This window comes from Pseudarthrobacter sp. PvP004, from assembly GCF_017876035.1.
In the GTDB taxonomy this organism is placed as follows: Bacteria; Actinomycetota; Actinomycetes; order Actinomycetales; family Micrococcaceae; genus Arthrobacter; species Arthrobacter aurescens_A.
In genome coordinates this window covers 2,355,411-2,412,472 of the sequence record NZ_JAGINL010000001.1, presented here as the reverse complement: position 1 = coordinate 2,412,472, position 57,062 = coordinate 2,355,411, and the positions used below count along the sequence as shown (strand labels likewise).

The following is a 57,062-nucleotide window of genomic DNA, read 5'->3' as shown; positions in this document are numbered from 1 at the left end:
CTCCTGCTTGCCTTGGCCGTGGGCATCTTCGGAACACTGGCCGTCGTGTTCAGGCACCGAATGAGTGCCTTCGTCTACATTCTGGGAGCCGGTGTCCTTTTCGGCTTCGTCGCCGTGCTGACCCGCATCATCGGCAAGCACCTGCTCGATCCCAACGGTCTGTTCCTCCTGAACGTCCAGTGGTACACCCTCATCGCCATCGTGGCCGCCGGGGGACTGGGCTCCTGGTTCGTGCAGAGTGCCTACTCCGGAGGACCGCCGGACCTGGTAATCGCCGGGTTGACCGTCATTGACCCGATGGTGGGCATCGCAATCGGCATCGTGATCCTCGGTGAGCTTCGTCCCGATGTCCACGCCGTGATGGCCATCGCCATGGCTGCGGCCGCTACGCTTGCTATCGTGGGGGTTATTGCCCTGAGCCGGCACCATCCGGAAGTCACCAAACGCAAGAAGGATGCGAAGGCGGCTGCCAGCCGGAAGGCTTAGGGCAGAGATTTACCTTGCGCCACCGTTATTGCGGTCGGCAACCCGGCGACACCGCAGCATTGCCACAAGCAACGCTGTCCGCACCGTGACCATCAGGAGTTCTCCACGTGACCATTCCCGACACCAACAAGCCCCTCACTATTCTGATTGCGGCGGATACCTACCCGCCGCACGTCAACGGTGCCGCCCAGTTCGGCTGCCGCCTTGCAAAGGGGATGACGGCACGTGGACACAACGTGCACGTGTTGGCCTGCCGTCCGGACACGGGCAAGAGCTACACGGAGTTCCGCGACGAAGCCACGGTCCACCGGCTTCGCTCCCATGGCGTTTTCACCCACGAGTACTTCCGGATCTGCTTCCCGTGGGAAATCAAGAAGGAAATCAGCCTCCTCTTCGACAAAGTCCAGCCGGATGTCGTCCACATCCAGAGCCACTACATGATCGGCGAGCACGTCCTCTACGAGGCTGTTAAGCGCGGAATCCGAATTGTAGCCACCAACCACTTCATGCCGGAGAACCTCAACCCCTTCCTTCCGTTCCCGCAGTGGTTCAAGGACATCGTGGGCCGGATTTCGTGGAAGGACATGGGCAAGGTCATGGGTCAGGCCGACGTGGTCACCACACCCACGCCGCTCGCTGCCAAGGCCATGCACCAGCACGCCTTCCTGCGTAAGGTCCTGCCCCTTTCCAACGGCATCGATTCTTCGGCCTACGAGCTCCAGCCCGGTGAAGTCATCGAACCGCACGCCAACCCAACGGTCCTGTTCGTGGGCCGCCTGGCCGAAGAGAAGCACATCAACGTACTGATCGACGCCGTGGCCAAGACTCCGCGCGAGTTGAACGTGAACCTGGAAATCGTGGGTGGTGGCGAAGTTCGTCCCGCCCTTGAGGCCCAGGTAGCGAAGCTTGGGCTGGGGGATCGGGTGCGGTTCCTTGGGTTGGCGAGCGACGAGGACCTGCGTGAGGCGTACATCAAGGCCGATATCTTCTGCATGCCCGGTACTGCCGAGCTGCAGTCGCTGGTGACCCTGGAGGCCATGTCGGCTTCCACTCCTGTGCTGCTGGCCAACGCCATGGCACTGCCGCACCTGGTCCGTGACGGGGAGAACGGCTACCTGTTCACGCCCAACGACAGCAATGAGCTCGCGGCCAAGATCACCCACCTGGTGGAACTTCCCAAGGACGAACTTGTTGCCATGGGCAAGCTGAGCCGCGAGATGGTTGAGCCGCACAGCATCAACGGCACCCTCCAGACGTTTGAGGACCTCTACCGCGGGGCTTCCTACGAGGACAAAGTGGTGTGACACAAGCACTCCCCATTAGCTATTAGTATTGCTAGAGTGCTTTGCCCGGTACTGCTGTTTCACAGCGGCCGGACCGGGCATCACGGGGCTATAGCTCAGCTGGTTAGAGCGCGGGACTCATAATCCTAAGGTCCTCGGTTCAAGTCCGAGTAGCCCTACATTCACACGGGAGCCGTGGCCGACGATCAAGACGTCGGTCACGGCTCTCTTGCTGTCACTGACCGTTGACTGCAGCCGTTAGTTCGTGGCGAATGCGGGCTTCCTCCCCACTTCCTGTCGTGGGTAGACGTAATAGGCGGATCTTGTGCGCGTGGCAGATGGCGTCTTTGTGGGCATCCCGGGCGTGCTGCGCGGGGTTGTTTTCATGGAAGGCAAAACCATCGACCTCAACTGCAAGGACGGGCATGTTGCTGATGCGGTTGTAGACCACAAAGTCCAAGGTTGCGCGGTTCTGGACGTAGGAGCGTTGTTCGGGCGTGAGCATGGACAGCTCAGGCAGCAGGTTCCTCAGCAGGACCTGCGGCGCTATGGCCAGGTCGGTGAAAGGCTCATCCCCGATGAGTTCAGTCAATAACGTCCAGATGATGTTTTCCGAAGTGAACTGTGAATTGCCCTGCAGCCTGCTGGCCAGTGGTTTCAACAGCGCAGAATATTCTCTGTACAAGAGGTCGAAAACAGACAGGACGCTGCTGTCGAACACACCATCTTCAGGGTTTCGGTACCGAATGAACTGAACCAAGTCCCGAAGATGGCGGCTTGTGGGAAGCATCTCGTTGTTGGTGACGAGGACAAACCGCTTCACTGCGCGGGAGACGGCGACGTTTACCAAGTGGGGGTCGTCTACGAAGTTGATGCCCGATTTACCGAGGTTCGTCTCGTCCAGGACGGTGCTCATGATGATCACGGTCTTTTGGCGCCCCTGGAACTTATGGACCGTGTCCGCGTGGATGTTGTTGACCAGGGCCTCGGCTACCTTGTCCACTTGCCTTCGATACGGGGTCACCACGCCGATTTCGTCATCGGGAATGCCTGAACAAAATTGGTCCAGCACTTCCTTGGCAATGACATCCGCCTCCCGCTGGTTGGTCCGCCCCCCGCTGTGGTGCTGACGCATGTGGTTCCCCTCAGCTGTACGGACCACGACCATCGGCTGCCCCTCAACGTCGCCGGAGGTATACGGCACAAGCTGTCCTCCGTAGAACTTCCTGTTGCAGTACTCGATGATCGCCGGATCACAGCGGTAGTGCTCGCGGAGCATGGTACGGGGAAGGCCGGCACCGTATTGGTCGATGATTGAGGAAAGGACGTTATGCAGTCTGTAATCAAAGTTGGGCGACGGCGCTCTAGGAGAGGTCCTCGACGCCTTTTCGTCGGCTATGTGCTGGAGCTGCTTCAGGTCACCGACAACGATGACGTTCCGGGCACAAGAGAGCGCCAGCCCGGCAGCGAGCAGGTCCACTTGGGAAGCCTCGTCGATGATTAAATAATCCAAGAATTTCCCTGCCGGGACGTTTCTTCGCAGGGAATGGCATGTACTGAGAACTACCGGGTAGTCCGAGGTGAACTCTGCAAATTCCGGTTTGTACCTGCTTTCGGTATAAATCCGTCTCCGCTTCCGGGCGTATCGCTGATGGAGTGCCGCTTCCAGAGTCTGCCGTGAGGCCCGCTGATGATCGCGTTCCAGACGCCGGTAGTCCTCGCTCGCCAAAATCCTTTCGGCTTGGTCAATTTGCAGCTCCAGCTCAGCGATTTTCTTATCGTAGTAAGTACCTTGCAGGCTCAGAACAACATCAGTTTGGCCAGTGTCGACTCTCCCCAACGACCCGTATCGCAGACGAAGTTTGATGCGCCTGAAGAACCTCCGGAGTGGACCTTCGTCCAAGGGAACGGAGGACGTATCAGCAAGGAACTCGAGAATTCGGCGCGATGAACCGTGCCAAGGCGGCACCTCATTCATCACGGCCGGGCCAGCCGCGTCTGCCTGGAGGAGAAAGTGGCGCCTTTCGAGTTTGAACGCGTCCAGCTCGTGCTTCCACAGGGCCAGCTGCCGGACAGTCCCTTGCAGGTCTTGCAGGCGTTTGTCGAGATCGGCCACCTGGTCGGCCGGCGGGGCTTCGTCGAGCGGGCTGCCGACGAAATGATCGACAATGGCATTCCTGGCTCCTTGACGGGCGAAGAATTCGTCCATTTTCTCTTTGCGTCGAAGGTCCGCCACGATATAGCCGTAGCCTTCCTCTGCGAGTTTGTCCCGAACGTTCTCAACAGCTGCATTGTTGAAGGAAACGATTCCAACCGTCTTGCCTGGGATTGCGACGATGTTGGCGACGACGTTCAGAATGGTTTGGGTTTTTCCTGTTCCGGGAGGCCCGTCGATGACGGAGATTCGGTGGTTGAGCCCCTTCAACAGGGCCTCGCGCTGGCTGACGTTTGACGAAAAAGGCAGTATCGGATGTTGTTGAAAATGCCCGGCGGCGTCCAAGGCCTGGCCCCGAAGGTAGAGATCAAGGACGCTACCTTTCGGGACGCTCTTGAAACTCTCGTACTGCCGGCGCAGCGCATCGTCCTCCCGGAGTTTGGATGCGACGTCCCGCCAATAATCCAACACGGCTTGCGCGCGTAGTTCTTCATCGGACGGTCGGGAGATCGCTATCTCTTTGTCAGGACAGGTTTCATAGCCGATTCCTGATGCGCCCGCATGGAAAACACGCCACCATGTTCCCTGAGGCGATTCAAAGCGGAGGACGTCCGTGACGCCATCAATGACCTTGCCCCGCACGGATACTCCGTCCTGGGGCTCTAGGAGTATCGGGGCGGGATTCCGAAGAACAACGACCTTGTCAGCCGAGTACTTGTATCTCTTTTCGGAACCAAAGGAGACATACGTGAAGGCCCCCGCGGCGTGATACGCCACTACTTCCGAGGTCCTGTCCTCAAGGCCGTTGTGTTGACGATTCCGGATCAGAATCGCCTCTCGTCGTGGATTGATCATCGGAACGTCCCCCAATTCGTCTGCGGCGTTGCACAACCGACGTTACAGAACTGTCTGCTCGGAGCCTCGGCTTTGGGACCCTCATGAAACCTTGTCCGTTGCGGGACCGGAGAGTCTGCGGTAAGTTACTGAGCAGTAACTTACTACTCGCCGGTAACTTGGCTGCCCTATTGCCCCTTGGTGCAGCTCAGTCACTCCGGACCTGACGTGGTCGCAGGTGACCACCCCTGAAGGAGCGAATATGTCCAACGCTGCATTCGACGCCACCAACCTTCCGTATGCCGACGGCGACTTCTACGCCTTTGAGGAGATGCTGACAGGGAAAGAGCAGGACCGCCTCGCCGAGGTCCGGGAGTTTCTTGCGCGTGAGGTCAAGCCCATCGCTGTGGATTGCTGGAACCGAGGCGAGTTCCCCATGGACCTCATTCCCAAGCTCGGGGAACTGGACTTGGTCAGCCCCGTTCGTCGCCAGGGGTACTCGAACCTGTTCGCCGGAATGCTCCACGCGGAGGTAACCCGGGCAGATGCTTCCATTGCGACGTTCATGGGTGTCCACGATGGACTCTTCACGGGTTCCATCGAGGCGCTCGCGTCCCAGGAGCAGAAGGACGCTTGGCTGCCGGACATCTACTCCCTGAAGAAGATCGGTGCGTTCGGCCTGACCGAGCCCCTGGGTGGCTCCGATGTTGCAGGTGGGACGCGGACCACCGCAATGCGCGACGGTGACAACTGGATCCTCAACGGCGCCAAGCGCTGGATCGGCAATGCCACTTTCTCCGACTGGGTAGTCATCTACGCCAAGGATGTAGCCGACAACCAGGTCAAGGCGTTCCTGGTGGACACCAAGCTGCCCGGTTACTCGGCCAGCAAGATTGAGAACAAGATCTCGCTGCGCACGGTGCAGAACGCGGACATCACCCTGGACAACGTGGTGGTTCCAGACTTCTTCAAGCTGGCCAACGGGAACAGCTTCCGCGATACCAACAAGGTCCTCAAAGTGACCCGCCTGGCCGTCGCATGGCAGGCGGTCGGGCTTCAAATGGCAGCCTTCGATGTCGCGCGCAGCTACGCCGTGGGGCGTCAACAGTTCGGGCGGCCCCTGGCAGCGTTCCAGTTGGTGCAGAACCAGTTGGTTCAAATTCTCGGCAACACCGTGGCCTCCCTGGGAATGATGGTGCGCCTGGCCCAACTCGAAGACGCAGGAGCGGCCAAGGACGAGCAGTCGGCCCTGGCCAAGGCGTTCACGACGGCCCGCATGCGCGAAAGTGTTGCCCTGGGACGAAGCATCCTGGGTGGCAACGGCATCGTTACGGACTATGGGATGGCCAAGATCTTCTCGGACGCCGAAGCCATCTACTCCTACGAAGGCACGCACGAAATCAACACGCTGGTAACCGGCCGGGCGATCACCGGAGTTTCGGCCATCGTCTAGGACGTTCGCCGCTGCAGCGGGGACTCTGCTGAGCGGAAGCAGGACGGACGGTCGCATGTCCGTCACGAAGCCAAGTGGATTGACGTAGTCCTCGCCGCGGCGGACGCCCCAGTGCAGGCACGTAGCGCCAACGCAGTGACCGGGCTCAATGGTGCCAATGACCTGACCCCTGCGGACAGCGTCGCCGGGCTTGAGTTCACTGGCGACGGGTTCAAAGCTGCTCTTGAGGCCATCGCCCTGATCGATGGTCAGCACCGGGCGATCAACTACGACGCCGGCAAAGGTCACCACGCCATCCGACGGCGCGGTGACCGGGCCGCCGTCGGGCGTTGGTCCCAAGTCCACCCCTCGATGCCCGCTGAGCCACGGTTTGTCCGGCGGGTCAAATGTTCGCAGGACGGACGGCTTGGGGGAGAGCGGCCAGCTCCACCGGGCCTCTGGCGCGGGCGCAGCGCTGCTCGTCCCTCCTGCGACAACGAGGGTAAGAATTGTGGACACGATGAGCTTCAAACCGGACATGAACCCAGCCTCCCGTGACCACGAACCCGGGTCGATCCCCGGCCTTCCGTATGTGGACAACGGGTGGTCGCGCGCGGTCAAACAGCAGGGGTCGCTGTAGTACACTTGGTGGAGCAGTTTGCTGTGCCCTCAAGCTAGTTCAGGAACATGTCTCATTCAGATATGTGGGGGTCCCAGGCTGACTACGCGTATCCAGCCCTCCACCAGCGAAGCCTCTTGGCTTCAAGCTGCGGAGGATTGTGCCTCTTGCGGTCCGGCTGAGCCTTTGGTTCCCTGCCGGATGAGAAGTGCAATGGATGCCAGGAGCCGCGCCCGTCCGGGCAAAGGCTAAACAACCGTCAACTATTGGCAGGGTAAGAGCAGCCCCATGGGCTCTCTCATGAATGACCTGCCGGAAGGAGCGTCGGCATGCCCGTCGTAACTATGCGCCAGCTGCTTGACAGCGGCGTCCACTTTGGACACCAGACCCGTCGTTGGAACCCGAAGATGAAGCGCTTCATCTTCACGGAGCGCAACGGCATCTACATCATTGACCTCCAGCAGTCGCTGTCCTACATCGACCGCGCCTACGAGTTCGTCAAGGCTACTGTCGCCCACGGCGGCACCGTCCTGTTCGTCGGCACCAAGAAGCAGGCTCAGGAAGCAATTGCCGAGCAGGCTACCCGTGTTGGCCAGCCGTACGTCAACCAGCGATGGTTGGGCGGTATGCTCACCAACTTCCAGACCGTCGCCAAGCGTATCCAGCGCATGAAGGAACTCGAAGAGATCAACTTCGACGACGTCGCAGGCTCGGCCTACACCAAGAAGGAGCTCCTGCTCCTCAAGCGCGAACTCACCAAGCTTGAGTCCAACCTCGGTGGTATCCGCAACCTGACCAAGGCTCCCTCGGTTCTGTGGGTTGTTGATACCAAGAAGGAACACCTTGCTGTTGACGAAGCCAAGAAGCTGAACATCCCGGTTGTTGCCATCCTGGACACCAACTGCGATCCCGACGAAGTTGACTTCCCGATCCCGGGTAACGACGACGCCATCCGCTCTGTCAACCTGCTTACCCGCGTTGTTGCCGACGCCGTAGCTGAGGGCCTCATCGCCCGCAACCAGCGCGCAACCGGCACCACCGAAGCTCCGGAAGAGCCGCTGGCCGAGTGGGAGCGCGAGCTCCTCGAAGGCAGCAAGGCTGAAGAAGCAGCAGCTGCTGAGGCTCCGGCCGCAGAAGCTCCCGCAGCCGAAGCTCCCGAGGCTGCTGAAGCTGCAGCCGGCGAAGCTGAAGCCAAGTAAATCTGGACCTTCCCTGACGCTGGAGACAGCGTCAGGGGCAACTGACAGGATGGCGGCTCACACGGTGGGCTGCCGTCCTGTCAGTCCGTAAACACACAAATTTCTAGACAGAGGGGTTCACATGGCGAACTACACTGCTGCTGACATCAAGGCCCTGCGCGAGCGCACCGGCGCCGGCATGATGGACGTCAAGAAGGCTCTTGACGAGGCCAACGGTGACGCCGAGAAGGCCATCGAGATCATCCGCATCAAGGGCCTCAAAGGTGCTACCAAGCGCGAAGGCCGTTCGACTGCTGAAGGCCTGGTTGCTGCCAAGGTCAACGGCGGCGTTGGCGTAATGATCGAGGTCAACTGCGAGACCGACTTCGTCGCCAAGGCTGACAAGTTCATCCAGCTGGCTGACAAGGTTCTCAACGTTGCAGTCGAGTCCGGCGCAGCCGACCTCGAGACCCTGCTGGCCACCGAGGTTGACGGCAAGCCGTTGTCCGAGGTTGTCGTCGAAGAGGGCGCTGTCCTCGGCGAGAAGGTTGTTGTCCGCCGTATCTCCCGCGTTGAGGGCACCACGGTTGACGCTTACCTGCACAAGACGTCCAAGGACCTCCCGGCCCAGGTCGGCGTCCTGTTCGCTGTCGACGGTGAAGGCGAAGCCGCTGCCACCGCCGCACACGACATCGCTGTCCACGTTGCAGCCATGGCTCCGAACTACCTGACCCGCGAGGATGTCCCGGCCGAACTGGTCGAGTCCGAGCGTCGCATCGCCGAAGAGACCGCAAAGGCTGAAGGCAAGCCCGAAGCTGCGCTCTCCAAGATCGTGGAAGGCCGCGTGACGGGCTTCTACAAGGGCGAAGTTCTGGTTGACCAGGCATTCGCCAAGGATTCCAAGAAGACTGTTGCACAGGTCCTCGAAGAAGCCGGCGTCAAGGCAACCGCAGTAACCCGTTTCCGCGTCGGAAACTAGTAATTCATGAAAAGGGGTGGTCACTTCGGTGGCCGCCCCTTTTTCATGCACCCGTCCGGGTAGTACCTGCGCGGACCCACAGCACGATAATCTAGCCAGAGTCCACCAACGGGAAGGCACCATGGAAACCGTCAACACTGCTATCCAGCCCGAGAAGACCCGTCGACGTGTACTTCTGAAACTTTCCGGCGAGGTCATCGGCGGAGGCAAACTCGGCGTCGATCCTGAGACCGTCCGTGCCATCGCCAAGCAGATCGCGGCAGCGGTCACCGAGGTCGAAGTGGCCATCGTTGTCGGCGGAGGTAACTTCTTCCGTGGCGCCGAGCTATCTCAGAGCGGCATGGACCGCTCGCGCGCCGATTACATGGGCATGCTGGGCACTGTCATGAACTGCCTGGCGCTGCAGGACTTCCTGGAGCAGGCCGGCGTTGAAACGCGTGTCCAGAGCGCCATCACCATGGGCCAGGTGGCAGAGGCTTACATCCCCCGCCGGGCTATCCGCCACATGGAAAAGGGCCGCGTGGTCATTTTCGGCGCGGGCGCGGGCTTGCCCTACTTCTCCACCGATACAGTCGCTGCGCAGCGTGCCCTCGAAGTGCACGCAGACGTGGTCCTCATGGCCAAGAGTGGCGTGGATGGCGTCTACACCGCCGATCCCAAAAAGGACCCCACGGCCGAGAAGCTGGATGTCCTCAGTTACGATGACGCCCTGCGCCGTGACATCCGGGTCATGGACCAGACCGCAATGACCATGTGCAAGGACAACAGTCTCTCCATGGTGGTCTTCGGTATGGAGGGTGAAGGCAACGTAACCCGTGCCATCCTCGGCGAAACGCTGGGAACCCTGGTTACTCCCTAGCAAGGGCTAGGATATTTCTAGGACCGTCCGCCCCTGGTGGCGGATCTTTACTGTGCATTGCCGCCTGCAGTTGGGCAGCAACTATTTCTGAGGAGAAACCCGTGATCGAAGAGACCTTGCTCGAAGCCGGCGAGAAGATGGATAAGGCGGTGGAAGTAGCCAAGGACGATTTCGCCTCGATCCGTACTGGCCGCGCCAACCCGGCCCTCTACAACAAGGTGATCGTCGAGTACTACGGCACACCCACTCCGCTGCAGCAGCTGGCCTCCTTCGGCGTGCCGGATGCCCGGACCATTCTCATCACGCCCTACGACAAGACCGCACTGCGTGACATCGAGAAGGCCCTCAGCGACTCTGAGGTGGGCGCCAACCCCTCCAACGATGGCAACGTCATCCGCGTGACCATCCCGGAGCTCACCAAAGAGCGCCGCAAGGAGTACGTAAAGATCGTCAAGGGCAAGGGTGAGGACGCCAAGGTCTCCATCCGCAGCATCCGCCGCAAGGCCAAAGACTCCCTGGACAAGCTCGTCAAGGACGGCGAAGCCGGAGAAGACGAGGGTGCACGCGCTGAGAAGGAACTCGACGCCCTGACGAAGCAGCATGTCGACAGCATCGATGAGCTGCTCAAGCGCAAGGAAGCCGAGCTGCTCGAGGTCTGATGAACCAGGCTGAGCCGGCGCCCGCTGAACGGGTCCCGACACGCGATACCCCCAAGCGCGTCAGACGCGTGCGGAAGAACCCCACACCCAAGGCAGGCCGCAATCTTCCGGCCGCTATCGGCGTCGGGCTTTCCATGCTTTTGGCCGTTTTGGGAGGATTGCTTTTCCTCCCGCTGGGATTCGTCCTGCTCACCACCGCCTTCGCGGTCCTGGGTGTTTGGGAAGTTTTCCGGGCGCTTGAGGCGCAAGGGACCCGGATGCCGATCATTCCTGTGATGGTCGGCAGTCTGGTGATGCCGGTATCGGCCTACTTCGGCGGACTGGAGGGCTTGCTGTTCACGATGACGGCGAGCTCCGTGGCTGTTCTGCTGTGGCGCTCCATTGAGAGCGCTGCAGGAGCGCCCCGGGCGGTGTTCGCCGGCGTTTTCGCGTTGGCTTGGATTCCGTTCCTCATCAGCTTCGCGGCGTTGCCGCTCCATGCCACCGGTGGTGCCACTCCCGTGGGCTTCTGGCCGGATGGGATTCCCGACGGCGCCTGGCAGATCGCGTCGATGTTGCTGCTGGTGGTCTCCAATGACACGTTCGGCTACATCGTTGGTGCTACCTTCGGGAAACACCCGATGGCTCCCAAGATCAGCCCCAAAAAGTCCTGGGAGGGCTTTGCTGGGTCAGTCGGCGGGGCCATGGTCATTGGTGTCCTGGCATGCATCTTCCTCCTCGACAAACCCTGGTGGGTAGGGCTGGTGCTTGCCGTAGGAATGGTGGCCGCATCGACCGCCGGCGACCTCGCCGAGTCCATGGTCAAGCGTGAACTCGGCGTCAAGGACATGAGCAGCATCCTGCCCGGCCACGGCGGCGTGATGGACCGCTTGGACTCCATCGTGTTCGCAGCCCCTGTAGCCTATGTTCTGTTCGCGCTGCTGAGCGGCGTCTGACAACTCAATGAAGGAAAATTAGTGGCCTTGGATATTCGACGCCAGATTCCCGCAACGTTCGATCGCGTGGACCGCAGCAAGTACGGCTATAACGCCAAGCAAGTGGACGAGTTCCTTCAGCGAGCCAGGACATCATTCGAGAACCCCGTGGGCACTGCGGACCAAGTGGCAAGCGTGGATGTCAGGGCTGTTGCTTTCGACCCCATCAAGGGTGGCTACGACGCCAACAGCGTCGATGCTGCACTCGACCGGCTGGAGGATGCTTTCGCCCGCCGAGAGAGGGACGATCTTATTAACCAGCAGGGCGAGGAAGCCTGGCTGCGACAGATCGGCAAGCTCTCCGGCATCTTGCGAGGCAGGCTTCACCGGCCCGACGGCGAGCGGTTTCGCCGCCCCAGCCGGAAAGGCGCCCGAAGCTACAACGTCCACGACGTTGATGCACTGTGCGCCGAGCTCATCGGTTACCTCGAGCACGATCAAGCCCTGAGCGTGGACACCGTGCGACGTGCCGTCTTCCGCGCAGCCAAGGGCGCGGAGGGCTACGAGGAGGCCCAAGTAGACGCTTTCCTTGCGCGTGTCGTAGAGCTCATGGCGGCCATCGACTAATCACCAACGCGGGTCTGTTCAAGACTGCCGGGGAGTCGGCGAGATCGGCGGGTTGTTCTTGTAAGCCTGGTCATAGGCGCGCTTGCCCACAAGCATGGAGACGGTGAAGAAGGCCAAGGCTACGAAGACTGCGATGGATACGAAGACTGCCATGGGAAGTCCCAGTGCCAGGAGCGCCGAACCCGACCACAACGCCAGCAACGCGGAGTTCGCAGTCATCATGAAGATCATGCTGCTGCCTGCCAATTGGCTCAGCGAACTCCGGGGGCCCAGAAAGTAGTAGGTCTGGTCGGAGCCGGCCAAATCGTCGTGGTAGGCCGCCATAAGGTAGCGGGCCATTCCCGGATCGAGTTCCACGTACGCAGCCCGCAGCCTGTTCATGGCGATCACGTACATCAGGTCTTCCATGCCGACGTTCAGTACGCGGACCTGTGTCAGTAAACCGACCATGACGTCAATGCTGAGAATGGTCAGCGCGAAAGCCCTGAACGCATCTGAGAACTGGGTAGCGTTGCCTACCAGCGCCAAGCTCAAGAGGCTGGCCGAGGTGAACGTCAGGAACATGCTGATGCGGGTGAGAACTTCGCCTTGGGTGGTGCTCCTTGAAGCAAGCAGGCTCCAGTGCTCCGTGGCGAGCAACTGCGCGCGGACGCTGGGAGAGAGCTCCGGTGTGAGCGCAGGCGGCTCAGGAGTGGCCGTACCCGGTTCCTCGGACATGGCGTCATTGTCCACCCTGTAGGGGCCGCGAACAACGGTCCGCTGCCGCTATCTCTCCGTGACCACCGGCCGCTCCGGCACATGCAGGCGGGACATCACGCGATTCACTGAGGCCGGCACGCGGTTCTTCGTCATGATCGACACCGTGACGGTCACCGCGAAAGCGGCCGGAACGCTCCACGCCGCGGGCTGCGCCAGCCACGCGGGCGCGTTCCCGGGACCCATGAGGGTGCCTGCCACCATGGCTCCGCCACAAAGAAACGCGCCGGTCAGCATGCCCGCTATAGCGCCCGTATCTGTCAGCCCACGCCACCAGATCCCCAGCAACAGCACAGGGCAAATGGTGGATGCAGTGAAGGCGAAGACCAGTCCAACGCTTCCAGCCAGGGCCAGGGTGTCCGTCATCAAGGCAAAACCCAAAGGCACGACGGCGGCGAGCAGCGCTGCGAGGCGGAAACCCTTGACGCTTCCTCCAAAGAGGTCCTGGCTGATGACGCCGGACAGCGAAACCACCAGTCCCGACGTCGTGGACAGGAACGCGCCGAAGGCACCGGCCACAACCAGGGCAGAGAGCATGTCTCCGGCCACGCCTCCCACAAGCCTGCCGGGCAGCAGCAAGATCAGGGCATCGGCCTGGCCGGACTGTGCGAGCTCCGGCGCGAACATCCGTCCTACGGCGCCGGAGAGCGTGGGAAACAGATAGAAAACAGAGAGTAGTCCCAACACAATCAACGTTGTCCGTCGGGCCGATTGGCCGTCCGGGTTGGTATAGAACCTCACCAGGACGTGCGGCAGGCCCAGTGTGCCGAACAACAGTGCCACCAACAGGGAGATGTGTTGGTACGCCCCTGCAGCGCTTTGGCCGGTGGGGTTGACAGGCAGTGGCGCCTGCGGCTGTGCACCGTTGCCTGATAAGACCAGCAGGACGAACACCACAGGCACTGCCAAAGCAGTCAGCTTCAGCCAGTACTGGAAGGCCTGCACAAAGGTTATGGAGCGCATTCCGCCTGCTACCACCGTGAGGCACACAACCAGTACCACCGCCGTCGAACCTACCCACGACGGCAGGCCGGTAGTGATCCGGATGGTGAGCGCCGCGCCGTGGAGTTGGGGCACGATGTACAGCCATCCAACGGCCACCACCACGAGGCTGGTCACTCGGCGGACCAGTTTGGAGTCAAGGCGGGCCTCGGTGAAATCCGGAATGGTGTAGGCACCGGATCGACGCAGGGGAGCGGCGACGAAGAGCAGCAGCATCAGGTAACCCGCGGTGTAGCCCACCGGGAACCAAAGCGCGTCAGTTCCTGAAAGCAGGATCAGCCCGGCGACTCCCAGAAAGCTGGCGGCGGACAGGTACTCGCCGCCAATCGCAGAAGCGTTCCACCACGGCGGAACCGTTCGTGACGCAACGTAGAAGTCGCCCGTGGTGCGTGAGATGCGCAGGCCGTAGAAGCCAATGACCGCCGTTGCAATGGAAACGGCCAGAAACGCGAAGAGCCCAACAGCAGGGTTCACTTGTCCTCCACGAGGTCCCGGTAGCGGGCCTCATTGCGGGCAGCGCCGCGGTTGTACAGCCAGGCACTTAGTCCGATCACCGGGTAAATACCGGCTCCCAGTACCAGCCAGTCCAAGGGGATGCCGAAGATGCGGGTCTCCGCAACACCGGGCCCGTAGACCAAGAACAAAGCGATCACGGCGAGGATGACCAGGAAGCCACAGCCCACCACCAAGGCCAACCGCAATTGGGAGCGGATGAGGGATCGGACAAAAAGTCGTCCCGAATCCGAGTCCTCGGCTACCTCGCGTGGGTATGGCACCCTGCCCGGAGCCGCCGTGGCCGATCGGCGTGGGGCGGTGACGCGGACCCGCGTCATCCCTGAGGCCGGATGCGGGTGGACTGCAGCTTGTCCCGAACGGAAGGCAGATGGCGCCTGCTGATGGGCAGCTCAGCACCGGCCACCGCCACGCTCGGCCCCGTTGCGGCGAGCTTGAGGTGCTGCACGTGCTTCAAAGCGATGAGATAAGAGCGATGGATCCGGATGAATCCCGCGTCCGCCCACTTCTGTTCAAGATCGCTGAGCGGAACACGGATGAGATAGCTGGCCTCGGCGGTGTGCAGCCTTGCGTAGTCGCCTTGGGCTTGCACGTAGGTGACGTCGTCGCGGCGGATCATGCGGGTGGTGCTGCCGAGGTCCACCGTGATCATCTCCGGCGCGGGGGCTCCATCCTTAATGAGCTCGCTGATCCGGTCCACCGAACGCGAAAGCCGTTCCGCTCGGAGGGGCTTCAGGAGGTAGTCGATTGCGGCGAGGTCGAAGGCTTCCAAGGCGCAGTCTTCGTCAGCGGTGACAAAAACGACGGCGGGCGGACTGCTGCTGCGGGAAATGGCGCGTGCGATGTCCAAGCCGGAAAGCGCCGGCATATGGATGTCCAGGAAGACAGCGTCAACGGACTCTGTTTCCAACGTCCGCAGCGCCTCGGCCCCGGACGATGCCCGGTGGATGGCACCAATCCGCTCATCCCGGCCCAGCAGGAACGCAAGCTCCTCCACTGCGGGCAGTTCGTCGTCAGCGACGAGCACGTTGATCATGATTAAAGACTAACCGCCACCTCAGGCATCGTGTCCTGGCTGGGATTTCGGCACCCTCATGGTGATCATGGTTCCTTCGCCAGGGGCCGTGTCGATGACAAGTCCATGTTCGTCCCCGTATACCTGCCGGAGGCGGGCGTCCACATTCCGAAGCCCCACGTGGTCGCCGTCCGTGTGCCCGGCCAGCACTGACCGCAAATGCTCCGGGTCCATGCCCACGCCGTCGTCCTCAATGGTGACTTCCGCGAACGCCCCGGAATCGTTGGCGCAAATGGTGATGCGTCCGGGGCCTTCCTTGGCTTCCAAGCCGTGCCGGACCGCGTTCTCCACGAGGGGTTGGAGGCTGAGGAACGGGATGACCGTGCTCAGGACCTCTGGAGCGATCCGCAGGCTCACTTGGACGCGCTCGCCGAACCTGGCCCGCTCCAGCAAAAGGTATCGGTCGATGCAGCGCAGTTCTTCAGCCACTGTGGTGAAGTCACCGTGGCGCCGGAACGAGTATCTGGTGAAGTCTGCGAACTCCACCACCAGCTCCCTTGCCCGGGCAGGATCGGTGTTGATGAACGAGGCGATCGCGTTCAGCGAGTTGTAGATGAAGTGGGGGCTGATCTGCGCACGCAGCGCCCTGACTTCAGCTTCCATCAAAAGGGTGCGCGACGATTCCAGCTCTGCCAGATCAAGCTGGGCGGCAATCCAGTCGGCAACCTCGCTGGTGGCCCGCACCAACCCGGCCCCGGCCGCAGGTGCCAGTGCAGCCACTGAACCAACCACCCTGGACCCTGACCGGATCGGTGCGATAACAGCGCTGAAATCGTGGTGTCCGTGACCTGACGTGGAGGTGGAAGGATGGCCGGCGCGGGGGACCACTACGGTGCGCCCGGTGGTCAAAACTTCCTCTGCGAGCCGCATCAGGGATAGCCGAAGTTCCTCAGCGGCACCATCCCAAGCGAGTACCGAGTCCGTGTCCGTGATGGCCAGGGCATCGCAGCCCAGCAGGACGCGCAGCTGCTTGCTTGCCTTGGCTGCGCCGGCGGGGTGAAGACCGCCGCGAAGGTGCTGCCCGGCCTTGGACGCTGCATGCAATGTGTTGTACGTAGCGCGTTCGGCGTCCGTGCCCAGCTCGCGGAATGAACGGATCACCTTAAGGCCAACACCCACGACGACGGCGACGGCCAGCACGATGACTGCGATCGCGGCTGCGGTGAAAAGCGGGGAATCGGGCATGAAGCCAGCGTAACCGGACGCGCTGCCGCGTCGCTGACGTTGGCCCGGTTACTCCCTCGCAGCCACCGTTTGGCGCAGCGTCACAACCGTTGAGCGACGGTAGTGAGCGAATCTCTGGAACAGGAACCGGGCGGCGTTCGATAGTGATTGCAGTCACATTAGCTAGGTGTGTGGAGCTGATGTGGACACATCACAATCAGGAGGAACCATGGGTAATGAGGCCCAACCCCAGGACGCAACGGCGTCCGTGGACTTCCAGGAAGTCCAGCAGACGGAACGGTTCAAGACACTGCGCAAGCGGCACCGCAGCTTTGTCTTTCCAATGGCAGTCGTATTCCTGCTCTGGTATTTCGCGTACGTTCTCTTGGCCGACTACGCGGTCGGCTTCATGTCCACCAAAGTGTGGGGCAATATCAACGTCGGGCTGATTCTCGGCCTGCTTCAGTTCGTCACTACGTTCGGCATCACGGCATGGTACGTGAGCTACTCCAACAAAAAGCTGGACCCGATCGCGGCTGAAATCCGCAACGAGATCGAGGGCCACGAATTCGATAAGGATGGCAATGTGATCAGCGGGGCAGCCAAATGAACACCATGGTCCCCGCAGCAGTCAACGTCGAAGCCCTGAAAGACACCACGCTCCTCAACATGGGTATTTTCGCCCTCTTCGTAGCTGTCACCATGGTGATCGTCTTCAGGGCCAGCCGGAACAACAAAACCGCGGCTGACTACTACGCAGCCGGGCGCTCCTTCACGGGCTCCCAAAACGGCACGGCCATTGCGGGGGACTACCTTTCCGCGGCATCATTCCTGGGCATCACCGGTGCCATCGCCATCAACGGATACGACGGTTTCCTGTACTCCATCGGCTTCCTGGTGGCGTGGCTGGTAGCGCTGCTGCTCGTGGCCGAGTTGCTTCGCAACACCGGCAAATTCACCATGGCTGACGTATTGTCCTTCCGGTTGCGTCAACGCCCGGTCCGGATCGCAGCGGCACTATCCACCCTCGCTGTCTGCTTCTTCTACCTCCTCGCCCAAATGGCCGGCGCTGGCAGCCTGATCTCGCTCCTGCTCGGCATCAGCGACTGGGGCGGTCAAGCCCTGGTGATTATCGTCGTCGGCGCTTTGATGATCATGTACGTGCTCATCGGCGGCATGAAAGGCACCACCTGGGTGCAGATCATCAAAGCCATCCTGCTGATCGCAGGCGCCGCAGTGATGACGGCCATGGTGCTTGCGATCTACGGCTTCAACCTGTCCAACCTGCTGGGTTCCGCAGCTGAGGCCGCCAACAACCCGAACATCCTCAACCCGGGCCTGCAGTATGGCAAGACGGAAACGTCCAAGCTCGACTTCATGTCCCTCGGCCTTGCCTTGGTCCTGGGAACCGCGGCGTTGCCGCACGTCCTGATGCGCTTCTACACCGTCCCCACCGCCAAGGAAGCACGGAAATCCGTTGTGTGGGCGATCTGGCTGATCGGCCTGTTCTACCTCTTCACCCTGGTACTGGGTTATGGCGCCGCGGCACTGGTCGGTGCAGAAACCATCAAGTCCGCACCCGGCGGCGTCAACTCCGCCGCTCCGTTGCTGGCCTTCCACCTCGGTGGCCCGCTGCTCCTGGGCTTCATTTCGGCGGTCGCCTTCGCCACCATCCTTGCGGTGGTGGCCGGGCTGACCATCACGGCGGCTGCATCCTTTGCGCACGACATCTACGCCAATGTCATTGCCAAGGGCAAAGCCGATGCGACTACCGAGGTGAAGGTGGCCCGCCGCACTGTACTGGTGATCGGTGTCCTCGCCATCCTGGGTGGCATCTTCGCCAACGGCCAGAACGTTGCCTTCCTGGTGGCACTGGCTTTCGCGGTCGCAGCATCGGCGAACCTGCCCACGATCGTCTACTCCCTGTTCTGGAGGAAGTTCACCACCCAAGGCGCGGTATGGAGCATGTATGGCGGCCTGGCTGCGGCGATCCTGCTCATCACCTTCTCGCCCGTGGTCTCGGGCGCCAAGACGTCCATGATTCCCGGAGCCAACTTCGCGTTCTTCCCGCTGAGCAACCCGGGCATCGTGTCCATTCCTTTGGCCTTCTTCCTTGGCTGGCTCGGAACGGTCCTGGACAAGCGGCGTGAAGATCCGGCCAAGCAGGCGGAGATGGAGGTACGCTCGCTGACCGGCGTCGGTGCTGAAAAGGCCGTGGACCACTAGGCCGGCCAACGTAACACCGGCACCACGCCGGGACCTCAAAGAAGGCTCCTCCTGTGAACCGCAGGGGGAGCCTTCTTGCGTGTGCCACCTTGCGTCAGCCTTTCTTCGTGACGAACATTCACTTTTTCAGGCTCAGCCACTCCTTCAACTGCTCCAGCGGCCAAGTGGTGACAATCCTCTCCTTGGGCACTCCCAGGGTTTCGGCACGCTCAGCCCCGTACTGCAGGAAATCAAGCTGACCGGGCGCGTGCGCGTCGCTGTCGATGCTGAAGAGGCAACCGGCGTCGAGGGCCAACTTGATGAGATCGTCAGGAGGGTCCTGCCGTTCGGGCCGGGAGTTGATTTCCACGGCAACGCCCCACTCCGCGCACTCTTTGAAGACTTTGGCGGCGTCGAACTCGGACTCCGGCCGGGTGCCCCGCGATCCCTGGACCAAGCGGCCCGTGCAGTGCCCCAGAACGTTGGTATGAGGATCACTGATGCCACCCAGCATCCTCGCGGTCATGGTTTTCTTATCGCTGCGAAGCTTGGAATGGACGCTGGCAACCACTACGTCCAACTTGTCCAGCATGTCTGCGGTCTGGTCCAGGGTGCCGTCCTCAAGGATGTCCACCTCGATTCCTTTGAGCAATCTGAAGCCATCCTGTGAGGAATTGATTCCTTCCACCACACCCAGCTGTTTCTCCAGCCGTTCGACGCTGAGACCATTGGCGATGGTGAGGTTGGGGGAATGGTCAGTCAGGGCCAGGTACTCGCGTCCGAGGGTGCGGGCTGCTGCAACCATGGCTTCGATGGGGGAGCCGCCGTCAGACCAGTTGCTGTGGCTGTGAAGGTCCCCGCGCAATGCGGCCCGCATGGTGTCACCTCCGGAAGCCAATGCTTCGGTGCCACGCGTCCGCAGATCAGCCAAATAGTCGGGGACACTGTTCTCCATGGCCTGCGTAATGACTTCCGCACTCCGGCTTCCGACGCCCTTGAGGCTCGTGATCCGCCCGCTGTTGACCAGCTTCGCCAGTTCCTCCGGCTGAAGCTGTCGGACGGCGTCGGCTGCTTTACGGAAGGCCTGGACCTTGAAAGTGGGTGCTTGGCTTCGTTCCAGCCAGAAGGAAATTTCGTCGAGCGCCTCGATGGGATCCATGGCTCCATGATCCACGAACCAGGCGCACCATCAACAGTGGGCAGTGTTGATGGTGCGCCGGTCCAGTCGCCGCCTAGTGGTGGCGACCCGGGTCCAGGGCGGGATTGTAGCCCTGGCCGTTCTTTCCGTCCGGGGCCTGGCCGTGTTCGCCGTGCGGGACGGCATGCTGGCCGGCCATTGATGCTGCCAGGCCGGGTGTTGCCACTGTTGCAACAACGACGGCGGCTCCGAACGCGGCTGCCAGAAGCCGCCCGGTCCTTGGCTGGCCGTGGGCGCCGCCGTCGTTGGTCTTGTGCTGCCGCCTCAACCAGCCCGCTCCGGCAAGTGCCATGAGCGTCAGGCCTAGGGCGGCAAGGTGGCTCACGTCGAGTGAGCGCTGGGTGGAGACGCCGGCAGCCATGACTGCGATGTGCGCAGCGGCAGCGGCTGCCAGGGCTGGAACCGCGTAACGGTCGAAGACAAGTGAGTTGCGGTGAAGTCCCCACAGTGACCAAGCCAGGAAGGCCAGGCCAGCTGTGAGGGTAGCCACGCCCGCAACCACCAAGCCGGGTGTTACGGAGTTGGTTCCGGTGAGGTACCCGGCTGCAACGGAAAGCTCAACCATCCCGGCCGCCATGGCCGCGAAGTACACGAACAGCAGGGCGGCTGCCTTCAATGTGGGGTGGTTTCTGCTTTCCATGGCTCCTGCCGTCCTTTCGCTCTTGCTGGCGTAGTGGGTGATCAGGCGCGGGCGGAAGCTACGGCGGCCTTGTCCTGGGACAGTGCCACGCCCAGCAGGACTACTGCGCTGGCAAGGTGCAGGACGTTGTCTGCGCCGTTGAGGGCGATGATGTTCAGCGACGAACCCACCAGGAAGAGTCCGAGGATACCCACCAGCAGGTAGACGCCACCAACAGCGGTGTTCACGGACTTGGACAGCGTGACGCTGTTCATGCCGGCGTAGAGAAGTGCAGCGCCGATGGCCAAGTGAATGATGTTGTGAAGCGGGTTCACGGCGAAGATGATCAAGTTGGCGCCCTCGGTGGCGAAGAAGCCGATTCCCGAGGTGACAAAGAATCCGAGCACGCCTACCAAGAGGTAAACGGCTCCGAAGATGGTGGCGATCAGGCGATTGGGCGAAGTACGCATGGTCCGAACCTTCCGGTGATGGCCGGAAATCCCGGCCGTCCTGCTGAGCCCCGGCTGGGGCTCTCAAGCAGTGATTCGGACCATTGGTGCAGGTGGATGGGTGGTGGACCGGATTATTTTTCCGACGTCTGGGACCGGGGCCTAGGGGCGCAGGAGGATGCTGCTGATCTTGAGGTCGTTGCTGCCCTCAAAGATGTAGTGGAGTTCGATCGCCTTGCCGTCGCATTGCAAGGTACCGGCCAGGTCAGCCTCGTTGTTTCCGTTCTCCGAGTTCACGCTCACGGAGTTATAGTTCGGCTTGCATGAGCTGTCCAGGTCCAGGCTGGCTATACCGTCCAAGAACGACTGTTTGTCCAACTGGTCCTTCAGCGGCTGGCTGAGGTAGTTGTCGTATGCCCGCTCTGTTTCGCCCTGCACCACCAGATTGGTGAATTCGTCGGCCAGGGACCTCGCTTTGGACGTTGCGTTGCCCACGAGGTTGACCAGGATCAAAACGCCCACCACGGCCAGCACGATCACACCTGCAACAATGCTGAGCACGATCCACAGCACTTTACGGCTCTTCTTGGGTGGCTGCTGGCCGTATTGGTATCCGCCCTGCGGATACGGGTTTTCGCCCTGGGGGTTTCGGTTAGGGGCGTAGGGGCCGTGGCCTGGAGACGCGTACTGCGGGTTGCCTTGGGGAGCAGCGGGCGACGGCGGTTGTTGCCACTGCGGGGACACGCCGCTCTCTGGTGTGCCACCGCTTTGCGGGGCGTAACCGGGTGCGGGCGGAACCGGAGGCGGGTTGTACCCGGGTTGAGAGTTGTTGGGCTGACTGGGTTCTTGCGGGTTGCTCACGGTAGTGCCCCTTTCGGCAGCCTTCGGCAGCGCCACCACCTGGCCGGGGACCTCTGGCCGGCCCCGATGCGTCCTCTTGCATCAAATCGCATGTCAGGTTCCACGGGCAAGAGTGCGCCCGGAATAAACTGCAGCCAGCGGAGGGGTTTCAGGCCTCGGTGCGCCGCCCCAGCAGTGGCTGCACCCGGTACGGGATCATTTCCCGCATGGCAAGCGCCGTATCCGTCCGGTCCACGCCGTCGCAGCCGAGAATCTTGCCATTGATGCGGTAGAGGTCCTCCGCATCCAAGGCAACAACGCGTAACAGCAGGTCCGCGGAACCGGTCAGGCCGAACCCCTCGAGGATCTCAGGAATGTTGGCCAGGTCTTCAGCCAGTGACGCCAGTTTTTGCTGTTGCACATGAACCGTGATGAATGCGGTGAGCGGGTAGCCCAGCGCCACCGGGTTGATGCGCCGCTCGAACGAGAGGAACGCGTGTTTCTTCTCCAGTTGGGCCATGCGGGCTTGCACGGTATTGCGTGACAAACCCAGCTTCTGCGCGAGTGCTACAACCGTTCCGCGGGGGTCCTTGGCCATGGCGGAAAGGAGCCGGGTGTCAGTGCCATCCAAGGGTTGCATAATGCGCAAGATTAGCACGGCTGCGCCTCCCGAAACAGGGCAGAATGCTCAATTTCGGCGAGGGTAGTTGTACCCGATGCCTGTTGTGAGTAGGGTCACAATTAACTCCGGCGAAGGTGCCGGAGGGCCGGTCTGCGGCAGGATCACAAGTCCAGCCAGCGCCGACGAAAACGAGCCGGAAGGTTGCGATCACCTGTGTTGACGGATCAGGCGGGCAAGGGAGTTCATCAAGAAGCTCCGGGCCCAGGACATAGTGCACAAAATCCCTTGAGGACTGGCGGCGATCTGCTGCAGTTGGTGTCGCCGGAAGGCGAGCGCATCAGCCATCCCGAGTTTGATATCTGGGTCAAGGACATCGGCGACGAGCAATTATGTTCCCTGTATGAGGACATGACCGTTATCCGCCGGATTGATGCCGAAGCTACGGCACTCCAACGCCAAGGGGAGCTGGCGTTGTGGCCGCCGCTCCTTGGTCAGGAAGCGGCCCAGATCGGCTCCAGCCGCTCGTTGAGGGACGATGACTTCGTCTTCCCGAGCTACCGCGAAAGCGGGGTGGCCTATGTGCGTGGCGCCCATCTCTCTGAGATAGCCCGCGTGTGGCGTGGCAACGCCTCCTATGGTTGGGATCCCCTGCGCATCAACCTGGCGACGCCCCAGATCATCATTGGTTCCCAGAGCCTGCACGCCACTGGATACGCCATGGGTGTCCAGCTGGACGGTGCCAACACCGCGGTCCTCGCCTACTTTGGTGATGGTGCCACGAGTGAAGGCGACGTGAACGAGGCCATGGTGTTCGCCGCGAGCTATCAGGCTCCTGTGGTGTTCTTCTGCCAGAACAACCATTGGGCTATTTCCGAGCCCGTCCGCATACAGTCCCACGTTCAGCTCGCTGACAGGCCTACCGGATTCGGTATCCCGAGCATGCGGGTGGATGGCAATGATGTCCTGGCTGTCATGGCCGCGACTCGTGTGGCCTTGGACCGGGCGCGCAAGGGTGGGGGCCCCACCTTTATTGAGGCTGTTACCTACCGCATGGGTCCGCACACCACGGCCGATGACCCCACACGGTACCGTGACCCCATCGAGTTGGAGGATTGGGCGGCCAAGGATCCCATCCTGAGGCTGCGCAAGCTGCTGGAAACCAAAGGCCTGCTGACCGACGACGTTGAAGCCCGTGTCAAGGCGAAGGCCGATGCTGTGGCCGCAGAACTTCGTGCCAGCTGCATTGATATGCCGGACCCGCAACCGTTGGACGTTTTCAACCACGTCAACAGCACCCCCAATTCCTGGATCGAGCGCCAGAAGGATCACTATTCCCGCTACCTGAACAGCTTCAACCAGCCAGTCGAGGAAGGTGCACTCTGATGTCCAAGCTCACTTTTGCCCGTGCCATCAATGCCGGCCTCCGCAAGTCCCTCGAAAACGACCCCAAAGTGGTCCTCATGGGCGAAGACATCGGCTCGCTCGGCGGCGTTTTCCGCGTCACTGATGGTCTGCAGAAAGATTTCGGGAAGCACAGGGTCATCGATTCACCGCTCGCTGAGTCAGGCATTATCGGCACCGCGGTGGGCTTGGCCTACCGCGGCTACCGCCCGGTGTGCGAGATCCAGTTCGACGGTTTCATCTACCCGGCGTTCGACCAGATCGTCAGCCAGGTAGCCAAGATGCACTACCGCACGCAGGGACGGGTCAAGATGCCCATTACCATCCGGGTCCCTTTCGGTGGCGGGATCGGATCACCGGAGCACCACTCCGAATCACCCGAAGCGTACTTCACTCACACCTCGGGCTTGCGCGTGGTGGCGGTTTCCAACCCTCAGGATGCCTACACGATGATTCAGCAGGCGATTGCCTCCGATGATCCCGTGCTCTACTTCGAGCCTAAGCGCCGGTATCACGACAAAGGCGATGTGGATGAGACCCTTGATCTCTCCACCGCCCTTCCCTTGGACAAGGCTGCCGTGGTGACCTCCGGCTCGGATGTCACGCTAGTCGCTTACGGTCCCCTTGTGAAGACGGCCAAGGACGCTGCCATGGCTGCCGCCGACGAAGGCCTTTCGGTGGAAGTCATCGATCTGCGCTCGCTGGCCCCCGTGGACTACCCGGTAGTCGAAGCTTCTGTTCGCAAGACCGGGCGACTGGTCATCACCCATGAAGCCGGCCAGTCAGGTGGCCTGGGCGCCGAGATCGCGGCCAGCATCACCGAACGCTGCTTCCATTACCTGGAGTCCGCTCCGGTCCGCATCACTGGCTTCGACGTCCCGTACCCGTACTCGAAGCTCGAGATGCACCATTTGCCGGATCTGGACAGGATTCTCGACGGCGTGGACCGTGCACTGGGCCGCAGCAACTCGTTGAGTGGACTGGAAGGATGACCGCCACCATGATCAAGGAATTCAGGCTGCCGGACCTTGGCGAAGGCCTGACCGAATCGGAAATCCTGAGCTGGAAGGTGGCGGTGGGGGATACCGTTACTCTGAACCAGGTCATCGCCGAGGTTGAAACTGCCAAGGCCGTTGTCGAGTTGCCCTCTCCCTTCGCGGGAGTGGTGGCAGAACTTCATGAGCAGCCCGGCACTGTGGTGGAGGTTGGCAAGCCAATCGTTTCGTTCGAGGTGGACGACGCCGGATCCTCCAACGGGGGCGGCGCACCGGCTGCTGGTGACCGGTCCGCTGGTGACCGGTCCGTCGTCGACACGGCTGCGAATGGTGCGCCGGCCGCTGTCGCCGCTGAAGCCGTGGGGAGCCCGGCGAAACGAGAGCCGAACCTGGTGGGGTACGGGGCCGTCGTCGAACATTCCGGTCGCCCAACACGGCGTGCCCGCGGAAACGTTCAAGACGTTAAGTCCCCGACGCCGGAGGCTCCGGCGATCGCCGAGCCCGTCCTGTCACGTCAGGCGGACGTGGCCTCCGAGCGTCCGCGTTCTACGCCACCCGTTCGCAAACTGGCCCGCGACCTCGGAATCGACCTTCAGCTGGTGCCCGGTACGGGTCAGGGCGGGCTCATCACCCGTGAAGACGTCCAAAGCTACATCGGCGCAGCGGAAACTGCCCAGGCAACTCCTGTTTCTGACGGGCAAAATGAGCGGGAAAGCCGCACGCCCATCAAGGGTGTTCGCAAATTCACGGCCGCCGCAATGGTGCAGAGTGCCTTCACGGCACCGCACGTGACGGAGTTCCTCACAGTGGACGTCACGGCAACCATGGAATTGCTGGCCAGGCTCAAGGGCAACAAGGCGTTCGAAGGCTACAAGCTGACGCCGCTCACCATTGCGGCCAAGGCAGTGCTGGTGGCACTGCGGAACAATCCCACCCTGAATTCGCGGTGGGATGAGGCTAGCCAGGAGATTGTCCAGTTCAACTACGTGAACCTGGGCATCGCCGCTGCAACGCCCCGGGGCCTGACCGTTCCGAACATCAAGGACGCTGACCGCCTAACGCTGCGGGAGCTTTCCACGGAGCTGACTGACCTGACGGACACCGCGCGTGCAGGCAAAACCTCGCCGTCGGAGTTGTCGGGTGGCACCATCTCCATCACCAACATCGGCGTGTTTGGCATCGACGCCGGGACTCCTATCCTGAATCCGGGCGAGGCCGCCATTGTGGCTTTGGGTGCGGTGCGGAAGGCGCCATGGGTTGTCAACGACGAACTCGCCGTCCGACAGGTCATGTCCCTCAGCCTGTCCTTCGACCACCGCTTGGTGGATGGCGAACAGGGTTCTCGGTTCCTCGCGGATCTCGGCGACATACTGGCCGACCCCGCCATGGTCATGACCATGATCTAACTTGATAAAGGCTGCGGCGGCCCATCCCTTTACGAGTGCTTGCAGGTAACTGCAGCTAAGGGGTGGGCCGTCGCGCGTTAATCTTCGGTGGGCGTGGTGCGGTTGGAGTGGACGTTGCGCCAGCTGTGCTCCGGCTCGAAGCCCAACAGCCTGCGGGCTTTGTCGATGGACAGCATGGTTTCGTTCTGGCCCAGTTCCTTAAGGACCTCGACGCCGGGGAAGACTTCCGCTGCCAGTTCGGCGCTGCTTCGGCTCATCACGGTATCGGCGGCAGCGATGATGAAGGTCTCGAAGCCCGGTTCACCATGTTCCAGGGCCCGGACCACTGCCAGCGCACCATCCCGGGCGTCGATGTAACCCCAGAGGTTCCACTTGCGGAGCGTTGCGTCGGAGTCGAAAGCCGGGAAGGCATCGTAGTCCTCGGGATCCATGACATTGGAGAAGCGAAGCGCTGTGATGCTGAGGTCAGGGTCCCACCGGGTCAGCTGGATGGCCATCTGCTCCTCCAAGTGTTTGACCAGCGAGTAGGTGCTTTCCGGTCGCGCCGCGTACTCCTCATCCACGGGAATGTAAGGCGGATCAACGTCGAAGGGGAGGCCGAGCACGGTCTCACTGGACGCGTAGACCACCTTCTTGATGCCGGCCCTCCGTGCGGCCTGGAAGACGTTGTAGGTGGAGACCATGTTGTTCTCGAAAATCGCGGCGTCGGGAGCCAGGCCGGGTGCCGGGATGGCGGCCAAGTGAACGATCGCGTCCAAGCCGTGGTGCTGATCGTCCAGGCCCAGGATGACATCCACAACCTGTCCGTAGTTGCGAAGGTCCACGTTCACAAAACCACGGCCCCGTGCTCCGACGCGGTCAATGTTGAGCACTTGGTGGCCGTCCTGCGTGAGCCGCCGGACCACGCTTCTGCCCAGTTTCCCGCTTCCGCCCGTGACAGCAATCCTCATTTAGTGCTCCTCGACATTTAGTGCTCCTGGATATGGAGCTGGACCTAACCCGCGATTCCTCGCCGGTTCAGCGTGACTAGGTTTTCCAGCCTATGTGGCACGTCTGTTGAGTGCAGCCCCTAAGGCAGGCCCTGTGAGTCCTAGGAAAACCGGAACGCCCCGCGGGCGTGCGGTTGCCGGCGTGCGCACGGAAGTACGTGCGCACGGAAGTACGTGTCGAAGTATCTGTCACGGGCAGCCAATGATGCTCCGCTAAAGTTCCACGTCAGGCTCGCAGCCGTGAGATCCCAGACCGGCAACTCCCCCTCATATTTGGTGGGGTGTGTGGTGGTGGTTGCGTCGGGGTTTTTGGTGGGGGTCGATGTGGGGTGGGGGGATGAACCAGGGGATTCCTGTTGTCATGTCGATGCGCCATTGCTCCTTGTGGATGAGGTGGTGGTGGTGGCTGCAGAGCAGGGTGCCGTTGTTTGTGCCTGTGGTGCCGCCGTGGGACCAGTAGGTGGTGTGGTGGGCTTCGCACCAGGGTGCGGGCATGGTGCAGTCGGGGAAGGCGCAGCCTTGGTCGCGGGCGGTGATGGCTTTGCGGATGTGGGGTGGGAAGATCCGGGTGGTGCGGCCGATGTCCAGGATTTGGGAGTCGCTGCCGAGCAGGACGGGGAGGATGTCGGCGTCGCAGGCGATTTTGCGGATGGTGTTGGGGTGGATCGGGCCCAGGAATGTGGCGGTCCCGGTGCTGAGCCGGTTCCCGGATCCGGGCTGGGTGGGGCTGAGTTGGAGTTGGTTGAAGAGGTCGCGGCGGTCGATGGTGACGGTGACTTGGGGTCGGAGGCCGCCGTTCGACGGGAGTTTCCCGGTGCTCATCGCGACGCTGCACGCACCGACGAGGCCGTCGAGGAGTTTCTGGGCCCTCGAGCGCCGGTCCAAGTCGGGGCCGGCTAATCCAGGTCCTGTTCCATGCGCCGCTCGGCCGTCGGCGCCTGATCCGTCGGGGTCTGTTCCGTCTGTGGCTGCTCCGGCCGGGGCTCCCGTGCCAGGTTCGTCGTCCGGGCCGCCCTCGGCTGTGGTGGTGAGTCGGGGGTTGGTGGCGGCGTTCATGGCGGTGGTGAGGGTTTCGTATTGTTCTGCGGTGGCGAAGATTTCGAGGTGGTGGAGTCCGTGGCGGCGTCGGTGGCGGAGGAACGCGCCTTGGAGTTGCCGGAGTGCTTCTTCAGTGGGTTCGGGACCGTCCTGATCGATGAGGTCGATCCAGCGTCGGGCCATCTTGGCCACGAAGTCGGGATCGGATTCGATGGCGGTGGTGGTGAGGGCGTGTTCCATGTCGGTGATGGTCCCGGGTTCTGCGAGGTGCCGGACTTTGTCCAGGGCGGTACTGATGATCGTCGCGGACCGGGAGGGCACCAAAGCCGATCCGATGGCGTCGGCGAGGATTTCACGCCGGGCCGGGAGGACCTGCCCGGTCGTTCCGGCTTGGGGGAGGACCTCGGCGGCGAGTGCGAGCCGGCGCCGGGCCTCGCCGATGCCGATCCGCAACCGTGCCCGAAGGAACTCCGCCGCGTTCCGGTACCCATCATCCAAAGGATTGGCGGATGCCGTCGCCGTCGCATTGCCCGCACCCGCGACGGCCGTACTGGTATGAGTTGCTGCTCCCGCCGGGACAGTATCCGCCGAGGCTGAGGTTGCGGGAACCGTCGAAGGCCCCGCCGGTTCAGTCCAACCTGTCCGCCATTCCGGCGCTGCCGCCGACACCCCCGGCCGGGCTTGCTGAGCTTCCTTCCGGGTCCGTTCCACGGCGTGCGCCGCAACCACCTGCAAATACTCCACGGATCGCGAGATCTCCTCGACCCTGCCAGCAAAATCCGCGGCCTCAACAAACCCCAACTGGGAAGCCTCGTCGGCAGCGGACAAGCGTGCGGAGACCAGAAATGCCGCGCTGTCGTCAAGAAGCGCCGTCAGGTCCGGCCTGGCAGCCGAAAGATGCTCGGGCGCCTCTGTGTCGTGACTTTGGATCAGTTGGACGGCCGGGATCAATCCGGCGCTTTGGGCGGGTGCATCAGACGTCGGAGCGGATTCGGCCGGGCCCTTGAGCAGCCCGGCGTCATGGAAGTAACAGGTAACGGTGGCTGGCGCCGTCGAATCCTTGAACCCGGCCTTAACCAAGTCCGGCATGCTCAAGAAGTGTCGTGACCGTATCGCAGTCAGGGCAGCAACAGCAGGGGACGATTCCGCCCATGATGCCATCGACTGCGCCAATTTCTCCATGAAAAAATCATTTCATCGGGGTCTGACATTTTTAGCGCAACGTTCAAGGACGCCCCCCCTACCGCCGGAAAATCAGGCCGACGTCAGAGCCGCCAAAGCCATCTGTTCCAGGATGGGCCTGGCCGACTTTACAGCGATCTTCCTGCCGTGATGACGCACCGAGTGGGGTGTGGAATTGATCAATCCAAAGGCTGCGTGTGCCCGGACCCGGAGGCCGGGGACATCTGCGTCCGTGTGAATACGGGCCAGGACGTCAACCCAAGTTTCGACGTAACTGCGCTGGAGGGATCTGACTTCGGCTTGGTCGGCGTCGCTGAGACTTCCGAAGTCCCGGTCCTGGACACGGATGACGTCAGGATTGCTGAGCGCGAAATCAACCTGAAACTGGATCAGGCCTTTCAGTGCGGACCGGGGATCGTCCGATTCCGATACCACCCGCAATCCGCCGTCCAGGAGGTCGCGGCTGACGCTGAGAAGAAGCTCGCCGAGGACGGCTTGCTTGCCGGGAAAATGCCTGTACACGGCGGGTCCGCTGACACCTGCTGCTGCTCCGAGGTCCTCAAGCGACACGCGGGTAAAGCCGTTTTCGGCGAAAAGTCCTGCTGCAGCGGACAACAGGGCCAATCTGCGGAGCTCCTTTGCCTGGCCGCGTTGTGTAGCGGCGGTGCGCGTGCCATTGATGCTTGCTTCCGGACCTCCGGTCACGTTTTCCTCCTTGCGTCAGCCCCGCCCGACCTGCTGTCGGGACCGACTGTGCTGGACATCACAGTTAATACAGACTAACCTAAATTTCAGTTACGTGGCACTAACCGAAATGGCCTGTGGCCGGGAATGGAACAGGGGTCAATGGAGACAATCGCCAGCCTGACGGGAGCCGCCAGCGGCACCTTTGAAGCCAACCAGGAGGCGCAACTGTCCTTGGTGAAGGAATTGAGGGAACGCTTGGCGGCGTCGGCCCTCGGCGGTCCGGCAAAGTCCCGGGAGCGGCATATCGCCCGCGGAAAGCTTCTTCCGAGGGAACGCATCGACTACCTGCTCGATGACGGCAGCCCGTTCCTTGAGATTGCACCCTTGGCTGCGAACGGCATGTACAACGATGATTCCCCGGGTGCCGGGGTTATTGCGGGCATTGGTTTGGTCCATGGACGCCATGTCCTGGTGATCTCCAATGACGCCACGGTCAAGGGCGGCACTTACTATCCCATGACGGTGAAGAAGCACCTCCGGGCTCAGGAAATTGCTTTGGAGAACAAGCTTCCCTGCATCTACTTGGTGGATTCCGGGGGTGCATTCCTGCCCAAGCAGGACGAGGTCTTCCCGGATAAGGAGCACTTCGGCCGGATCTTCTACAACCAGGCCAGAATGTCCGCGGCCAAGATCCCGCAGATCGCCTCCGTCATGGGATCGTGCACGGCCGGCGGTGCCTATGTTCCCGCCATGAGCGACGAGACGGTCATCGTCCGGAACCAGGGCACCATCTTCCTGGGTGGCCCGCCCTTGGTCAAAGCAGCCATCGGCGAGATCGTTACCGCCGAGGAACTGGGCGGCGGCGACGTGCACTCCCGGATTTCCGGGGTCACGGACCACCTGGCCGAGAACGACCAACATGCGCTGGAGATCGTGCGGGATATCGTGTCGACGTTACCGAAGCCGGCGCAGCCGGCATGGGACGTGTCCGACGTCGTCCTGCCGCCCGTCGTCGATCCCTCAGAGATCTACGGCGTGGTTCCCACGGACGTCAACGCCCAGTACGACGTCCGCGAAGTCATCGCGAGACTGGTGGATGGTTCCGAATTCCACGAGTTCAAAAAGAACTACGGCACCACGCTGGTGACCGGCTTCGCGCACCTGCACGGCCACCCGGTGGGCATCGTTGCCAACAACGGTGTCCTCTTCAGTGAATCGTCCCTGAAGGGCGCCCATTTCATTGAGCTCTGCGATCAGCGCGGCATTCCTTTGATCTTCCTGCAGAATCTCTCCGGTTTCATGGTGGGCAAAGACTACGAACAGGGCGGCATCGCCAAGAACGGCGCCAAGATGGTCACCGCAGTGGCCACGGCTCGGGTGCCCAAGCTGACAGTGGTCATCGGTGGTTCCTTCGGTGCGGGCAACTACTCCATGTGCGGCCGGGCCTATTCGCCACGGTTCCTGTGGATGTGGCCGGCGGCCCGGATCTCCGTCATGGGAGGAAACCAAGCCTCCAGCGTCCTCGCCACGGTCAAGAGGGATCAGTACGAGGCTGCGGGCGAAGAATGGTCCGCCGAGGACGAGGAAGCCTTCAAAGCTCCCATCAAACAGCAATACGAAGACCAGGGAAGCCCCTACTACTCCACTGCGCGCCTATGGGACGACGGCATTATCGACCCCGCTGACACGCGGCGTGTCCTGGGAATGGCCCTGGACGTCGTCTCCCGCCAACAACTGCCCGAGACCTCCTTCGGTCTCTTCAGGATGTGATCATGACCCTGCCAACAACAACCACAGCCCCAGGCAGCACGGCAGTAGACTCCAGAACCTTCGGTGCCGTCCTCGTTGCCAACCGTGGTGAGATCGCCTGCCGCGTCATCCGGACACTAAAGGAGATGGGAATCCGCTCCATCGCCGTGTACTCGGACGCGGACAAAGACGCCAAGCACGTGACCCTCGCCGATACCGCCGTCGCCATAGGTGGCACGGCACCCGCGGAAAGCTACTTGAAGATCGACGCCATCATCGACGCGTGCCGTAGGAGCGGGGCGGAGGCAGTCCACCCGGGCTATGGCTTCCTGTCCGAGAACGTGGAGTTCGCCAAAGCGCTGGACGCTGCGGGCATCACGTTCATCGGACCCGGCATCGGTGCCATCGAGGTCATGGGCGACAAGATCCGGTCCAAGAACCACGTGATGGCCTACGACGTTCCGTGCGTCCCCGGCATCGCCAAGCCCGGACTCTCCGATCAGGAGTTGATCGAGGCGGCGCCGGGGGTCGGTTTCCCCTTGCTGATCAAGCCCTCTGCAGGTGGCGGCGGCAAAGGCATGCACGTGGTGGAACGGCCCGAGGACATGGCCTCCACGCTCGCAACGGCAAGGCGCGTGGCAGCGTCCGCTTTCGGTGACGACACCCTTTTCCTGGAAAGGCTCATCCGCGCACCCCGTCACATCGAGGTCCAGGTCCTGGCCGACAACCACGGCAACGTCATCCACCTCGGCGAGCGCGAGTGCTCCCTCCAACGCCGTCACCAGAAGGTCATTGAGGAAGCCCCGTCTGCCCTGTTCGAATCATTGCCGGACGGTGCGGAGGAACGGGCCCGTATCGGCGAGGCGGCCTGCAACGCAGCGCGTTCTGTCAATTACAGCGGCGCGGGAACCGTAGAGTTCCTGGTGTCCGATGAGCACCCCGACGAGTTCTTCTTCATGGAGATGAACACCCGGCTGCAGGTGGAGCATCCCGTCACGGAGATGGTCACGGGCATCGACCTCGTGGAATGGCAGGTGAGGATCGCCGCCGGTGAAGTGCTCACCGTGGCGCAGTCCGACGTCGTACTTAATGGCCACGCTGCGGAGGCGCGGGTCTATGCTGAGGTGCCGGAGCGGAACTTCATGCCGTCGATGGGTCGCATTGTGGCGCTCGCCGAGCAGGGCGCAGCGGATGAAACCGTCTCCGGTCAGCAACGCGCCCACGCCAACGTGCGCATTGACTCCGCAATGCGGGACACCCTGGAAATCACGGGCGACTACGACCCCATGCTCGCCAAGATCATCGCGTGGGGCGAGGACAGGGCAGCGGCGCTGGATACCCTCGACGCTGCCCTTGGCCGCTACACGCTGCTGGGCGTGGACACGAATGTGGAGTACCTGCGCCTGCTGATCAACGATCCCGACGTCCGGGCCGGGCGCCTCGACACCGGGCTGATTGAGCGCAGGCTGCCGTCCATGGAGTTCCGGCATGCTGGTTCCAGGGAACTGATCGCCGCCGCTCTCACACTGTGGCTGGAGCGCACCGGCCCGGCGCTCGCCGGTGACGCGTGGAAGACTCCCGATGCCTGGCGCGTCGGCGCCCGCGGCGCGTGGACAGCCACGCTTGGTGTTCCGGGCGGTGAAATCGCAACGGTGTCCATCACCGAGACGGTATCCAACACCGAACAGCGCGGCACCGTATCGGCAATGGTCAACGGCGGGGACCCGGTCAGCGTTCGGGTGGCGGACCGCAGCGACAACAGCGTCGCTTTGGAGTTCGACGGCGGCTTGGTCACCTTCGCGGTTGGGATGGCGCCGGGTGTGACGGCCGGTGTCCGCGAGCTGTACGTGGGCAACGATGGCTGGTCCTGCCGGCTCGAGGTCCTGGACCGGGCAGAGCGCCTACGGCGGATGCTCGCCGGCATCCAGCGCGAAGAAGGCGTGGCCGATCCGGAGGTGCGCTCACCCATGCCCGGGACGGTGGTGTCCGTGTCCGTGGCCGACGGAGATTCCGTGGAGGAAGGCCAAGCCCTCCTTGCCGTCGAAGCGATGAAGATGGAGCACCAACTGGTGGCCTCCGTTGCTGGAACCGTCCACCTCACCAGCAAACCCGGCGATTTGGTCAAAGCCGACCAGGTGCTCGCCACCATTCACGTAGCTGACGCCGCAGACGACACGGCCACCACAGACAAGAACACAGACAAGGAAGTCCAGTCATGAGCACGTTTGACCTGAATGAGGAGTACCAGGACCTCAGCGACTCCGTCCGCGAGTTTGCCGACGAAGTTGTGGCACCGGTCTCCGCCAAGCACGATGAAGAGCATAGCTTCCCCTACGAGGTTGTGAAGCAGATGGGGGAGATGGGCCTGTTTGGCCTGCCGTTCCCCGAAGAGTTTGGCGGGATGGGCGGAGACTACTTCGCCCTTGCCTTGGCCTTGGAGCAGCTGGGACGCGTGGACCAGTCGGTGGCCATCACCCTCGAAGCCGGAGTGTCCCTGGGCGCCATGCCGGTGTTCCGCTTCGGCACGGAGGAACAGAAGCAAGAGTGGCTGCCACAGTTGGCGTCCGGACGTTCTTTGGCTGGGTTTGGCTTGACTGAGCGCGAAGCCGGTTCGGATGCCGGCGGTACCAAGACCAACGCCCACGTGGAAAACGACGAATGGGTGATCAACGGCAATAAGGAGTTCATTACCAACTCCGGTACGGACATCACCACACTGGTCACCGTCACGGCAGTAACGGGCAAAAAGGAGAATGCCGACGGCAGCACCAAGAAGGAAATCTCCACCATCCTTGTCCCCACGGACACGCCCGGGTTCACTGCAGAAAAGCCGTACAACAAGGTGGGATGGAACGCTTCCGACACCCACCCGCTCACCCTGGACAATGTCCGGGTTCCTGAAGCGAACCTGCTGGGTGAGCGCGGCCGCGGCTACGCGAACTTCCTTTCCATCCTGGACGAGGGCCGCATCGCGATCGCTGCGCTGGCCACGGGCGCGGCTCAAGGTTGCGTGGACTTGTCGGTGAAGTATGCCAAGGAACGCAGCGCGTTCGGGCAGAACATCGGCAAGTACCAGGCCATCCAGTTCAAGATCGCTCGCATGCAGGCAAGGGCCCACACTGCCCGCCTTGCCTACTACGACGCCGCCTCCAGGATGCTGGCGGGCAAGCCGTTCAAGACTGAAGCGGCCATCGCTAAGATGGTCGCAGGCGAGGCAGCCATGGACAACGCGCGGGACGCCACCCAGGTGTTCGGCGGCTATGGCTTCATCAACGAATTCACGGTGGCACGCCATTACCGCGATTCCAAGATCCTTGAAATCGGGGAGGGCACCACCGAAGTCCAGTTGATGCTCATCGCCCGCGAGCTGGGTCTGTAACCGTACGTGGGTCGGCAGTGGCAGGGAAGGATCAAGGATGATTGACAAGGTTGTTGCCAGCGCCGCGGAAGCGGTGAAGGACATCCCGGACGGAGCCTCGCTAGCGGTGGGAGGTTTCGGCTTATGCGGTATCCCCGTCTCCCTGATCGAAGCCCTGCACAGCCAAGGCACCGCCGATCTTGAGACGGTCAGCAACAACTGCGGGGTGGACGACTGGGGCCTTGGCATTCTCCTTAAGGATGGTCGAATCAGACGGACCATCAGTTCGTACGTGGGCGAGAACAAGGAATTTGCCCGGCAGTACCTGGCGGGGGAGTTGGAAGTAGTCCTCACTCCACAGGGCACCCTGGCCGAGAAGCTCCGCGCCGGTGGCGCCGGCATTCCTGCGTTCTACACCAAGGCGGGTGTGGGAACCCAGGTGTCCGAAGGTGGCCTCCCGCAGAAGTACGACGCCGAAGGGAACGTTGCGCTGGCCTCGTCGCCGAAGGAGGTACGGACCTTCAATGACGCGGACTATGTGCTGGAAGAGTCCCTGACACCTGATTTCGGTTTGGTCCATGCCTGGAAGGGTGACCGGCACGGCAACCTCGTTTTCCACGCGACAGCCATGAACTTCAACCCCCTCTGTGCCATGGCGGCAAGGACCACCATCGCCGAAGTGGAGGAGTTGGTGGAACCCGGCGAGCTGGACCCGGAGCATATCCATACGCCGGGGATTTTCGTCCAACGGGTGGTGGTGGCAGCGTCTAGCGAGAAGCGGATAGAAAAGCGCACGGTAGCGCTGGCACCCAGTAGCGGACCAGGCCAGTCCGGACCAGGCCAGTCCGGAACAGCCCAATCCGGAACAGACCAGGCAGGAGCGGCACGATGACGGACAACACGTACCAGGACATCCCGCCCCGTCCCGAAGCCGTCCGGCACGAATACCGTCGCGCCGACGTCGAACATCACGAGGCCAAAGGCTGGACCCGCAACGAACTGGCCGCCCGCGTGGCCAAGGAACTCACCAACGGGCAATACGTGAACCTGGGAATCGGGATGCCCACTCTGATCCCCAACTACATTCCGGACGGCGTGGAGGTCATTCTTCACTCTGAGAACGGGATTCTGGGAGTGGGCCCGTACCCGGCTGAGGACAAGGTGGATCCGGACCTGATCAACGCCGGAAAGGAAACCGTGACCACGAATGCGGGTGCTGCGTTCTTCGACTCGGCGTCGTCCTTCGGCATGATCCGCGGCGGACATGTGGACGTCGCTGTGTTGGGTGCCATGGAGGTGGCCGCGAACGGTGACCTGGCCAACTGGATGATTCCAGGCAAGATGGTCAAGGGCATGGGTGGTGCCATGGACCTGGTGTTCGGCGCCAAGAAGGTCATTGTCATGATGGAACACATGGACCGCAGCGGCAGGCCGAAAATCGTCCAGGACTGCACGCTCCCGCTCACAGGAAAGGGGTGTGTGGACCGCATCATCACTGACCTGGCAGTCATCGACGTCGTTAAGGACGAAGGTGACCCACGCTTGGTCCTCCGCGAGTTGGCGCCCAACGTCACGCTTGAGGACGTCCTGGCCGCTACAGGGGCCGAGCTGTTCGAGGAAGACCAGGAGCTCACTGTATGACGCGGGTGGTGGAGCAGCGTGGGCTGTATTTCGATGAACTTGAAGAGGGCGTGATCTATGCCCACAAACCCGGACGCACCGTCACGGAGACGGACAATGTCCTCTTCACCACCATGACCATGAACACGCAAGCGCTGCATCTGGACGCGGCATGGAGTTCCGGTCAGCCGTTCGGGCAGCGGCTCATGAACTCCATGTTTACTCTGTCCACCATGGTGGGGCAGTCGGTGACCCAGCTGACCCAGGGAACCATCATTGCGCAGCTCGGACTGACGGATGTCACTTTTCCGCACCCGCTGTATCACGGCGATACCCTGTACACGGAAACGGTGATCACGGGAAAGCGGCTGTCCTCGTCCCGCCCCGGGCAAGGAGTGGCCACCATGCAGCACACTGGCCGTAATCAAGACGGGACAGTGGTTGCCTTGGCCACCCGGACCTGCCTGATGTGGACCAAAGAAGCGCACGCCGCCCAGTCATAGTTTTCCGTTCGTGTCAGCACTTCAGCAGCAAGGAATTCGCATGCCCTCCACCGACTCGTCCACCACGGCGGTTCTTCCGTTTACCATGGGTCCGGCCCTCTTGTTCTGCCCTGCAGACCGGCCGGAGCGCTTCGGGAAGGCATCTGAGCGTTCCGATGCCGTCATCCTGGATCTCGAGGACGCCGTGGCTCCGGCGGACAAGAAGGGGGCCCGCGAAGCGATTCTTGAACAGGCAGGTTCCGCAGGGCAAGGTACAGGCGGTCTTGAGCCAAGCCGCACCATTGTTCGGGTGAATCCCGTGGGGACGCAGGAGTTCGAGCTCGATCTTGAGGCTCTGGCCAGGACGCCCTACCGCACCGTCATGTTGGCAAAGGCGGAGAGTGCGGAGCAGCTCAGGTCTTTAGAGGATTATCAGGTCATCGCGCTTTGTGAAACCGCGGCAGGCATCGTCAATGCTGCTTCGATCGCCGCCGAGCCGAACGTCGTGGGTCTGATGTGGGGTGCCGAGGACCTGCTGGCTTCCCTGGGTGGCCTCTCCAGCAGGAACGACGACGGCGGGTACCGGGCTGTCGCGCTGCACTCACGGTCCGCCGTGCTGCTTGCCGCGAAGGCCGCCGGCAAGGAAGCCATCGATTCCGTGTACGTGAATATCCCGGACCTTGAGGGTTTGTCCGCCGAGTCCCGGGATGCCGTTTCCAGTGGCTTCGGAGCGAAAGCCTGCATCCACCCGAACCAGGTGGCCGTGGTCCGGGAGGCCTACGCGCCCACCGACGAAGCCGTAGCCCAAGCCACGGAACTTCTTGAAGCGGCGGCTGCGGCAGGCACAGGTGTGTTCCAGTTCAAGGGGAAGATGATCGACGGCCCCATCCTTAAGCACGCGGAAGCGACGCTCCGCCGTGCAAGGCACTAACGACGAATCCGGCCTTTGTTTGTCCCACACACCGTAGAACGGCGAGGTGGGCAAACAGGGGCCGGATTCGTTAGGGTGGCCAGAGCGCTAGGCGCGTACCGGCGTCGAGACTTCCGTCAGTTCCACCAGTTCAACCCCAGCGGGCCGCGAGGCCGTGCTCCTGATGGCGACCGCTTGGCCGCTCTTGGCTGATTCCAGCACAGATTCCATGATGTCCAAAGCGTGGAAAGCGAGCCGGCCGCCGGCGCGTGGTTCCTGTCCGGGCGGAGTTGCTGCGAGGTCGGCGATGCCGAAGCCACGTCCGGAGTCCACATACCCGGCGGAGACGGGCAGCGTTTCCCAGTCCTCGGCGCCGAGTGCAAAGAGCTGCACGTCGCCGTCGAAGTGGTTGGGATCCGGCACGATGAGTGACCCCTTTTCACCGTGGATCTCGATGTTGGGGCTCTTGGTTTTCACGGCGTCAAAGCTCATGAAGAGGGTGGACAAGGCGCCGGACTCATGGACCAGAACCCCGGTGACGTGCGAGTCGATGTCCACCGGGACCACCTGTCCCTCACGCGGGCCCGAACCAATGGTGCGTTGGCTGCGCGTGTGGCTGGCAGCACCCACCACTGACACCACAGGACCGAGAAGTGTGACCAGCGCCGAGACGTAGTACGGACCCATGTCCAGTAACGGTCCACCTCCGGGCTGGTAGTAGAAGTCCGGGTTTGGGTGCCAACGCTCATGCCCCGGCGTCGCCATGGTTGCAGTGGCGGAGACGGGGGCGCCGATCAGACCGTCGTCGATCGCTTTACGGGCAGTCTGGATGCCAGTACCCAGCACGGTGTCCGGTGCGCAACCAACCACAACCCCCGCTGCTGCGGCGGCCGCAAGTACCTCCCGGGCCTCAGCCGTTGTAGCAGCCAACGGCTTTTCACCGTAGACCGACTTGCCGGCGGCGATTGCTTTGAGCGCGATGTCCGCGTGGGCCGCAGGGATGGTCAAGTTCAGGACGAGGTCCACATCGTCCGCTGCCAGGAGTTCGTCCACGGACAGCGCCCGGACACCATCGTAGGAGTCGGCCACGGCCTGCGCCCGCGCCGGGTCAAGGTCCGCTACGGCCACCAGGTTGATGGGATCCAGCCGGCGGAAGTTGCTCAGGTACTGGGCAATGATGGCGCCGCACCCGATGACTCCGACGTTTAGCGGCTTGGCAGGGGTTATCGAGACGCCCACAGCATGCCCCTTTCAATGATGGTACGGACGTTGTTGTCCTGGAGGATTTCCACGCGGTGGCCCGGGGTGCAGACGAAAATTCTGCCCGTGCCCCATTGACGGGTCCAGATGGCGGGCGAGGTGACCTCACGGTTCCACGGGTCCCACTCGCGGACTTTCTGGGTGGTGGTGGCCAGCACATCGATGTAGTCGTCGGACAGGACCCAGTACTGCTCCGTGACGAGGTCGAAGTCGCCGATTCCCTGGGTGATGGGGTGTTCGGATGCAGCGGGCAACATGTTGACGGTGTAGGGAACGTAATTGTCTGATTGCTCCCCGACCCGCTCGTCGGCATGCTTGCCGGGGTGGCAGGCGAACTGGCCGCCGATCAGGTGAAGGTAGTCCGAGTTGTTGCGGTAGGAGTCGGCGATGCCACCGTGCCATCCCGCCAGGCCGGTGCCGTTTTCGACGGCGGTGCGTAGGCCCTCGAACTCATCCTTCTCGATGGTGGTCATGGTCATGCATTGCACGATCAGGTCCACTCCGGCCATGTAGTCGGGATCGGCGTAGATCTTGGGCGATTCCTCCACCCGGACGTCGTAGCCGTTGTCCTTCAGATAGGGAATGAACAGCTCCGTGGCTTCCACCGGCTGGTGTCCGTCCCAACCGCCGCGAACCACCAGCGCTGTCTTGTTGTTGCTTGTCATGGTTTCCTTCGTATCGGGCGTATTCATATCAGTCAGATGTTCTGCCAGCGGCTGGCATTGTCTGCGCTGGCCTCCACCGCGGCCAGGACCTTCTGCACCTGCAACGCGTCAGCGAACGACGGCGAGGGCTGCTCGCCTGCGCCGATGGCTGTCACAAGGTCCACCACCTGATGAGTAAAACCGTGCTCATAACCGAGACCATGCCCGGTGGGCCACCAGTTGGCGGCGTAGGGGTGGGAGGGTTCGGTGACCATGATCTTTCGGAAGCCTGCATCGGGTTCCATGGCAGAATCGTAGAACTGCAGCGAGTTCATGTCCTCGAAGTCGAAAGCGATGGACCCCTTGGTGCCGTTGAGTTCCAGGCGCATGGCGTTCTTGCGTCCCAAGGCAAAACGGGTGGCTTCGAAAATGCCAATGGGGCCGGAAGCGCCAGTGGCGCGTGAGCCGGCGTCAGCGCCGCCGTCGTGCTTGGCCTCAAAACGGGCGGTGAACAGCGCGGCGTCGTCCACGGTCACCGGGCCGCGCGGCCCGTCAGCGCCGCCGTGGCCGCCCAGACCCACGAAGTCACCGCCTACCGGGCGCTCCTTCACGAACGTCTCCAGCAGAGCGGAGACCCCGGTGATGTTGAGCCCGGTGATCCATTGCGCGGCATCGATGCTGTGCGCGCCGATGTCGCCGAGCGAGCCGGACCCGGATTTGGACTTGTCCAGCCGCCAGGTCAGCGGAGCCTCGGCGTCACTGAGCCAGTCCTGAAGGTACTGGGCACGGACGTGTCGGATCTCGCCCAAGCGGCCGTCGTCCACCATCCTCTTGGCCAGCGCCAAGGCAGGGGTGCGTCGGTAACTGAAGCCGCACATGGAGAGCACACCGCGTTCAGCTGCGGCCTTGGCCACCAGCGTCATCTTCTCGGCTTCCTCCACGGAGTTGGCCAACGGTTTTTCGCAAAGGACGTGCTTACCGGCTTCCAGCGCTGCGATAGCTATCTCCGCGTGGGTGTTGCCCGGAGTGCAGATGTCGATGAGGTCGATGTCGTCGCGCTCAATGAGGCGGCGCCAGTCGGTCTCGATGGAGGCCCAACCGTATTTACCGGCTGCTGCCCGTACACTTTCCTCGTTCCTGCCCGCCATTGCGGTGAGTTCAGGTGCCAGCGGAAGGTCGAAAAAGCGCGGTGCCGTGCGCCATGCGTGCGAGTGGGCGGCGCCCATGAAGGCATAGCCCACCATGCCCACGCGTAAGGGTTGTGGTGTGGTCATCAGTAAATCCTTTCTACTTGCTGAAACCTGCGGTGAGGCCACTGAGCAACTGCCGGCGGGCCACCACGTAAATCACCAGCAGCGGCAGCGTTGCCAGCACCACCGAGGCGAGCACCGCCGGGATGTTGACACTGAACTCGCCCTGGAAGGTCCACAGTGACAACGGGAGAACCCTGGTGTCCGGGCTTTGCGTGAGGATCAGCGGGAACAGGAAACCGTTCCACACATGCAGTGCGTTGTAGATGCCAACCGTAATGACAGCAGGCTTGGTCATGGGCAACGCCAGGCGCCACATCATGGCCCAATCGGAACAACCGTCCAGCCGCATCGATTCAAACAATTCGTTGGGAACATCGCGCATGAAGTTGGACAGGATGAGCACCGAGACCGGGATCGCGAACGCAATGGAGGGCAGGATCAGAGCCAACAAGGTGTCGTACATGTGGGCCTTGGTGATCATCCAGTAGATCGGAATGATGGTTGCGTGCAGTGGGATGGCCAGGCCCAGGAGGAAGACGTTGTTGGTCCAACTGAGGAACCTTCCCTTGCCCCGGACGATGGCGTAGGCCGCCATGAAAGCGACGAAGAGTGCCGGAATCACGCTGCCTACTGTGACAATGAGGCTGTTGGTGAAGTACTTGGCGAAGTCGTTTTCCAGGACCAGCTTGTAGTTGTCCAGGGTTGGCTCTGCCGGTGGCAGCATCGGGTTGGATGTGAAGAACCCTGCCTGGTTCTTCAAGCTGGTGATGACCACGTAGTAGACGGGCACGATGATGATCGCCAACCAGAGCCAGCCGCCCAGGCCGCCCAGGAAGTTGGGCCGCGAACGGCCAAGCCGTTGAGGCCGACGGCGGGTGGTCGCCTTTTCGGGGATTGTTGCCGGGGCCGTGGGGAGTTGGGTGGTGGAAGCCATTACGCACCTTCCAGTTGGCTGGCGTTGCGGTTCTTGCCGCCGAGTCGTTGCAGGAACAGTGCCAGGGCCAGGCCGATGACAACGAGGATCACACCCAAGGCGCTCGCCGCTCCCATGTCGTTGGCTTTGAAGCCGGTCAGGTACATGTGCAGGGGCAGGAGCCTGGTGGAGTAGCCCGGTCCGCCGGCGGTCAGTACGAAGACCAGGTCGAAGTACGCCAGGGAACCCACCACCATGAGGGTGGAGGAAGTGATCATGGTGTACTTCAGCTGCGGCAGGGTGATGTTGAAGAACTGCTGGACACGGCCGGCACCGTCAATTTGCGCAGCCTCGTACAGCGAGGCAGGAATCTGTCGCACGCCGCCTTGGTAGATCAGTGTGTGGAACGGCACGAACTGCCAAGCAATCACGAATACCACCACAAACAGCACCAGGTCCGAGTTGCCCAGCCAGTCCTGCGCGAGGATCGGCAGGCCCAGGCCGGGGCCGAGCCCGAAGTTTGGGTCCAGCAGCGCCTTGAAGGCGATGGCCACAGCGGCGGAGGAGAGGAGCAGGGGCACGAAGTACAGGACGGCCAGTGCCGCGCGGTACTTCTGGCTGGCCGCGGTGAAGACACCGAGCAACAGGCTGATGGGTGCTTGGACAATGAACGAGAAGAACATGATCTTGGCCGTCACCAACAAGGCGTTGCCCGTGACGGGATCGGCTAGGACCGTGTTCCAGCTGGACAGGCCGTCGAGTTTGATCTCACCGAGGCCGTCCCAGCGGGTGAAGCTGAGGAACAGCACTCCCAGGAGCGGGAGGATGGCGAAGAGCATGAAGAACGCGAGGGCCGGGACGGCCAGCCACCCTGACGGACCCTTTTCCAGGGTCCGTCGGGTGCCTGGGGCACGTTCTGCGCCCACTGCCCGTTGAGGCGTGGTGGTAGTTGCGGACACCGTATTACTTCCCGATCGTCGCGTTCATGGTGGAGGCGAACTGCTCAGGAGTAATCTTCTTCAGGAAGATCTGGTCGAGGTTGGCCAGCATGGCATCTCCTTGCGCGGGGCTGAGCGCCTGGTCCCAGGAAAGTGTGAAGTCCGGGGCATCCTTGGCCATGTCATAGACGTAGCTCAGGAAGTCCTTGTCAGGGGAGGCAGCGAGCTTGTCTTCAATGCCGGTGACCACTGGTACGGCTCCTGAATCGATCAGGCTTTGGACGTTCTCATCGTTGAACATTCCGTCTTTGACGTACTCCAGGGCGGTCTTCTTCTGGTCCTCGGTGGCCTTGGAAGATACAGACCAGAAGTTGGACGGGTTGCCCACAACGTTCGCCGGGTCACCCTTGCCGCCTTCGACAGTGGGGAAGGGTGTGTATCCGAGCTTTCCGCTGGAGACGAAGTCGGCCGCGTCCTTCTTCATGCCTTGGTAGATCCAGCTGCCCTGGAGGATCATGGCGGCCTTGCCTGTGTACAGCAGGGCTTGGTCCGCGTTGCTATCAGCGGCAATGGAGGAGAAGCCGTTGATGAAGCCGCCGGCGTCCACCAGTTCCTGAATCTTGGTCAGGGCCTCGATCACTGCGGGGTCGGACCATGCGTTCGGCTTGTTGGCTGCAATATTGGCGAAGACTTCAGGGCCGCCGATACGGTCCACAAGGTATTCAAGCCACATCAGGTCCGGCCACTTGGACTGGCCGCCCAGGGAGAAAGGTGCCACGCCGGCTGCCTTGAACTTGGGCACCAGCGCCATGAGCTCGTCCCAGGTCTTGGGCGGTTCCGCACCGATCTTCTCGAAGACTTCTTTGTTGAAGTAGAGCACTACAGGCTGCACCTTGTTGTTTGGCAGTGCATAGGTCTTGCCGTCGATCACGCCGCTCTCAAGAATGGAGGGAAGGTAGCGGCTCTGGACGTCGGGGTTCTCCTTGAGGAATCCCGTCAGATCATCCACCTGGCCGGCATCGACGTAGGACTTGAGCACCCCGCCGCCCCAGCCGTAGACGAGTGTGGGTCCTTGGCCGGCGCCGACGGCGGTACGCACCTTGGTCTTGTAGGCGTCGTTGGCAAAGAAGTCGAGCTTGATGGCGGAGTCGGGGTGTGACTTGTTCCAGGAGTCAACGGATGCTTGGAACACAGGCTGGTCGCCGCCGGTGAGTCCCCACATGGTTGCCGAATCCGCCGAGGCTCCTGTTCCAGCCGGGCCCGAGGACCCGCAGGCTACGAGTGCGATCGACAATGCGGCTGCAGAAACGGCCATTCCGGCGGTGCGCAACTTGAGATTATTCATGTGCAGTTTCCATTCGTCCTTCGGGCTCGACGCTGATTGCCCGGTTGTGCGTTTAAAAAGCCACACTCCGCGGTGAGGCGATCGACTGCGATCATCCACATCCATTGACATTTCGAAATATTTCGAACATCCTTTCGGAAGTGCCCACCAAATTTAGCCGTGACACGCATCACCGTCAAGGCCTTTTTGTGGCCACATATAGAGGAGTGGCTCGGGTCGTTGACGGATTTCATCTTGATCGGGGACACTGTACTCATCCGAAATATTTCGAAAGCAGGAGAGTTGTGGAACCAGATCCTCGCCCGTCCAAACTCACCTTGGCCGCGGTGGCAGCCGAAGTAGGAGTCTCTGCGCCCACCGTTTCCAAGGTGGTCAACGGCCGTGAGGACGTGGCAGAAGCCACCCGCGCCAGGGTTCTGGCAGCACTACAGCGCACCGGCTACAAGTCGCCGCTCCAACGCAAAAGCATCCCCGAGCATCGTGCCGTGGAAGTGGTCTTCGATTCGTTGAATTCGGCTTATGGAGTGGAGGTCCTCAATGGCGTGATGGAACACGCGGCAGTGTCGGACATGGAGGTAATCCTTTCCATCACCGGGCGCCAGGCCGGTTCGCCGCTTGGACCTGAGGAACGGGCACAGCGCCTGCTCGACGAGGGCCGTGCCGGCATGATCGTGGTGACGTCGGCCTTCGGCTCCGCGCAGTTGGAGGCGTTCAAACGCCGCCAAATCCCCATCGTGGTGGTGGATCCGCTGAATCCGCCACCCGCCGATGTCTTCAGTGTTGGCGCCAGCAACTGGGCCGGAGGCAAGGCCGCGGCATCACACCTGCTGGAGTTGGGGCATCGAAGAATCGCCTACATTGGTGGCCCCTCCACGGCGGAGTGCAGCCAAGCCCGCCTGCACGGCTATATGGCCGCCTTGATGGCAGAGGGCGTGAGCGTGGACCACGAGTACGTTTCCGATGGCCCCTTCAAGCCGGAGAACGGAGTACGCGCCATGAAAGCCCTGCTGGCGCTCGACAATCCGCCCACGGCGATCTTTGCCGGCAGCGACAGCATTGCGTTGGGGGTCCTCGCTGAAGCTCGGCGCCAGGATGTTCGTATTCCCGAGGAAATGAGCTTGGTCGGTTTTGACGGCACACACCAGGCCGAGGAATCCGTGCCGCCCCTCACGTCCGTGTCGCAGCCTCTGCAAGAGATGGGACGCTCTGCCCTGAGCTTCATCCTTCGCCAGAAAAACGGCGAGGAAATCGACTCGCGAAGGGTTGAGCTGGCCACGCACCTCGTCGTCCGCGAGTCCACCGCACCTCCGCGGGTGTCCACCGCTAGGGGAGTCGCCGCCGTCGAGGGCTGAGTGACACCGGTGGGATGGCGTCATACAGCAGCACCCGCACCCACCGTTCGCCCGTCTCGCGGAACTCCGCCCGGCTGGCGAAACGGTACAGGTAGCTGCGCGCCCGCACCCAACGTGGGCGTTCGCCGTCGAACGGGTCAACGCGCAGCAGTCCAAGAGTGCGTCTGTCGGCCTCCAACAACCTGTCCAGAAATATGTAAAACCAATCTTCGTGGACGGTCCTCAGCGGCAGGAACCACATCAGCCAATCCAAGCGCAGATGGTAGGGCGCCCATTGGCGGGGGAGTCGTCGCACGTCGCCGGGCTTGCCCTTAAAGCCGTACTCCAGCCACCGCTCATCCGGGGCGTCCGGCGCATCATCCAGTGTGCCCTCCACCACGATTTCAATGCGCTGCTTGGTCACCGTCCCAAAAGCTCCATAGGCGTTGACCAGGCGCCACCGGTTGAAACTGGCGTTCATCAACTGCCGGCTGGAGAAGAGGTTGAGGAGCGGCTGGTAGCTGAACACCAGCAACAGAACGGTCACAAGCACGACGACGGCGAGCCACCACACCGGGGTTTCAGTGCTTTGGTGCCACTCCAGCGGGATGAACGGAAAGACCGCATGGGCCACGGGGTCGCTGACGGCGGCGAAAGCCAGGACAATTGCCACCCAGTTCAACCACGCAAAGTTCCCGGTACCCACCAACCACAATTGCGTCGCGATGATGATTCCGGCGGCGATGCTGGCCAGCGGCTGAGGGGCGAAGAGGAAGAACGGCACCACGAGTTGCGCGAAATGGTTGCCCACCACTTCTACCTTGTGCAGCGGACGCGGCAGGAGATGCGCTTGTCGGCTCAGCGGGCCAGGCATCGGCTGTGTCTCGTGGTGGTAGAACATCGCCGTCATATCCCGCCACTCGCGACCACCCCGGATCTTTATCATGCCGGCACCGAACTCAAGCCTGAACACCAGCCACACAATAAGGATGAGGATGGTTGTGGGCGGCGGAGACTGGTTTGAGCCCAGGAACGCCACCGTGAAACCGGCCTCGAGGAGAAGGATCTCCCAGCCGAAACCATAGAACGTCTGGCCGACGTTGACGATGGACATGTAGAGGAACCACAGGGTAAGGAACGCCAGCATGGGAAGCCACGGAGGACCCGTTTGGGGGAGGCCCATGACCAACAGAACGGACACGCCGATACCCGTCCAGCACACGGCCTTGAGCAGCGCATCGGAGTAGCGCCACCGAAACAGAGTAGGCCGGGCCAGCCGACGGGCCATGTCCAGGAAAGCCGGCACCGGCAACAGCCCGCGCTCGCCGAGAAGTGCCGGGAACTGGTTCAGCGTGGAAAGGAAGGCAACGGCGTAGAGCACGGCTGTGCCGCGCTGCAATACCTGCCGGGCGAACTCATAGTCCCGCGCATCAAACCAGGACAGCCACTCCACGATTCCACGGTACGCGCGGGCCGGTGGTGGTCAAGCGGTGTCGGTTTTCCACATACGCACCAGTCCGTTCGCGGCCCCCTGTAGTGACTGGGATACTTAAGCAATGCAGCCGCGCAAGATCGTCATCCTCGGGTCCACCGGTTCCATCGGCACACAAGCGATTGATGTCGTCGACGCCGCCCCACACCGTTTTGAGGTGGTTGCGCTCAGCGCGGGCGGAGGAAACCTTGCACTCATCGCGCAACAGGCCGTTCACACGAGGGCGCAAGCCGTGGGTATCGCCCAAGGAGATCAGGGAGCCCTGCGGCAATTGATCGCGGCCGCTGCCGCTGCAGCAGGCGTGCGAAACTTCGCTCCGGAGATTTTTGTTGGGCCGGACGCCTCCACCCGGATCGCCGCCATTGAGTGCGACGTCGTCCTCAACGGCATCACCGGTTCCATCGGATTGGCGCCCACCTTGGCCGCGCTCGGTACGGGAGCCACGCTGGCACTGGCCAACAAGGAGTCGCTGATAGTCGGCGGCGCCCTGGTCAAAGCTGCTGCGAGCCCCGGCCAGATCGTCCCCGTTGATTCTGAGCACTCCGCCATTGCCCAGTGCTTGCGTTCAGGAACGGACCAGGAAGTCGAAAAGCTGATCCTGACGGCATCCGGCGGGCCCTTCCGCGGACGCTCACGGGAACAGCTCCACGACGTCACGCCGCAGGAGGCGCTGGCTCACCCCACCTGGGACATGGGCCTCATGGTCACCACAAACTCGGCCAGCCTGGTCAACAAGGGCCTCGAAGTGATTGAGGCACACCTGCTGTTCGACGTTCCCCTGGATAGGATCGACGTCGTGGTTCATCCGCAGTCCGTGGTCCATTCCATGGTCCAGTTCGTGGACGGATCCATCATTGCCCAGGCGTCACCCCCGGACATGCGGTTGCCGATCGCGCTCGGGCTGGGTTGGCCGGACCGCGTCCCTCGCGCTGCACAGGCATGCGACTGGACGCAAGCCACCAGCTGGACCTTCGAACCCTTGGATACTGTGGCGTTCCCGGCCGTGGACCTCGCCAAGGACGCCGCGAAGCAGGGCAGCACGTTCCCGGCAGTGTTCAACGCCGCCAATGAGGAAGCCGTAGAGGCCTTCCATGCCGGGCGCATCCGCTTCACCCAGATTGTGGATACGGTTGAGTCCGTCCTCAGCGAACATTCAGGCTCCTCTGAGCTAACAGTGGAGTCCGTGCTTGATGCTGAGAAGTGGGCACGCGCCCGTACCCTTGATCGTTTAGCCACCAGCGCCCTGTAGCTCACAACCCTTATGGAAGCAGTCCCACCGGCATGAGTCCCGTCCTTCTCTTCATTCTCGGAGTCGTCTTCGTCGCCATCGGCGTAGCTGTTTCCATTGCGCTTCACGAGGTAGGCCACTTGGTCCCTGCCAAACTGTTCAAAGTGCGCGTCACCAAGTACATGATCGGCTTTGGACCTACCCTGTGGTCCAAGAAGAAGGGCGAAACCGAGTACGGCTTCAAAGCGCTTCCCTTGGGCGGCTACGTCTCCATGATCGGCATGTACCCGCCGAACAAGGAAGACGGCGCCGTCCGCCCCTCCAGCACAGGCATGTTCCAGACCCTGGCCACTGAAGCGCGCTCCATGGCACACGAGGAAGTGGGGCCAGGAGACGAGAACCGCGTCTTCTACAAGCTTCCCGTCTGGAAAAAGATCATCGTCATGCTTGGCGGTCCCGCCATGAACATGCTGATCGGGTTGATACTGCTGGCTGTCCTGCTCATGGGCTTCGGCATGGCCACAGCAACCACCACCATCGCTGACGTTTCCAAATGCCAGGTCGCGGCAGGGGAGACAGTGGACCCCGACTCGGCCGACTGCAAACTGACTCCGGCCGCGGCCGCGGGGCTCCAACCGAACGACACCATTACGTCCTTCGACGGAAAAGCCGTCACCAGCTGGGACGAGCTCACCAGCTGGATCCGTGCGTCCGCGGGAAGAGACGTGCCCATCACGGTGGAACGCAACGGATCGACTGTAGAAACCACTGTGACGCCCGTACTCTCGTCGCGGCCAGTAGTCGGCGCCGACGGCAGGCCCGAACAGGATGCCGACGGAGTGCTGAAATACCAGGAAGTCGGATTCCTTGGGATCGGGGCCCAAAGCGAACTGGTGCCCCAGCCGGCGTCGGCAGTTTTGCCCATGGCCGGAGAGAACATCAAGCAGATTTCCGGTGTGATCTTCAACCTGCCGGCCAGGGTGGTCGGGGTGGCGAAAGCCGCCTTCAGCGAAGAACCCCGCGATCCCAACGGACCCATCAGCGTGGTGGGTGTTGGCCGGGTTGCCGGCGAAGTCGCGGCCATGGAACAGGTGCCCATGCAAGCCCGCATCGGTACCCTGATCGGGTTGCTCGCCGGACTCAACTTCGCCCTGGCCATCTTCAATCTCATCCCACTTCTGCCCCTTGACGGCGGCCATGTAGCCGGGGCGCTCTACGAAGGGGCACGACGCCGGGTGGCCAAGCTCCTGGGTAAACCGGACCCGGGCGCCTTCGACATCGCCAAGCTGCTGCCGGCCACGTACGTGGTCGCGGCGCTGCTCATGGCCATGGGCGCACTCCTGATCTATGCGGACATCGTGAAACCCGTCAACATTTTCGGCTGAGCTGCGAGCATTCTTGGCTGGGCTGTGAACATTTTTGCCTGAGCAGGCGGGATAGGCTAGCTCCATGACTGTTTTCGCTGTTGAGTATGTATACGTCGCCGATTCCGGTGCCCTCCGCGATGAAGCCCGCCCCGCACACCGTGCCTGGCTCGGCGATCTGGCCGATGAAGGCAAACTGCTTGCCAGTGGCCCCTACGGTGACGGCGCCGGCGCCCTGCTGATCTTCAAGTCCGCTGACGAAGCCGAACTCAATGACCTCCTCAAGCAGGATCCGTTTGCAGAAGCCGGAGTAATCGCCGGCATCCGCACCACGGAATGGGCGCCCATTATCGGTGTCCTGGCTGCCCACGCGTCCTAGCCCGGACGTTCCCCACCACAACGATCCACCCCAACCCAAGGAGTCCACGTGACCTCGGTCAGCCTGGGAATGCCAGCAGCCCCACCCCCCGTCCTTGCCCCGCGCCGTAAGACGCGGCAGATCAAGGTAGGGTCCGTTGGCGTCGGTTCTGACTCGCCCATCAGCGTGCAGTCCATGACCACCACCCCCACCACGGATATCAACGCCACGCTTCAGCAGATCGCTGAACTGACGGCGTCCGGCTGCGACATCGTGCGTGTTGCCTGCCCTTCCGCCGACGATGCCGAGGCATTGCCGATCATTGCCCGTAAGTCCCAGATTCCCGTCATCGCAGACATCCACTTTCAGCCAAAGTACGTCTTTGCGGCAATCGAGGCCGGCTGCGCTGCCGTCCGCGTAAACCCGGGCAACATCCGTAAGTTCGATGACCAGGTCAAAGAAATCGCTGCAGCGGCCCGCGACCATGGAACGTCCATTCGGATCGGCGTCAACGCAGGTTCCCTTGAACCGGGCATCATGAAGAAATACGGCAAGGCCACCCCGGAGGCACTGGTTGAGTCCGCCGTCTGGGAAGCCTCGCTGTTCGAAGAGCATGGGTTCCACGACTTCAAGATCTCCGTCAAGCACAACGATCCCGTGATCATGGTGGCCGCGTACGAGATGCTGGCCGAGAAGGGCGACTGGCCCCTGCACCTCGGCGTGACCGAGGCCGGACCAGCGTTCCAAGGCACCATCAAGTCGGCCACGGCTTTCGGTGCACTCCTGTCCCGCGGCATTGGCGACACCATCCGTGTTTCCCTCTCGGCCCCGCCGGTGGAGGAAATCAAGGTTGGCAACCAGATCCTGCAGTCCCTGAACCTGCGCCCTCGCAAGCTCGAAATCGTCTCCTGCCCGTCCTGTGGCCGCGCCCAAGTGGACGTGTACACGCTGGCCGAGCAGGTCACCGCAGGTTTGGAAGGCATGGAGATTCCGTTGCGCGTGGCCGTCATGGGTTGCGTCGTCAACGGACCCGGCGAGGCCCGCGAAGCGGACCTTGGTGTGGCCTCCGGAAACGGCAAGGGCCAGATTTTCGTGAAGGGCGAAGTCATCAAGACTGTGCCTGAGAGCGAAATTGTTGAGACACTGATCGAAGAGGCCATGCGCATCGCCGAAGAGATGGGGGAGGCCGATGGCGAAGATGCTGTCAAGGGTAGCCCCGTGGTTAGCGTCTCGTAACGAGAACGGCTTGGGTGTCAGGGTGCTCGGCGATGCCGACACCCTGACTCTTCGTGCCCTGGCCAGCGAAGACGTGGTTGCCAACGTCTTCATCCTCGCCCACCTGGAAAGCACCGGGACAGCGGCGCCTACCAGCGGGGGTGCCAGTATTTTCGGAGTTTTCGACGGCGAAACGCTCCTGGGCGCGTGCTGGGCGGGCGCCAACCTTGTCCCTGTGCAGCTCGATCCCGGCCTGGCCGGTTATGTGGCCACTGCGGCTCACGAAACAGGACGCCGCTACGCGTCCATTTTCGGGCCCGCGGAAACGGTGATGGCCCTCTATGCGCGATTCGAGCAACTGGGCCATGGTGCCCACGAAGTCCGGTCTCAACAACCGCTGCTCACCATCTCAGGGACGCCGGTCATCGGCGCCAACCCTGCCCTGACATTCGGCACCATGGCGGACTTCGATCGCATCCTGCCTGCCTGCGCCGCCATGTTCGAAGAAGAAGTGGGCTACTCGCCCTTCCTCGGAGGGCAGGAGTTCTACAGCAGACGCGTTGCCGGGCTCATCCGGGAGGGCCATTCGCTGGTCCACATCGATGCCAACGGCACGGTGGTCTTTAAAGCCGAGCTGGGGGCAGTCACCCGGGACGTCACGCAGGTCCAGGGCGTCTGGATGAACCCCGAGCTGCGTGGACGCGGCCAAAGCGGTGGCTACATGGCCGCCGTCGTGAATCTCTCACGGACCTTCGCCCCGGTGACGAGCCTCTACGTGAACGACTACAACGCCAAAGCCCGCGCCACCTATGAGCGGGTGGGCTTCGAACAAGTGGGCACCTTCGCAACCGTCCTGTTTTAGCCCTGCTTCCCGCTACTTGTAGTCTTGTCTCGGTTGGCGCACGCCACCAATCACTCGAACTTCCCTGGGGAACAAATGAATAAGAATGCGCTGCGCGGCTTTGCCGTGTCAGGACTGTTGGTCATGGGCCTCACCGCGTGCGGCGGTGCCGGTACCTCCACGGACGCTGCGTCCGCTCCGGCCAGCGAAACGGCAACACCCACGCCCACACCGGCAAAGCAGCACACCTTGGAGGAACTCACGGCAGTTCTAGGCCAGATCAAGGACAAGCAGGGCGCTAAGTTGAGTGTCATGTCGAGCGCCGATATGTCCGGCACGCTGGAGCAGTCGAAGGCCATGATGTCGCAGATCGACGTCCAGCCCGCTGCCTGCAAAGACATGGCCCTGGGATCTCTCGCGCAGCCGGTCGACGGCGTCAAGGCCGCCTTTGGTGTCAGCCAGGATGTAGCTACCAGCAGTATGAGCACGATTTCCTTGGGGACTGGACTGGGGGAGCGCATCCGGGACAGGGCCCAGGAAAGCATCGATCAACTGTCGGCATGCGGCACGATGACCATGGGCGGTCCTACCGGGGTCAGCACGATCACGGTGACGGATCTGGCCGATAAGAAGCCCGCCAACGCTTTGATGGCGTATCGCATGGACACCAAGCTGCCGAGCGGTGAGACGGGGTCCGCCCTCATGTCACAGGCAATTAAACAAGACGTCCTGATCTCGGTCACCGTCGCGGGCGGTGCTTCCGAGGCGGATGCCTTGGCTAACACCACCGTTCTCCTGGACCAGGCGATAGAGCTCATCAAGTAGCCTATCCGCCGTCAGTTGTGGCTCTTCCCAGGGTGGGGTGAGCCACAACTGCCACCTGTTAAGGGGAGTCCAGACTCCCCGTGAGGTAGCGCTGGATGTTCGGCGCTACGAAGCGGACCACGTCTTCCTGATTCGCTGAGGCCAGGGGTTCGAGCCGGATCACGTAGCGGACCAGCATCAGCCCCACCACTTGTGTGGCTACGAGATTGCCGCGCACGCGTACTTCCTCGGCCGTCCCGGGCAGCCCCGCCATGATTTTGGACAGGATGGTGCGGTGTACCATTTCGCGCATGAGTGCCGTCTTGGCCTTGGAGCCGATGGTTCCCCGGACAAAGCCCACCAGGCCGTGCTGAGCCGGGCTTTCCCACAGCCGCAAGACGGCTCGCACAATCGCTTCGGCCCTCACCGCAGGGTCCAGGGTTTCGACGCCGGCAAGAACCTCGGCCGGGTCAGCGGGCAATTGGACGCTGGCGGCAAAGAGCTCGTCCTTGCCCCCGAAAAAGTGGTGCACCATGGCCGGATCCACGGATGACTCCCGGGCTACCTGTCGCATGCTTGTCCCCTCGAATCCTTGCTCGGCGAACAGTTTCCGTGCGGCTGCGAGGATGGCTTCCCGCGAATGGTCTCCAGCGCTTCGGCGGCCCCTACGCCCCTGCGGGTGGCTCATCGGGTTTGTCGTCGAAGGGTCAATGACGCGAGGACCAGGACTCCCACGACGATCCCGCCCATGATCAGGGCGTCTTGCCACATCGCGGCAGAGGCGTCGGCATTTCCGGCGATCTCCTTCAGTGCATCCACGGAGAAAGTCAGGGGCAATACGCTGGAGATTGCTTCCAGGACCTCATTCATATCGTCCCGTGCCACGAACAAGCCGCACAAAAGAATCTGTGGCACCACTACCACGGGCATGAACTGCACGGCTTGGAACTCGGTGCGGGCAAACGCCGAACACAACAGCCCAAGCGCGACGCCCAGGACGGCATTGATGACGGCGATCATCACCACCAGGCCGGGACTTCCCTTGATGTCGAGGTCAAAGATCCAGTAGGCCACAGCCGTCGCCACCAAGGACTGCAAGGCGGCCATGATGGAAAACGCCAGAGCATAGCCGAACAGCAGGTCTGCTTTGTGAATCGGTGTGGTCAGGAGGCGCTCCAGGGTGCCGGAGGTGCGCTCCCGGAGCATGGTGATGGACGTGACCAGGAACATCACCACAAAGGGAAAAATGGCCAGCATCATCAAGCCGACGCGGTCAAAGGTCCGGGGGAACCCCGGCGGGAGTGTTTCGTTCTCGAACAGGAAATAGACGGCCGTCAGCAGCAGCGCGGGGACCACAAGGATCAGCGCGACGCTCCGGTGATCGTGCCGCAGTTGTCCCAGGACACGGGCGGTAGTGGCAAGCGTCATTCGGAGGTTCATGACGTCACCTGGCTTTCTTCCTGCCCCCGTTTAGCGCCATCGATGCTGGGTTCAACGGTTTTAATGATGGTCAGGAAGGCCCGTTCCAGGTCTTCGCTCCGGCCGCGTTGGGCCAGTTCCGTCGGAGTCAGCTGCGCCAGCAGGAGCCCGTCGCGAAGCAGGAGCAGCGATGAACAATGGGATGCTTCCTCCATGACGTGGCTGGATACCAGCAGGGTTGTTCCGGTGGCAGCCATGGCGGCGAAACGCTCCCACAATTCGGCTCGGAGTACGGGATCCAGCCCCACTGTGGGTTCGTCCAGGACCAGGAGCTGCGGATGCGCCACCAGCGCGCACGCAAGGGACACGCGGCTGAACTGTCCGCCGGACAGGTCTGCGGCTTTCTGCCTCGCTAGAGATTCAAGCCCGACGGCGGCAATCGCCTCGGCGAGGTCGGCCGCCGTCGCGCCGTGCATTGCGCCGAAGTAGCGAACGTTCGCTTCGACGCTGAGGTCCGCGTAGACGCTGGCACCTTGGGTGACGTATCCGACGTCGTGCCTCAGTGGCGCGCTGCCCGCCGGCCGACCGAGGACGGTGACAGTTCCCCGGGTGATGCGCTGGACACCGACGATTGCCCGCATGAGCGTGGTCTTGCCGCTGCCGGAGGGGCCCAGGAGTCCTGTGATCCGGCCGGCATCAACCGTGAAGTTCAAGCCTCGGAGGATTTTCGTGCGTGAACGGGACACATGGAGTCCCGTCGCCTCAATGGCCGCTGGAAGGGGTGACATCAGGCCTCCACTTGGCTCCCTGTAATTCACCAACTGATGAATTAAAGTTAGATCTGCCTGACATGGTGGTCAAGGGCCTTACCGCCTCGGCGGAGGTCATCCTTGAAAATGTGTCTGCGATCACATAGGTTCTTCCCAAGCCGTGTCGTTGGGGCGCGGGTGGTACAGGGGGAATCATGACCAAGACCTTGAAGGGCGCCATTGGCGGCTATACCATCCGTGATTTCGGCAATGAACAATGCTTCCCAGTCGCAGGCGATGCCGTTCCGCTGGAGGGAACGGCAATCTAGTCCCCGGACAGAGTCTGCGGCCGTCCGGCCGCTGAGCCACGCCATCGCAGGATGACCAGCCGGTTGCGGCCAGGGGCTTCCAAACGCGACGGCGTGGCTCTTCTGTTTTCAAGCTGTCCGGACGCCATGCGGGCCCGTTCAAGCGGCCGCGCAGTCAGCCGGTAGATTAGTAGACAGTTGTTTTTGCCACATCTGCCATAGAAACGGATACGTACCCGTGGTCCTTCGCCTTTCCCAGCTGTTCCTGCGCACCCTGCGTGAAGATCCCGTCGACGCCGAGGTTGACAGCCACAAGCTCCTGGTCCGCGCCGGCTACATCCGCCGCGCCGCACCCGGTATTTACACATGGCTGCCGCTGGGGCTGAGCGTCCTGCGCAAGGTGGAGGACATCATCCGCCAGGAAATGTCCGCCATTGGAGCCCAGGAAGTCCACTTCCCGGCCCTGCTTCCCCGCGAACCTTATGAGGCCACCAACCGCTGGACCGAATACGGCGAAGGCCTGTTCCGTCTCCAGGACCGCAAGGGCGCGGACTACCTTCTGGCACCCACGCACGAGGAAATGTTCACGCTCTTGGTCAAGGACCTGTACTCCTCGTACAAGGACCTCCCGCTGAGCCTCTACCAGATCCAGAACAAGTACCGTGACGAAGCCCGTCCGCGGGCAGGGCTCCTCCGTGGCCGCGAATTCATCATGAAGGACTCGTACTCCTTCGACATCGATGACGCCGGCTTGGACGCAAGTTACGCCGCCCACCGTGCTGCCTACCTGAAGATCTTTGAGCGGCTCGGCCTGGAAGTTATTCCTGTAGCCGCCACCGCTGGTGCCATGGGTGGATCCAAGAGCGAGGAATTCCTGTTCCCCACCGAGATCGGCGAGGACACGTTCGTGCGCTCGGCCGGTGGCTACTACGCCAACGTCGAGGCCGTCACCACCGTGGTTCCGGACGAGATCGACTTCAGCAACGCTCCGGCCGCCGAGGTCCTGGACACACCGAACACCCCCACCATCGACACTTTGGTGGACGCCGCCAACCAGTTGGCTCCCCGCAGCGAGTCCGACGGCGGCGCCTGGACTGCCGCTGACACGCTCAAGAATGTTGTCCTCGCCGTCACGCTGCCCACGGGTGAGCGCCAGATCGTGGTGATCGGCGTTCCCGGCGACCGCGGAGTAGACCTCAAGCGCGTGGAAGCCAACATTGGCTCCCACCTGCCCATCGCCGGTGAAATCGGCCTCGAGGCTGCCAACGAAGAGGACCTCAAGAAGCTGCCCTGGCTGGTCAAGGGTTACATCGGA

Annotated in this window: 53 protein-coding genes, 1 tRNA gene and 1 pseudogene (2 of these 55 cut by a window edge); 30 read left to right on the top strand and 25 right to left on the bottom strand. The window is 62.2% G+C overall.

Annotated features, from left to right (window positions below; all coding sequences use genetic code 11):
• The 3 genes from J3A64_RS10900 to J3A64_RS10890 form a co-directional block, all read left to right on the top strand.
• On the top strand, positions 1–486 hold the 3' portion of the coding sequence (locus tag J3A64_RS10900; protein ID WP_011774214.1) for a DMT family transporter. 420 nt of this gene lie to the left of the window's left edge; 486 of the gene's 906 nt are visible here — the last part of the coding sequence; the start codon falls outside the window, past its left edge; it ends in the stop codon at positions 484–486.
• Positions 487–593: 107 nt separating this feature from the next.
• A complete protein-coding gene (locus J3A64_RS10895) occupies positions 594–1,790 on the top strand; it encodes a glycosyltransferase (protein WP_210064288.1) in 1,197 nt (398 codons plus the stop codon).
• An 84-nt stretch (positions 1,791–1,874) separates the two neighbouring features.
• Positions 1,875–1,948, top strand: a tRNA-Ile gene (locus tag J3A64_RS10890).
• Between the two features lie 56 nt (positions 1,949–2,004).
• Here J3A64_RS10890 and J3A64_RS10885 read toward each other — a convergent pair.
• The gene (locus J3A64_RS10885; protein WP_210064287.1) at positions 2,005–4,779 is read right to left on the bottom strand and encodes an AAA domain-containing protein; all 2,775 of its coding nucleotides are present in this window, start codon (positions 4,777–4,779) and stop codon (positions 2,005–2,007) included.
• A 241-nt stretch (positions 4,780–5,020) separates the two neighbouring features.
• Here J3A64_RS10885 and J3A64_RS10880 point away from each other — a divergent pair, with 241 nt between their 5' ends.
• Positions 5,021–6,211, top strand: coding sequence for an acyl-CoA dehydrogenase family protein (locus tag J3A64_RS10880; protein WP_043469972.1), 1,191 nt, complete (start codon positions 5,021–5,023; stop codon positions 6,209–6,211).
• Positions 6,212–6,346: 135 nt separating this feature from the next.
• On the opposite strand, the pseudogene J3A64_RS10875 reads toward J3A64_RS10880, so the two are convergent.
• Positions 6,347–6,730: pseudogene (locus tag J3A64_RS10875) on the bottom strand (M23 family metallopeptidase); the annotation flags it as partial.
• Between the two features lie 408 nt (positions 6,731–7,138).
• Here J3A64_RS10875 and rpsB point away from each other — a divergent pair.
• The 6 genes from rpsB to J3A64_RS10845 all read left to right on the top strand — a co-directional run bounded on the left by rpsB (position 7,139) and on the right by J3A64_RS10845 (position 12,025).
• Positions 7,139–8,008: a 30S ribosomal protein S2 gene (gene rpsB / locus J3A64_RS10870; RefSeq protein ID WP_011774379.1), complete on the top strand. Its 870-nt coding sequence runs from the start codon at positions 7,139–7,141 to the stop codon at positions 8,006–8,008.
• A 121-nt stretch (positions 8,009–8,129) separates the two neighbouring features.
• A complete protein-coding gene (gene tsf, locus J3A64_RS10865) occupies positions 8,130–8,966 on the top strand; it encodes a translation elongation factor Ts (protein WP_011774217.1) in 837 nt (278 codons plus the stop codon).
• A 121-nt stretch (positions 8,967–9,087) separates the two neighbouring features.
• A complete protein-coding gene (gene pyrH, locus J3A64_RS10860) occupies positions 9,088–9,825 on the top strand; it encodes a UMP kinase (protein WP_014921238.1) in 738 nt (245 codons plus the stop codon).
• Between the two features lie 101 nt (positions 9,826–9,926).
• A complete protein-coding gene (gene frr, locus J3A64_RS10855) occupies positions 9,927–10,484 on the top strand; it encodes a ribosome recycling factor (protein WP_011774219.1) in 558 nt (185 codons plus the stop codon).
• Positions 10,484–11,419 carry a phosphatidate cytidylyltransferase gene (locus J3A64_RS10850; protein WP_011774220.1) on the top strand — a complete coding sequence of 312 codons (936 nt, stop codon included), beginning with the start codon at positions 10,484–10,486 and terminating at the stop codon, positions 11,417–11,419. The genes frr and J3A64_RS10850 overlap by 1 nt, the downstream gene beginning before the upstream one ends.
• A 21-nt stretch (positions 11,420–11,440) precedes the next feature.
• The gene (locus J3A64_RS10845) at positions 11,441–12,025 is read left to right on the top strand and encodes a DivIVA domain-containing protein (protein WP_011774221.1); all 585 of its coding nucleotides are present in this window, start codon (positions 11,441–11,443) and stop codon (positions 12,023–12,025) included.
• A gap of 18 nt (positions 12,026–12,043) precedes the next feature.
• Here J3A64_RS10845 and J3A64_RS10840 read toward each other — a convergent pair whose 3' ends face one another.
• From J3A64_RS10840 to J3A64_RS10820, 5 genes are read right to left on the bottom strand one after another with little or no spacing between them, the layout of a single operon-like run.
• On the bottom strand, positions 12,044–12,742 hold the full coding sequence (locus J3A64_RS10840) for a hypothetical protein (RefSeq protein ID WP_210064286.1): 699 nt from the start codon (positions 12,740–12,742) through the stop codon (positions 12,044–12,046).
• Between the two features lie 48 nt (positions 12,743–12,790).
• Positions 12,791–14,257, bottom strand: a complete 1,467-nt coding sequence (locus J3A64_RS10835; protein ID WP_011774223.1) for a cation acetate symporter — start codon at positions 14,255–14,257, stop codon at positions 12,791–12,793.
• Entirely contained in the window at positions 14,254–14,616 is a 363-nt protein-coding gene (locus J3A64_RS10830) for a hypothetical protein (protein WP_011774224.1), read from the bottom strand. The genes J3A64_RS10835 and J3A64_RS10830 overlap by 4 nt, the downstream gene beginning before the upstream one ends.
• Positions 14,613–15,332, bottom strand: a complete 720-nt coding sequence (locus J3A64_RS10825; RefSeq protein ID WP_014921240.1) for a LytTR family DNA-binding domain-containing protein — start codon at positions 15,330–15,332, stop codon at positions 14,613–14,615. The genes J3A64_RS10830 and J3A64_RS10825 overlap by 4 nt, the downstream gene beginning before the upstream one ends.
• Positions 15,333–15,353: 21 nt before the next feature.
• Positions 15,354–16,556 carry a histidine kinase gene (locus tag J3A64_RS10820; protein ID WP_011774226.1) on the bottom strand — a complete coding sequence of 401 codons (1,203 nt, stop codon included), beginning with the start codon at positions 16,554–16,556 and terminating at the stop codon, positions 15,354–15,356.
• Between the two features lie 208 nt (positions 16,557–16,764).
• Between J3A64_RS10820 and J3A64_RS10815 the strand changes: the two genes are divergently transcribed.
• Together J3A64_RS10815 and J3A64_RS10810 are read left to right on the top strand one after the other, a co-directional pair.
• A complete protein-coding gene (locus tag J3A64_RS10815; protein ID WP_011774227.1) occupies positions 16,765–17,145 on the top strand; it encodes a DUF485 domain-containing protein in 381 nt (126 codons plus the stop codon).
• Entirely contained in the window at positions 17,142–18,761 is a 1,620-nt protein-coding gene (locus J3A64_RS10810; RefSeq protein ID WP_014921241.1) for a cation acetate symporter, read from the top strand. The genes J3A64_RS10815 and J3A64_RS10810 overlap by 4 nt, the downstream gene beginning before the upstream one ends.
• Before the next feature lie 118 nt (positions 18,762–18,879).
• Here J3A64_RS10810 and J3A64_RS10805 read toward each other — a convergent pair whose 3' ends face one another.
• The 5 genes from J3A64_RS10805 to J3A64_RS10785 form a co-directional block, all read right to left on the bottom strand.
• Complete coding sequence (locus J3A64_RS10805; RefSeq protein ID WP_011774229.1) at positions 18,880–19,899, bottom strand: PHP domain-containing protein; 1,020 nt, start codon at positions 19,897–19,899, stop codon at positions 18,880–18,882.
• Between the two features lie 73 nt (positions 19,900–19,972).
• On the bottom strand, positions 19,973–20,578 hold the full coding sequence (locus tag J3A64_RS10800) for a hypothetical protein (RefSeq protein ID WP_014921242.1): 606 nt from the start codon (positions 20,576–20,578) through the stop codon (positions 19,973–19,975).
• 41 nt (positions 20,579–20,619) lie between these two features.
• Positions 20,620–21,027, bottom strand: a complete 408-nt coding sequence (locus J3A64_RS10795; RefSeq protein ID WP_011774231.1) for a DUF4383 domain-containing protein — start codon at positions 21,025–21,027, stop codon at positions 20,620–20,622.
• A gap of 141 nt (positions 21,028–21,168) precedes the next feature.
• Positions 21,169–21,867: a hypothetical protein gene (locus J3A64_RS10790; RefSeq protein ID WP_307807187.1), complete on the bottom strand. Its 699-nt coding sequence runs from the start codon at positions 21,865–21,867 to the stop codon at positions 21,169–21,171.
• 148 nt (positions 21,868–22,015) lie between these two features.
• The gene (locus J3A64_RS10785) at positions 22,016–22,486 is read right to left on the bottom strand and encodes an Lrp/AsnC family transcriptional regulator (protein WP_014921244.1); all 471 of its coding nucleotides are present in this window, start codon (positions 22,484–22,486) and stop codon (positions 22,016–22,018) included.
• Positions 22,487–22,681: 195 nt separating this feature from the next.
• Here J3A64_RS10785 and pdhA point away from each other — a divergent pair, with 195 nt between their 5' ends.
• From pdhA to J3A64_RS10770, 3 genes are read left to right on the top strand one after another with little or no spacing between them, the layout of a single operon-like run.
• A complete protein-coding gene (pdhA, locus tag J3A64_RS10780; protein WP_210064284.1) occupies positions 22,682–23,851 on the top strand; it encodes a pyruvate dehydrogenase (acetyl-transferring) E1 component subunit alpha in 1,170 nt (389 codons plus the stop codon).
• The gene (locus tag J3A64_RS10775) at positions 23,851–24,861 is read left to right on the top strand and encodes an alpha-ketoacid dehydrogenase subunit beta (RefSeq protein ID WP_011774235.1); all 1,011 of its coding nucleotides are present in this window, start codon (positions 23,851–23,853) and stop codon (positions 24,859–24,861) included. The genes pdhA and J3A64_RS10775 overlap by 1 nt, the downstream gene beginning before the upstream one ends.
• The gene (locus tag J3A64_RS10770) at positions 24,858–26,270 is read left to right on the top strand and encodes a dihydrolipoamide acetyltransferase family protein (RefSeq protein WP_210064283.1); all 1,413 of its coding nucleotides are present in this window, start codon (positions 24,858–24,860) and stop codon (positions 26,268–26,270) included. The genes J3A64_RS10775 and J3A64_RS10770 overlap by 4 nt, the downstream gene beginning before the upstream one ends.
• A 77-nt stretch (positions 26,271–26,347) precedes the next feature.
• Here J3A64_RS10770 and J3A64_RS10765 read toward each other — a convergent pair whose 3' ends face one another.
• The 3 genes from J3A64_RS10765 to J3A64_RS10755 form a co-directional block, all read right to left on the bottom strand.
• Complete coding sequence (locus J3A64_RS10765; protein WP_011774237.1) at positions 26,348–27,220, bottom strand: NAD(P)-dependent oxidoreductase; 873 nt, start codon at positions 27,218–27,220, stop codon at positions 26,348–26,350.
• Positions 27,221–27,526: 306 nt separating this feature from the next.
• A complete protein-coding gene (locus tag J3A64_RS10760) occupies positions 27,527–29,479 on the bottom strand; it encodes an HNH endonuclease signature motif containing protein (RefSeq protein ID WP_210064282.1) in 1,953 nt (650 codons plus the stop codon).
• Between the two features lie 72 nt (positions 29,480–29,551).
• Positions 29,552–30,184, bottom strand: coding sequence for a TetR/AcrR family transcriptional regulator (locus J3A64_RS10755; RefSeq protein WP_014921249.1), 633 nt, complete (start codon positions 30,182–30,184; stop codon positions 29,552–29,554).
• Between the two features lie 141 nt (positions 30,185–30,325).
• Here J3A64_RS10755 and J3A64_RS10750 point away from each other — a divergent pair, with 141 nt between their 5' ends.
• Genes J3A64_RS10750 through J3A64_RS10720 form a run of 7 tightly spaced genes read left to right on the top strand, consistent with a single transcriptional unit; the run spans position 30,326 to position 38,306 of the window.
• Positions 30,326–31,936 carry a carboxyl transferase domain-containing protein gene (locus J3A64_RS10750; RefSeq protein ID WP_210064281.1) on the top strand — a complete coding sequence of 537 codons (1,611 nt, stop codon included), beginning with the start codon at positions 30,326–30,328 and terminating at the stop codon, positions 31,934–31,936.
• A 2-nt stretch (positions 31,937–31,938) separates the two neighbouring features.
• Positions 31,939–34,134: a biotin carboxylase N-terminal domain-containing protein gene (locus J3A64_RS10745; protein WP_210064280.1), complete on the top strand. Its 2,196-nt coding sequence runs from the start codon at positions 31,939–31,941 to the stop codon at positions 34,132–34,134.
• Positions 34,131–35,294, top strand: a complete 1,164-nt coding sequence (locus J3A64_RS10740) for an acyl-CoA dehydrogenase family protein (protein WP_210064279.1) — start codon at positions 34,131–34,133, stop codon at positions 35,292–35,294. The genes J3A64_RS10745 and J3A64_RS10740 overlap by 4 nt, the downstream gene beginning before the upstream one ends.
• Before the next feature lie 37 nt (positions 35,295–35,331).
• On the top strand, positions 35,332–36,165 hold the full coding sequence (locus tag J3A64_RS10735) for a CoA transferase subunit A (protein WP_210064278.1): 834 nt from the start codon (positions 35,332–35,334) through the stop codon (positions 36,163–36,165).
• The gene (locus J3A64_RS10730) at positions 36,162–36,914 is read left to right on the top strand and encodes a CoA transferase subunit B (RefSeq protein ID WP_011774244.1); all 753 of its coding nucleotides are present in this window, start codon (positions 36,162–36,164) and stop codon (positions 36,912–36,914) included. The genes J3A64_RS10735 and J3A64_RS10730 overlap by 4 nt, the downstream gene beginning before the upstream one ends.
• Positions 36,911–37,396, top strand: coding sequence for a MaoC family dehydratase (locus tag J3A64_RS10725; protein WP_011774245.1), 486 nt, complete (start codon positions 36,911–36,913; stop codon positions 37,394–37,396). Before J3A64_RS10730 ends, J3A64_RS10725 begins: the two co-directional genes overlap by 4 nt.
• Before the next feature lie 40 nt (positions 37,397–37,436).
• Positions 37,437–38,306 (top strand): CoA ester lyase, encoded by an 870-nt coding sequence (locus tag J3A64_RS10720; protein ID WP_210064277.1) that lies wholly within the window; start codon positions 37,437–37,439, stop codon positions 38,304–38,306.
• Between the two features lie 87 nt (positions 38,307–38,393).
• Here J3A64_RS10720 and J3A64_RS10715 read toward each other — a convergent pair whose 3' ends face one another.
• From J3A64_RS10715 to J3A64_RS10690, 6 genes are read right to left on the bottom strand one after another with little or no spacing between them, the layout of a single operon-like run.
• A complete protein-coding gene (locus J3A64_RS10715; protein ID WP_210064276.1) occupies positions 38,394–39,524 on the bottom strand; it encodes a Gfo/Idh/MocA family protein in 1,131 nt (376 codons plus the stop codon).
• Positions 39,509–40,210 (bottom strand): ThuA domain-containing protein, encoded by a 702-nt coding sequence (locus J3A64_RS10710; RefSeq protein WP_210064275.1) that lies wholly within the window; start codon positions 40,208–40,210, stop codon positions 39,509–39,511. Before J3A64_RS10710 ends, J3A64_RS10715 begins: the two co-directional genes overlap by 16 nt.
• 32 nt (positions 40,211–40,242) lie before the next feature.
• Entirely contained in the window at positions 40,243–41,463 is a 1,221-nt protein-coding gene (locus J3A64_RS10705) for a Gfo/Idh/MocA family protein (protein WP_210064274.1), read from the bottom strand.
• 13 nt (positions 41,464–41,476) lie between these two features.
• On the bottom strand, positions 41,477–42,376 hold the full coding sequence (locus J3A64_RS10700) for a carbohydrate ABC transporter permease (protein ID WP_210064273.1): 900 nt from the start codon (positions 42,374–42,376) through the stop codon (positions 41,477–41,479).
• Positions 42,376–43,314 (bottom strand): carbohydrate ABC transporter permease, encoded by a 939-nt coding sequence (locus tag J3A64_RS10695; protein ID WP_014921257.1) that lies wholly within the window; start codon positions 43,312–43,314, stop codon positions 42,376–42,378. The genes J3A64_RS10700 and J3A64_RS10695 overlap by 1 nt, the downstream gene beginning before the upstream one ends.
• A 4-nt stretch (positions 43,315–43,318) precedes the next feature.
• Positions 43,319–44,638: an extracellular solute-binding protein gene (locus J3A64_RS10690; protein WP_014921258.1), complete on the bottom strand. Its 1,320-nt coding sequence runs from the start codon at positions 44,636–44,638 to the stop codon at positions 43,319–43,321.
• Positions 44,639–44,922: 284 nt separating this feature from the next.
• Here J3A64_RS10690 and J3A64_RS10685 point away from each other — a divergent pair, with 284 nt between their 5' ends.
• On the top strand, positions 44,923–45,990 hold the full coding sequence (locus J3A64_RS10685; protein WP_011774253.1) for a LacI family DNA-binding transcriptional regulator: 1,068 nt from the start codon (positions 44,923–44,925) through the stop codon (positions 45,988–45,990).
• On the opposite strand, the gene J3A64_RS10680 is transcribed toward J3A64_RS10685, so the two are convergent.
• Positions 45,962–47,422: a lipase maturation factor family protein gene (locus J3A64_RS10680; protein ID WP_210064272.1), complete on the bottom strand. Its 1,461-nt coding sequence runs from the start codon at positions 47,420–47,422 to the stop codon at positions 45,962–45,964. The genes J3A64_RS10685 and J3A64_RS10680 overlap by 29 nt on opposite strands.
• A 103-nt stretch (positions 47,423–47,525) precedes the next feature.
• Here J3A64_RS10680 and dxr point away from each other — a divergent pair, with 103 nt between their 5' ends.
• From dxr to J3A64_RS10650, 6 genes are all read left to right on the top strand, one after another.
• Complete coding sequence (dxr, locus tag J3A64_RS10675; protein ID WP_011774255.1) at positions 47,526–48,710, top strand: 1-deoxy-D-xylulose-5-phosphate reductoisomerase; 1,185 nt, start codon at positions 47,526–47,528, stop codon at positions 48,708–48,710.
• A gap of 32 nt (positions 48,711–48,742) precedes the next feature.
• Positions 48,743–50,074: an RIP metalloprotease gene (locus J3A64_RS10670; RefSeq protein WP_011774256.1), complete on the top strand. Its 1,332-nt coding sequence runs from the start codon at positions 48,743–48,745 to the stop codon at positions 50,072–50,074.
• Positions 50,075–50,138: 64 nt separating this feature from the next.
• Positions 50,139–50,432, top strand: a complete 294-nt coding sequence (locus J3A64_RS10665) for a YciI family protein (RefSeq protein ID WP_011774257.1) — start codon at positions 50,139–50,141, stop codon at positions 50,430–50,432.
• A gap of 48 nt (positions 50,433–50,480) precedes the next feature.
• Positions 50,481–51,647, top strand: coding sequence for a flavodoxin-dependent (E)-4-hydroxy-3-methylbut-2-enyl-diphosphate synthase (gene ispG / locus J3A64_RS10660; RefSeq protein WP_011774258.1), 1,167 nt, complete (start codon positions 50,481–50,483; stop codon positions 51,645–51,647).
• Positions 51,610–52,488 carry a GNAT family N-acetyltransferase gene (locus tag J3A64_RS10655; protein WP_014921262.1) on the top strand — a complete coding sequence of 293 codons (879 nt, stop codon included), beginning with the start codon at positions 51,610–51,612 and terminating at the stop codon, positions 52,486–52,488. Before ispG ends, J3A64_RS10655 begins: the two co-directional genes overlap by 38 nt.
• Before the next feature lie 75 nt (positions 52,489–52,563).
• Positions 52,564–53,292, top strand: coding sequence for a hypothetical protein (locus J3A64_RS10650; protein ID WP_014921263.1), 729 nt, complete (start codon positions 52,564–52,566; stop codon positions 53,290–53,292).
• Between the two features lie 58 nt (positions 53,293–53,350).
• Here the strand turns inward: J3A64_RS10650 and J3A64_RS10645 are convergent, their stop codons facing one another.
• From J3A64_RS10645 to J3A64_RS10635, 3 genes are read right to left on the bottom strand one after another with little or no spacing between them, the layout of a single operon-like run.
• Entirely contained in the window at positions 53,351–53,959 is a 609-nt protein-coding gene (locus J3A64_RS10645) for a TetR/AcrR family transcriptional regulator (protein WP_014921264.1), read from the bottom strand.
• Positions 53,956–54,699, bottom strand: coding sequence for an ABC transporter permease (locus tag J3A64_RS10640; RefSeq protein ID WP_011774262.1), 744 nt, complete (start codon positions 54,697–54,699; stop codon positions 53,956–53,958). Before J3A64_RS10640 ends, J3A64_RS10645 begins: the two co-directional genes overlap by 4 nt.
• A gap of 8 nt (positions 54,700–54,707) precedes the next feature.
• Positions 54,708–55,478, bottom strand: coding sequence for an ABC transporter ATP-binding protein (locus J3A64_RS10635; protein ID WP_210064271.1), 771 nt, complete (start codon positions 55,476–55,478; stop codon positions 54,708–54,710).
• A 507-nt stretch (positions 55,479–55,985) separates the two neighbouring features.
• Here J3A64_RS10635 and J3A64_RS10630 point away from each other — a divergent pair.
• Positions 55,986–57,062, top strand: the 5' portion of a protein-coding gene (locus tag J3A64_RS10630; RefSeq protein WP_011774265.1) for a proline--tRNA ligase. 735 nt of this gene lie beyond the right edge of the window; 1,077 of the gene's 1,812 nt are visible here — the first part of the coding sequence; it begins with the start codon at positions 55,986–55,988; its stop codon lies beyond the right edge, outside the window.

Coding starts and splice junctions, on each gene's coding strand:
- J3A64_RS10885 (WP_210064287.1), bottom strand. CDS start 4,779: ATGATCAATCCACGACGAGAGGCGATTCTGATCCGGAATCGTCAACAC.
- J3A64_RS10880 (WP_043469972.1), top strand. CDS start 5,021: ATGTCCAACGCTGCATTCGACGCCACCAACCTTCCGTATGCCGACGGC.
- rpsB (WP_011774379.1), top strand. CDS start 7,139: ATGCCCGTCGTAACTATGCGCCAGCTGCTTGACAGCGGCGTCCACTTT.
- tsf (WP_011774217.1), top strand. CDS start 8,130: ATGGCGAACTACACTGCTGCTGACATCAAGGCCCTGCGCGAGCGCACC.
- pyrH (WP_014921238.1), top strand. CDS start 9,088: ATGGAAACCGTCAACACTGCTATCCAGCCCGAGAAGACCCGTCGACGT.
- J3A64_RS10850 (WP_011774220.1), top strand. CDS start 10,484: ATGAACCAGGCTGAGCCGGCGCCCGCTGAACGGGTCCCGACACGCGAT.
- J3A64_RS10840 (WP_210064286.1), bottom strand. CDS start 12,742: ATGTCCGAGGAACCGGGTACGGCCACTCCTGAGCCGCCTGCGCTCACA.
- J3A64_RS10830 (WP_011774224.1), bottom strand. CDS start 14,616: ATGACGCGGGTCCGCGTCACCGCCCCACGCCGATCGGCCACGGCGGCT.
- J3A64_RS10825 (WP_014921240.1), bottom strand. CDS start 15,332: ATGATCAACGTGCTCGTCGCTGACGACGAACTGCCCGCAGTGGAGGAG.
- J3A64_RS10820 (WP_011774226.1), bottom strand. CDS start 16,556: ATGCCCGATTCCCCGCTTTTCACCGCAGCCGCGATCGCAGTCATCGTG.
- J3A64_RS10815 (WP_011774227.1), top strand. CDS start 16,765: ATGGGTAATGAGGCCCAACCCCAGGACGCAACGGCGTCCGTGGACTTC.
- J3A64_RS10810 (WP_014921241.1), top strand. CDS start 17,142: ATGAACACCATGGTCCCCGCAGCAGTCAACGTCGAAGCCCTGAAAGAC.
- J3A64_RS10805 (WP_011774229.1), bottom strand. CDS start 19,899: ATGGATCCCATCGAGGCGCTCGACGAAATTTCCTTCTGGCTGGAACGA.
- J3A64_RS10800 (WP_014921242.1), bottom strand. CDS start 20,578: ATGGAAAGCAGAAACCACCCCACATTGAAGGCAGCCGCCCTGCTGTTC.
- J3A64_RS10795 (WP_011774231.1), bottom strand. CDS start 21,027: ATGCGTACTTCGCCCAATCGCCTGATCGCCACCATCTTCGGAGCCGTT.
- J3A64_RS10785 (WP_014921244.1), bottom strand. CDS start 22,486: ATGCAACCCTTGGATGGCACTGACACCCGGCTCCTTTCCGCCATGGCC.
- J3A64_RS10775 (WP_011774235.1), top strand. CDS start 23,851: ATGTCCAAGCTCACTTTTGCCCGTGCCATCAATGCCGGCCTCCGCAAG.
- J3A64_RS10770 (WP_210064283.1), top strand. CDS start 24,858: ATGACCGCCACCATGATCAAGGAATTCAGGCTGCCGGACCTTGGCGAA.
- J3A64_RS10765 (WP_011774237.1), bottom strand. CDS start 27,220: ATGAGGATTGCTGTCACGGGCGGAAGCGGGAAACTGGGCAGAAGCGTG.
- J3A64_RS10760 (WP_210064282.1), bottom strand. CDS start 29,479: ATGGAGAAATTGGCGCAGTCGATGGCATCATGGGCGGAATCGTCCCCT.
- J3A64_RS10750 (WP_210064281.1), top strand. CDS start 30,326: ATGGAGACAATCGCCAGCCTGACGGGAGCCGCCAGCGGCACCTTTGAA.
- J3A64_RS10745 (WP_210064280.1), top strand. CDS start 31,939: ATGACCCTGCCAACAACAACCACAGCCCCAGGCAGCACGGCAGTAGAC.
- J3A64_RS10740 (WP_210064279.1), top strand. CDS start 34,131: ATGAGCACGTTTGACCTGAATGAGGAGTACCAGGACCTCAGCGACTCC.
- J3A64_RS10735 (WP_210064278.1), top strand. CDS start 35,332: ATGATTGACAAGGTTGTTGCCAGCGCCGCGGAAGCGGTGAAGGACATC.
- J3A64_RS10730 (WP_011774244.1), top strand. CDS start 36,162: ATGACGGACAACACGTACCAGGACATCCCGCCCCGTCCCGAAGCCGTC.
- J3A64_RS10725 (WP_011774245.1), top strand. CDS start 36,911: ATGACGCGGGTGGTGGAGCAGCGTGGGCTGTATTTCGATGAACTTGAA.
- J3A64_RS10720 (WP_210064277.1), top strand. CDS start 37,437: ATGCCCTCCACCGACTCGTCCACCACGGCGGTTCTTCCGTTTACCATG.
- J3A64_RS10710 (WP_210064275.1), bottom strand. CDS start 40,210: ATGACAAGCAACAACAAGACAGCGCTGGTGGTTCGCGGCGGTTGGGAC.
- J3A64_RS10705 (WP_210064274.1), bottom strand. CDS start 41,463: ATGACCACACCACAACCCTTACGCGTGGGCATGGTGGGCTATGCCTTC.
- J3A64_RS10700 (WP_210064273.1), bottom strand. CDS start 42,376: ATGGCTTCCACCACCCAACTCCCCACGGCCCCGGCAACAATCCCCGAA.
- J3A64_RS10690 (WP_014921258.1), bottom strand. CDS start 44,638: ATGAATAATCTCAAGTTGCGCACCGCCGGAATGGCCGTTTCTGCAGCC.
- dxr (WP_011774255.1), top strand. CDS start 47,526: ATGCAGCCGCGCAAGATCGTCATCCTCGGGTCCACCGGTTCCATCGGC.
- J3A64_RS10670 (WP_011774256.1), top strand. CDS start 48,743: ATGAGTCCCGTCCTTCTCTTCATTCTCGGAGTCGTCTTCGTCGCCATC.
- J3A64_RS10665 (WP_011774257.1), top strand. CDS start 50,139: ATGACTGTTTTCGCTGTTGAGTATGTATACGTCGCCGATTCCGGTGCC.
- J3A64_RS10655 (WP_014921262.1), top strand. CDS start 51,610: ATGCTGTCAAGGGTAGCCCCGTGGTTAGCGTCTCGTAACGAGAACGGC.
- J3A64_RS10650 (WP_014921263.1), top strand. CDS start 52,564: ATGAATAAGAATGCGCTGCGCGGCTTTGCCGTGTCAGGACTGTTGGTC.
- J3A64_RS10645 (WP_014921264.1), bottom strand. CDS start 53,959: ATGAGCCACCCGCAGGGGCGTAGGGGCCGCCGAAGCGCTGGAGACCAT.
- J3A64_RS10640 (WP_011774262.1), bottom strand. CDS start 54,699: ATGACGCTTGCCACTACCGCCCGTGTCCTGGGACAACTGCGGCACGAT.
- J3A64_RS10635 (WP_210064271.1), bottom strand. CDS start 55,478: ATGTCACCCCTTCCAGCGGCCATTGAGGCGACGGGACTCCATGTGTCC.